The 56701-nt window shown below is 70.2% G+C and carries 51 protein-coding genes and 1 pseudogene (1 of these 52 cut by a window edge); 20 read left to right on the forward strand and 32 right to left on the reverse strand.

Features of this window, described 5'->3' with window-relative positions; genetic code table 11:
• The 5 genes and pseudogenes from Q9R08_RS00005 to Q9R08_RS00025 form a co-directional block, all read right to left on the reverse strand.
• Positions 1-222, reverse strand: a pseudogene (locus Q9R08_RS00005) (cation-transporting ATPase); the annotation flags it as partial.
• Between the two features lie 258 nt (positions 223-480).
• On the reverse strand, positions 481-1221 hold the full coding sequence (locus tag Q9R08_RS00010) for a cupin domain-containing protein (protein WP_308865741.1): 741 nt from the start codon (positions 1219-1221) through the stop codon (positions 481-483).
• Positions 1222-1242: 21 nt separating this feature from the next.
• Positions 1243-2157 carry a DUF6807 domain-containing protein gene (locus Q9R08_RS00015; protein ID WP_308865742.1) on the reverse strand — a complete coding sequence of 305 codons (915 nt, stop codon included), beginning with the start codon at positions 2155-2157 and terminating at the stop codon, positions 1243-1245.
• Positions 2154-3269 carry a Gfo/Idh/MocA family protein gene (locus Q9R08_RS00020; protein ID WP_308865743.1) on the reverse strand — a complete coding sequence of 372 codons (1116 nt, stop codon included), beginning with the start codon at positions 3267-3269 and terminating at the stop codon, positions 2154-2156. The genes Q9R08_RS00015 and Q9R08_RS00020 overlap by 4 nt, the downstream gene beginning before the upstream one ends.
• A gap of 92 nt (positions 3270-3361) precedes the next feature.
• Positions 3362-4675, reverse strand: a complete 1314-nt coding sequence (locus Q9R08_RS00025) for an ABC transporter substrate-binding protein (RefSeq protein ID WP_308865744.1) — start codon at positions 4673-4675, stop codon at positions 3362-3364.
• Between the two features lie 137 nt (positions 4676-4812).
• On the opposite strand from Q9R08_RS00025, the gene Q9R08_RS00030 reads away from it, so the two are divergent.
• On the forward strand, positions 4813-5820 hold the full coding sequence (locus tag Q9R08_RS00030; RefSeq protein WP_308865745.1) for a LacI family DNA-binding transcriptional regulator: 1008 nt from the start codon (positions 4813-4815) through the stop codon (positions 5818-5820).
• Between the two features lie 53 nt (positions 5821-5873).
• Here the strand turns inward: Q9R08_RS00030 and panB are convergent, their stop codons facing one another.
• The 4 genes from panB to Q9R08_RS00050 all read right to left on the reverse strand — a co-directional run bounded on the left by panB (position 5874) and on the right by Q9R08_RS00050 (position 9902).
• Positions 5874-6734, reverse strand: coding sequence for a 3-methyl-2-oxobutanoate hydroxymethyltransferase (gene panB, locus Q9R08_RS00035; protein WP_308865746.1), 861 nt, complete (start codon positions 6732-6734; stop codon positions 5874-5876).
• Entirely contained in the window at positions 6734-7585 is an 852-nt protein-coding gene (panC, locus tag Q9R08_RS00040; protein WP_308866640.1) for a pantoate--beta-alanine ligase, read from the reverse strand. The genes panB and panC overlap by 1 nt, the downstream gene beginning before the upstream one ends.
• Positions 7582-8376 carry a DUF2520 domain-containing protein gene (locus Q9R08_RS00045; RefSeq protein ID WP_308865747.1) on the reverse strand — a complete coding sequence of 265 codons (795 nt, stop codon included), beginning with the start codon at positions 8374-8376 and terminating at the stop codon, positions 7582-7584. Before Q9R08_RS00045 ends, panC begins: the two co-directional genes overlap by 4 nt.
• 68 nt (positions 8377-8444) lie before the next feature.
• Positions 8445-9902: a purine-cytosine permease family protein gene (locus tag Q9R08_RS00050; protein WP_308865748.1), complete on the reverse strand. Its 1458-nt coding sequence runs from the start codon at positions 9900-9902 to the stop codon at positions 8445-8447.
• 124 nt (positions 9903-10026) lie between these two features.
• Here Q9R08_RS00050 and Q9R08_RS00055 point away from each other — a divergent pair, with 124 nt between their 5' ends.
• Positions 10027-10659 (forward strand): TetR family transcriptional regulator, encoded by a 633-nt coding sequence (locus tag Q9R08_RS00055; protein WP_308865749.1) that lies wholly within the window; start codon positions 10027-10029, stop codon positions 10657-10659.
• A gap of 147 nt (positions 10660-10806) precedes the next feature.
• Complete coding sequence (gene helR, locus Q9R08_RS00060) at positions 10807-12945, forward strand: RNA polymerase recycling motor ATPase HelR (RefSeq protein WP_308865750.1); 2139 nt, start codon at positions 10807-10809, stop codon at positions 12943-12945.
• A 22-nt stretch (positions 12946-12967) separates the two neighbouring features.
• On the opposite strand, the gene Q9R08_RS00065 is transcribed toward helR, so the two are convergent.
• From Q9R08_RS00065 to Q9R08_RS00075, 3 genes are read right to left on the reverse strand one after another with little or no spacing between them, the layout of a single operon-like run.
• Positions 12968-14362 (reverse strand): L-serine ammonia-lyase, encoded by a 1395-nt coding sequence (locus Q9R08_RS00065; protein ID WP_308865751.1) that lies wholly within the window; start codon positions 14360-14362, stop codon positions 12968-12970.
• Complete coding sequence (locus Q9R08_RS00070) at positions 14362-15762, reverse strand: DUF3100 domain-containing protein (protein ID WP_308865752.1); 1401 nt, start codon at positions 15760-15762, stop codon at positions 14362-14364. The genes Q9R08_RS00065 and Q9R08_RS00070 overlap by 1 nt, the downstream gene beginning before the upstream one ends.
• A gap of 50 nt (positions 15763-15812) precedes the next feature.
• Positions 15813-17042, reverse strand: coding sequence for an amidohydrolase (locus tag Q9R08_RS00075; protein ID WP_308865753.1), 1230 nt, complete (start codon positions 17040-17042; stop codon positions 15813-15815).
• A gap of 142 nt (positions 17043-17184) precedes the next feature.
• Here Q9R08_RS00075 and Q9R08_RS00080 point away from each other — a divergent pair, with 142 nt between their 5' ends.
• The 3 genes from Q9R08_RS00080 (at position 17185) to Q9R08_RS00090 (ending at position 21222) form a co-directional block, all read left to right on the forward strand.
• Complete coding sequence (locus tag Q9R08_RS00080; protein ID WP_308865754.1) at positions 17185-18180, forward strand: Lrp/AsnC family transcriptional regulator; 996 nt, start codon at positions 17185-17187, stop codon at positions 18178-18180.
• Between the two features lie 167 nt (positions 18181-18347).
• Positions 18348-19562, forward strand: coding sequence for an MFS transporter (locus Q9R08_RS00085; protein WP_308866641.1), 1215 nt, complete (start codon positions 18348-18350; stop codon positions 19560-19562).
• Between the two features lie 139 nt (positions 19563-19701).
• Positions 19702-21222 (forward strand): SPFH domain-containing protein, encoded by a 1521-nt coding sequence (locus Q9R08_RS00090; protein WP_308865755.1) that lies wholly within the window; start codon positions 19702-19704, stop codon positions 21220-21222.
• Between the two features lie 27 nt (positions 21223-21249).
• Here the strand turns inward: Q9R08_RS00090 and Q9R08_RS00095 are convergent, their stop codons facing one another.
• Positions 21250-21849, reverse strand: a complete 600-nt coding sequence (locus tag Q9R08_RS00095) for a hypothetical protein (protein WP_308865756.1) — start codon at positions 21847-21849, stop codon at positions 21250-21252.
• Positions 21850-22065: 216 nt separating this feature from the next.
• On the opposite strand from Q9R08_RS00095, the gene Q9R08_RS00100 reads away from it, so the two are divergent.
• A complete protein-coding gene (locus tag Q9R08_RS00100) occupies positions 22066-22254 on the forward strand; it encodes a hypothetical protein (protein ID WP_308865757.1) in 189 nt (62 codons plus the stop codon).
• Between the two features lie 18 nt (positions 22255-22272).
• Here Q9R08_RS00100 and Q9R08_RS00105 read toward each other — a convergent pair whose 3' ends face one another.
• Genes Q9R08_RS00105 through Q9R08_RS00115 form a run of 3 tightly spaced genes read right to left on the reverse strand, consistent with a single transcriptional unit; the run spans position 22273 to position 24480 of the window.
• Positions 22273-22863, reverse strand: coding sequence for a dihydrofolate reductase family protein (locus Q9R08_RS00105; RefSeq protein WP_308865758.1), 591 nt, complete (start codon positions 22861-22863; stop codon positions 22273-22275).
• A gap of 55 nt (positions 22864-22918) precedes the next feature.
• Positions 22919-23716, reverse strand: coding sequence for an ABC transporter permease (locus tag Q9R08_RS00110; protein ID WP_308865759.1), 798 nt, complete (start codon positions 23714-23716; stop codon positions 22919-22921).
• Positions 23713-24480 carry an ABC transporter ATP-binding protein gene (locus Q9R08_RS00115; protein ID WP_308865760.1) on the reverse strand — a complete coding sequence of 256 codons (768 nt, stop codon included), beginning with the start codon at positions 24478-24480 and terminating at the stop codon, positions 23713-23715. The genes Q9R08_RS00110 and Q9R08_RS00115 overlap by 4 nt, the downstream gene beginning before the upstream one ends.
• Before the next feature lie 227 nt (positions 24481-24707).
• Here Q9R08_RS00115 and Q9R08_RS00120 point away from each other — a divergent pair, with 227 nt between their 5' ends.
• Complete coding sequence (locus Q9R08_RS00120) at positions 24708-25250, forward strand: helix-turn-helix domain-containing protein (protein ID WP_308865762.1); 543 nt, start codon at positions 24708-24710, stop codon at positions 25248-25250.
• Between the two features lie 173 nt (positions 25251-25423).
• Here the strand turns inward: Q9R08_RS00120 and Q9R08_RS00125 are convergent, their stop codons facing one another.
• From Q9R08_RS00125 to Q9R08_RS00135, 3 genes are all read right to left on the reverse strand, one after another.
• Positions 25424-26701, reverse strand: a complete 1278-nt coding sequence (locus tag Q9R08_RS00125) for an ATP-binding protein (RefSeq protein WP_308865763.1) — start codon at positions 26699-26701, stop codon at positions 25424-25426.
• Between the two features lie 266 nt (positions 26702-26967).
• Positions 26968-27438 carry a nucleotidyltransferase domain-containing protein gene (locus tag Q9R08_RS00130; protein WP_308865764.1) on the reverse strand — a complete coding sequence of 157 codons (471 nt, stop codon included), beginning with the start codon at positions 27436-27438 and terminating at the stop codon, positions 26968-26970.
• A 24-nt stretch (positions 27439-27462) separates the two neighbouring features.
• The gene (locus tag Q9R08_RS00135) at positions 27463-27732 is read right to left on the reverse strand and encodes a hypothetical protein (protein WP_301114591.1); all 270 of its coding nucleotides are present in this window, start codon (positions 27730-27732) and stop codon (positions 27463-27465) included.
• A gap of 116 nt (positions 27733-27848) precedes the next feature.
• Here Q9R08_RS00135 and Q9R08_RS00140 point away from each other — a divergent pair, with 116 nt between their 5' ends.
• The 4 genes from Q9R08_RS00140 (at position 27849) to Q9R08_RS00155 (ending at position 30409) form a co-directional block, all read left to right on the forward strand.
• Positions 27849-28421, forward strand: a complete 573-nt coding sequence (locus tag Q9R08_RS00140) for a YdeI/OmpD-associated family protein (protein ID WP_308865765.1) — start codon at positions 27849-27851, stop codon at positions 28419-28421.
• A gap of 121 nt (positions 28422-28542) precedes the next feature.
• Positions 28543-29379 (forward strand): alpha/beta fold hydrolase, encoded by an 837-nt coding sequence (locus Q9R08_RS00145; protein WP_308865766.1) that lies wholly within the window; start codon positions 28543-28545, stop codon positions 29377-29379.
• Between the two features lie 145 nt (positions 29380-29524).
• Positions 29525-29743, forward strand: a complete 219-nt coding sequence (locus tag Q9R08_RS00150) for a hypothetical protein (protein WP_308865767.1) — start codon at positions 29525-29527, stop codon at positions 29741-29743.
• 156 nt (positions 29744-29899) lie between these two features.
• Complete coding sequence (locus Q9R08_RS00155) at positions 29900-30409, forward strand: methyltransferase family protein (RefSeq protein WP_308865768.1); 510 nt, start codon at positions 29900-29902, stop codon at positions 30407-30409.
• Between the two features lie 43 nt (positions 30410-30452).
• On the opposite strand, the gene Q9R08_RS00160 is transcribed toward Q9R08_RS00155, so the two are convergent.
• The 3 genes from Q9R08_RS00160 to Q9R08_RS00170 form a co-directional block, all read right to left on the reverse strand.
• Positions 30453-31322, reverse strand: a complete 870-nt coding sequence (locus Q9R08_RS00160; protein ID WP_308865769.1) for a hypothetical protein — start codon at positions 31320-31322, stop codon at positions 30453-30455.
• 128 nt (positions 31323-31450) lie between these two features.
• Positions 31451-32374 (reverse strand): S1C family serine protease, encoded by a 924-nt coding sequence (locus Q9R08_RS00165; protein WP_308865770.1) that lies wholly within the window; start codon positions 32372-32374, stop codon positions 31451-31453.
• 90 nt (positions 32375-32464) lie between these two features.
• Complete coding sequence (locus Q9R08_RS00170; protein WP_308865771.1) at positions 32465-33463, reverse strand: squalene cyclase; 999 nt, start codon at positions 33461-33463, stop codon at positions 32465-32467.
• A gap of 108 nt (positions 33464-33571) precedes the next feature.
• On the opposite strand from Q9R08_RS00170, the gene corA reads away from it, so the two are divergent.
• The gene (corA, locus tag Q9R08_RS00175) at positions 33572-34570 is read left to right on the forward strand and encodes a magnesium/cobalt transporter CorA (protein ID WP_308865772.1); all 999 of its coding nucleotides are present in this window, start codon (positions 33572-33574) and stop codon (positions 34568-34570) included.
• Between the two features lie 40 nt (positions 34571-34610).
• On the opposite strand, the gene Q9R08_RS00180 is transcribed toward corA, so the two are convergent.
• The 7 genes from Q9R08_RS00180 to Q9R08_RS00210 all read right to left on the reverse strand — a co-directional run bounded on the left by Q9R08_RS00180 (position 34611) and on the right by Q9R08_RS00210 (position 45078).
• The gene (locus Q9R08_RS00180; protein ID WP_308865773.1) at positions 34611-35093 is read right to left on the reverse strand and encodes a YciE/YciF ferroxidase family protein; all 483 of its coding nucleotides are present in this window, start codon (positions 35091-35093) and stop codon (positions 34611-34613) included.
• A gap of 83 nt (positions 35094-35176) precedes the next feature.
• Complete coding sequence (locus tag Q9R08_RS00185; protein WP_308865774.1) at positions 35177-36955, reverse strand: ABC transporter ATP-binding protein; 1779 nt, start codon at positions 36953-36955, stop codon at positions 35177-35179.
• Positions 36948-38810 (reverse strand): ABC transporter ATP-binding protein, encoded by a 1863-nt coding sequence (locus tag Q9R08_RS00190; protein WP_308865775.1) that lies wholly within the window; start codon positions 38808-38810, stop codon positions 36948-36950. Before Q9R08_RS00190 ends, Q9R08_RS00185 begins: the two co-directional genes overlap by 8 nt.
• 57 nt (positions 38811-38867) lie before the next feature.
• Entirely contained in the window at positions 38868-41393 is a 2526-nt protein-coding gene (locus Q9R08_RS00195; RefSeq protein WP_308865776.1) for a glycoside hydrolase family 38 N-terminal domain-containing protein, read from the reverse strand.
• Positions 41394-41559: 166 nt separating this feature from the next.
• Positions 41560-42927, reverse strand: coding sequence for an ABC transporter substrate-binding protein (locus Q9R08_RS00200; RefSeq protein WP_308865777.1), 1368 nt, complete (start codon positions 42925-42927; stop codon positions 41560-41562).
• 181 nt (positions 42928-43108) lie between these two features.
• The gene (locus Q9R08_RS00205) at positions 43109-44059 is read right to left on the reverse strand and encodes a carbohydrate ABC transporter permease (RefSeq protein ID WP_308865778.1); all 951 of its coding nucleotides are present in this window, start codon (positions 44057-44059) and stop codon (positions 43109-43111) included.
• Positions 44059-45078, reverse strand: coding sequence for a carbohydrate ABC transporter permease (locus Q9R08_RS00210; protein WP_308865779.1), 1020 nt, complete (start codon positions 45076-45078; stop codon positions 44059-44061). Before Q9R08_RS00210 ends, Q9R08_RS00205 begins: the two co-directional genes overlap by 1 nt.
• Positions 45079-45654: 576 nt before the next feature.
• On the opposite strand from Q9R08_RS00210, the gene Q9R08_RS00215 reads away from it, so the two are divergent.
• The 3 genes from Q9R08_RS00215 to Q9R08_RS00225 all read left to right on the forward strand — a co-directional run bounded on the left by Q9R08_RS00215 (position 45655) and on the right by Q9R08_RS00225 (position 49118).
• Positions 45655-47013, forward strand: a complete 1359-nt coding sequence (locus Q9R08_RS00215; protein WP_308865780.1) for a D-alanyl-D-alanine carboxypeptidase family protein — start codon at positions 45655-45657, stop codon at positions 47011-47013.
• Positions 47014-47064: 51 nt separating this feature from the next.
• Positions 47065-48153 carry an alpha/beta fold hydrolase gene (locus tag Q9R08_RS00220; RefSeq protein ID WP_308865781.1) on the forward strand — a complete coding sequence of 363 codons (1089 nt, stop codon included), beginning with the start codon at positions 47065-47067 and terminating at the stop codon, positions 48151-48153.
• A gap of 122 nt (positions 48154-48275) precedes the next feature.
• Positions 48276-49118, forward strand: coding sequence for a class I SAM-dependent methyltransferase (locus tag Q9R08_RS00225; RefSeq protein ID WP_308865782.1), 843 nt, complete (start codon positions 48276-48278; stop codon positions 49116-49118).
• A 382-nt stretch (positions 49119-49500) separates the two neighbouring features.
• Here Q9R08_RS00225 and Q9R08_RS00230 read toward each other — a convergent pair whose 3' ends face one another.
• From Q9R08_RS00230 to Q9R08_RS00240, 3 genes are read right to left on the reverse strand one after another with little or no spacing between them, the layout of a single operon-like run.
• On the reverse strand, positions 49501-50100 hold the full coding sequence (locus tag Q9R08_RS00230) for a class II aldolase/adducin family protein (protein WP_308865783.1): 600 nt from the start codon (positions 50098-50100) through the stop codon (positions 49501-49503).
• Entirely contained in the window at positions 50097-51392 is a 1296-nt protein-coding gene (gene otnK / locus Q9R08_RS00235; protein ID WP_308865784.1) for a 3-oxo-tetronate kinase, read from the reverse strand. Before otnK ends, Q9R08_RS00230 begins: the two co-directional genes overlap by 4 nt.
• The gene (locus Q9R08_RS00240; RefSeq protein ID WP_308865785.1) at positions 51389-52141 is read right to left on the reverse strand and encodes a DeoR/GlpR family DNA-binding transcription regulator; all 753 of its coding nucleotides are present in this window, start codon (positions 52139-52141) and stop codon (positions 51389-51391) included. The genes otnK and Q9R08_RS00240 overlap by 4 nt, the downstream gene beginning before the upstream one ends.
• A gap of 83 nt (positions 52142-52224) precedes the next feature.
• Here Q9R08_RS00240 and Q9R08_RS00245 point away from each other — a divergent pair, with 83 nt between their 5' ends.
• The 4 genes in view from Q9R08_RS00245 to Q9R08_RS00260 are tightly spaced (at most 2 nt apart) and all read left to right on the forward strand, a layout consistent with a single transcriptional unit that may run on beyond the window.
• The gene (locus Q9R08_RS00245; protein WP_308865786.1) at positions 52225-53688 is read left to right on the forward strand and encodes an FGGY family carbohydrate kinase; all 1464 of its coding nucleotides are present in this window, start codon (positions 52225-52227) and stop codon (positions 53686-53688) included.
• Entirely contained in the window at positions 53685-54548 is an 864-nt protein-coding gene (locus Q9R08_RS00250) for a hypothetical protein (protein WP_308865788.1), read from the forward strand. Before Q9R08_RS00245 ends, Q9R08_RS00250 begins: the two co-directional genes overlap by 4 nt.
• A 2-nt stretch (positions 54549-54550) precedes the next feature.
• Positions 54551-55279 carry a hypothetical protein gene (locus Q9R08_RS00255; protein WP_308865790.1) on the forward strand — a complete coding sequence of 243 codons (729 nt, stop codon included), beginning with the start codon at positions 54551-54553 and terminating at the stop codon, positions 55277-55279.
• On the forward strand, positions 55276-56701 hold the 5' portion of the coding sequence (locus Q9R08_RS00260) for an alpha-amylase family glycosyl hydrolase (protein WP_308865791.1). The gene runs 14 nt beyond the window's last position; 1426 of the gene's 1440 nt are visible here — the first part of the coding sequence; the start codon lies at positions 55276-55278; its stop codon lies beyond the right edge, outside the window. Before Q9R08_RS00255 ends, Q9R08_RS00260 begins: the two co-directional genes overlap by 4 nt.

Consider the following 56701-nt stretch of genomic DNA (forward strand, 5'->3'; position numbering starts at 1 on the left):
GACGCCCGGCGCGGGCGTCGGCGGGACGGGCGCGGTCCAGCGGCCCGGCGCGGTGGGCGGGGTCGCCGACCGCGGCTCGCCGGTGACGGCCCCGGCCACGTCACGCACCATCGCGCGCCAGTCCCGTCCGTTGCCGGACGTCTGCGAGCCGGAGGCGGCCTGCGAGCCTGAGGAGTCGAGCGCCTTGGCGGCGATGTCGAAGAGGCGGTTGAGAGAGCCCATGGAGGTTCCTTCCCTATCGGAGACATGGCGTGTGAAAGACCGCCAAGGTCTCCTCCGCCCCGAAGGGCCGGCAACCCGGGATCCGGCGCTGGATCCGTAGTGACGAGCGTGCCGCAGGCGGGAGTACTCCCCTTGTGCCCTCCAGCCTACGATCGGCGACGCGTCGCACCGGCCGCTTCGGCGAGCTCATCGGGCTCTCTCAGCGAATTGATCGGTTCCGGATGCGCGGCCGCGGGCCACAGCATCCGTTCCACCGTGTCAAGGCGAGACGAGCGCCTCGCTCACGGCGTAGGCCCGCAGTCGCCCGCACATGCCGAAGCCGCGCTCGGCCGGCGGCTCGGCAGCGCGCAAGACGGTCGCACCGGCGAGATGCGTCGCCTCGCCACCGGCGATCGCGCGCGTGACGTCGAGGCTCTGCGCCGCCTGCGCGACCGGGCCGCGCTCCACGATGTCGGACCACGACCCCGCGCGCTCCCGGACCAGTGCGGCTGCGGCGACGTGGAACGCCCGCAGCGGACCGAAGTCCCCGGCCGCCGCGGCGTCCCGGATCACGAGGAACCCCTCGACTGCGAGGTCCCGGCGGAGCGAAGCAGCGGCCGCTCTCACCGCCACCGACTCCTGCGGCAGCGTCGCGGCTGCGGCGTACCGCTCGGGGTCTGCGACGATGTCGGCCGGGAACGTCATGACGGCGTCGCCTGCTTCGGGGAGCCCGGCGTTGCCCATGATGACGAGCACCTTCAGCTCGCCGTGGTTGACGGCGCGGTGGATCGTGCCGGGGGTGAACCAGACGACAGAGCCTTCGCGCAGCTCGGTCTCGCGGACGCCGGTCGGTTCGACCGTGTGCAGCGCCCCGCGTCCGCCGATCACGACGTAGCACTCGGTCGAGGCCAGGTGCATGTGCGGGCTGCCGCCGCGGAGACCGTCAGGACCGGCGTCCTCGTAGACGTCGAGCAGGGTGACGGAGGTCGCTCCGGGAAAGCTCGGGGCGGTGTCGACCACGTTCGCTCCTCTCCTCACGCCTCAGACTACGACCGGCTGAAGGATGCCGCGCAGTGCGTCGGCGAGCGGCTCCGCGGCATCCGCTCCCCCGTCGGCGATGCCCACCGCGTACCGGAAGCGCACGGTCTCGCCCGGTGCGACGACGACCTCCTCGCTGAAGAAGGGCGCGGGGTTGAGCGCGGCGAACTCCTCGGACCGCGCGAACCACTGCGGCGGGTGGTGCGGGTTCGCGGCGGCGTCGAGCATGAGCACGAGGGATGTGGCGTCGATGTCGTCGTGGCGTCCGACGAAACCCATCCACTCGAAGCGCGACCCGCGGACGTCGTCCCCGGCACCCGAGGCGCCGGGCGCGACCAAGGTGCCGTCGGTGAACGAGCGTGGGCCGCGCCAGAACAGACCGCCGTAGCCGGCGTCCTCGCGGCCGCGCGTGGTCGGTGAGCCGATCGCGATCGGCGCAGCGGTCACGTTCGTCAGGCGGGTGTCGAAGGTGAGCGCCCACGCGTCTTCCGACACGATCTCGACGCTCAGCTCCCGCTGCTCGGCGAAGATGTCGTCGCCCGACTCGGTGAGCCAGCGCAGCGCGTGGCCGACCGCGGCGCGGTCGCCGGACTCTAGCTCGATCTCGCCCTCGTGCTGCTGCACGCCGTTGTTCGGCAGCTGCACATAGAACTGGCCGTGCACATAGGTCGGTCCGCCCCAGAAATTCTCGTCGTCCACTACCGGAAGCGCCCAGGCGATCCCCTTGTGCCACACGTGGTCGTGGGGACGGAACAGGCTCACGACGTGGCCCGCCCGCGTGCGGATGGGGTGAAGGTACGGCTTCGGCGACTCGACCGCCGCTGTCGTGGGCGCATACACGTAGGTGAAGAGCTCGGTCTCGCCGTCGCACACGGTGACCGCGGAGCCTGATTCGTGGGTGATGCGCAGCGCGCTCATGCGAGGACCTGCTTGACGGGTGCCCACGGGACGATCCCGCCGCTCATGGACCGGACGAACGGGTCGTCCCCGGCGAGTTCGCCGGCGTGGATCGTCGCGCCGCGGAACGCAGACGCGTACGTGGCCGCAGCGAACTCGAGGGTGTGGCGTGCGTCGGCGAGGCCGACACCGGGAGACTCGCCCGCCCCGAGCGCGTCGAAGATCGCGCGCAGCTGATCACGGTGGCCGCTCACGACCCCCGAGTCGAGGCCCTCCGCCCAGCGCGCCGCCAGGTGCTCGAGGCCCGGGGCCGGTGTGAACGTCCAGTCCTCGCTCGTGTAGCCGTACAGGTGCCGCACCTCGACCGACGCGTGTGCGAAGTCGAAGCGCAGCCGCGACGTCTCGTGCGGCGAGACGAGCGAGTTCGCCACGGTCGCGAGGGCGTCGTTCTCGAACCGCACCAGCGCCATCGAGACGTCCTCGGTGTCGGTGGGCCGCAGCTGCCGCGCCGCGAACGCGCTCACCTCGGACCATCGGCCGAAGATCGAGAACAGCAGATCGAATTGATGGATGCCGTGGCCCATGGTCGGGCCGCCGCCCTCGACATCCCACCGCCCGCGCCAGGGCACGTCGAAGTACTCGTCGGGGCGGTGCCACAGCGTCTCGCAGGTGGCGACGAGCGGGCGGCCGAGCTCCCCTGCGCCGGCGAGCGCCGCCAGGTGTCGGGCGGCCGCGCCGAAGCGGTGCTGGAAGACCGTGAGGACCGGCACGCCGGTCTGCTCCTGGACGGCGGCGAGCTCGTCCATCTCGCCGAGACTGAGCGCCGTGGGCTTCTCGACGAGCGAGGGGACACCGGCGCGCATCGCCTGGATCGCGAGGGGCGTGTGCGTCTGCGGCGGGGTGCAGATGTGCACGAGGTCGAGCCGTTCGTTCGCGAAGAGCTCGGCGGCGTCCAGGTAGACCCGGTCGACGTCGAAGCGGTCGGCGAACGCGTCGGCGCGCGCGCGGTCGAGATCGACCACACCGGCGATCTCGACGCGAGGGGCCAGGCTCTGGAGGGCCTCGGCGTGGGCGTGCGCGATGCCGCCCGTGCCGATGATGCCGACGCGGAAGGGCGGGCGGGGTGTGGACATGACCTGTGATTCCTTCTCGGTGGTGGGGGGGGTGCAGCGTGTCGGCGGGCGCGGGGCGGGGTACTCCCCGGCCGCGCCCGTCGACCACCGGGCTACTGATTGACGATGACGTCGATCTCGGCGAAGAGCTGGTCGACCGCCTCGTCCACCGTGATCGTGCCGAATCCGAGCTCCTGGCCGAGCGCCTTGAACTTGGCCTCGACCGAGCCGTAGCCGACGATCGGCACCGGCGGGGCGTCGCCGATGCGGTCGGCGATCGACTCCTCGTAGTCGATGATCTGCTGGGCGGTCTCGTCGAGCTCCACGCCGTCGAGCTGGGTCTGGGATGCCGGCATCCCTCGGTTCGTTCCGAAGATGGCGCCGACCTCGGGGCTGTTGACCAGGAAGTCGGTGAACAGGGCGGCGGCCTCGGGGTGCTCCGTGCTCGCCGCGGCGGAGATCAGCATGCCGGCCTTCTTGTACAGGTCCTTTGCTCCCTCTTGCGTGACCGGAGGCGCGACGAGGTTCAGGTCGGGATACGCCTCGCCGAGGTTCGCCTTGTAGGGAGCGCCGAAGTTGTCCCACACGATCTCGGTGAGCGCCTGGGCGGAGTCGAAGGCGCCCTTGGGAGCGACCTCCAGGATGCGCTGCTGCGGGGTGACGACGCCATCGTCGCGGAGCTCTGCGCCACGATTCCAGAAGTCGGCGAGGTCCTCCTTGGTGAAGCCGAGTTCGCCCTCCTCGGTGAAGACCGACTTGCCCTCGGAGCGGAGCACGAGCTCGAACGGCTGGATGAAGCTCGTGGGGTCCGCACCGCCCCACACCTCGAGTCCGGCGGCCTCGGCGGCCTCGCGGGCCTCGTGCAGCCACTCGTCATACTCCTCCCAGTCGCCACCGGCGAAGGGCTCGACGCCGACCTGGTCGGTGAGGACCACGTTCTCGAACATCCCGATCGCGTTCGTCGAGACGGGCATGCCGGCGATCGTGTCGTCGATCGAGGCGATCTCGAGCACGCTCTCGTCGTAGCCATCGGTGGCGATGATGTCGCCGACGTAGGGCGTGAGGTCCAGGAGCAGCCCGTTCCCCGAGTACTGGCGGACGTAGGTCATGTCCATCTGGAACACGTCCGGGAGGTTCTTGCCCGCGGCCTCGGTCTGGCGCTTCTCCCAGTACTCGTCCCAGGCGAGGAACGTGGGGTTCACCGTGATGTTCGGGTACTCCTCGTTGAACACGGCGATCGCCTCGTTGTACATCTCGGCGCGCACGTCGTTCCCCCAGAACGCGAAGTCCAGGGTCACGTCCGCATCCGGATCGTAGGTGGGCGCCGCGTCGCCGGCGGGGGTGGAGCCGGCACAGCCGGCGAGTGCTGCGGTGAAGGCGACGATCGCCACGGCGCCGACGGCGCCCGTCTTTCTGCGTGTGAACATCTTTGTCCTTTCGGAACGCTGGTCGTGTGGGGGAACACGCGGGTGAACCTTCACTTAGTGATCGATCACTAAGTTCGAGAAGCGAGAATAGTGAAGGTTCACAATCTGTGTCAACATGGATGTCGAGGGAGGCGCCCATGACAGACACCGCCGCGCATCGCCGGCCGACGATCATGGAGGTCGCCCGTCTCGCCGACGTCTCGCATCAGACGGTGTCGCGTTACTTCCGCGCCCCCGACGGACTGAAGCCCGCCACCAAGGCGCGCGTGCAGGCCGCGGTGGAGCAGTTGAACTACCGCCCGAACCTCGTCGCCCGGTCTATGCGGACGCGCCGGACCGGCAGGCTCGCGGTGGTGGTTCCGACCCTCGCGTACAGCCCCGCCCGGATGCTCTCCGGCGCCAGTGCCGCCGCGCACGAAGCCGGCTACGCGGTGGAGGTGCTGAGCCTGGAAGGCGGTGCCGACGAGCGCACCCAGCGCGTGGCGGAGCTGGCGGACTCCGGCCAGGTCGACGGCATCGTCGCCTTCGCTCCGGTCAATGCCGCTGCGGAGCTGGAAGCGTCTAGTGGCACGCCGATCGTCGCCTCGGCCGACTTCGACGACGAGATGCGCGGCATCGGCGAGCTGGCGGATGCCTCAGCGGTCGGCGAGCTGGTCCGCGGGCTCGCGGACCTCGGGCACCGCCGCTTCCTCCACATCACCGGCGACCTGCAGTTCGCCTCGGCGCGCGCACGACGCGACACCTACCTGGAGGCGATCGACGCGCTCGGCCTGGAGTCCTTCGGCGTCGTGGAAGGCGATTGGTCTTCGGAGTCGGGAATGGCCGCGATCCGGGGCCTTCCCGACCAGGATCGCCCCACCGCAGTGGTGGCGCCGAACGATCTCGTCGCTGCCGGCGCGATCCGCGGCGCGATCGACCGCGGCTGGGCCGTGCCCGAAGACGTCAGCGTCACCGGGTGGGACGACCAGCCGCTCGGGCGCCTGCTGCGCCCGGCGCTGACCACCGTGGAGGTCGACCTCGAAGGCCTGGGCTCACGCGCGATGGCACGGCTCATCACAGCCCTGCGCGACGAGCCGCTCCCGTCCGAGGTCCGCCCGATCCACCGCGTCATCTGGCGCGAGTCGACGGGCGTCGCACCGCGCTGACGGCAGCGCCGCCAGCTGGCACCGCTGCGCGGGCCACGGTACGCGGCATCCGTTCAGTCGGTGGCGGGGGTGGCGAGGGCGTCGCGGGCCGCGGCCACGGCAGCCTCGTTCGCGGTGTAGCCGTGCTCGGCGCCCGGGAACACGCCGCTGCGCACTTCGGCCGCGTACGCCGCGACGCCGCCGGCCATCTCGTCACCGACGGCCGCGAAGCGCTTGACGAAGGCCGCCGTCTTGCCCTCGGTGATGCCGAGGAGGTCGTGCATCACGAGCACCTGACCGTCGGCGCGACCGGCGCCGATCCCGATCACGGGGATGTCGAGGGCCGGGAGCACGACGTCGACGACCTCGGCCGGCACCGCCTCGATGACGAGCACGCTGGCGCCGGCCTCCTGCACCGCGACCGCCTCGCGTGCGAACCGCGCCGCGGAATCGGCGGTGCGGCCCTGCGCGCGCATGCCGCCGAGGGCCACCGCGGTCTGCGGCGTCAGCCCGACGTGCGCGACGACGGCGATGCCGGCCGCAGCGATCGCGCGGATGCGGCTCAGCCGCGCCTCGCCGCCGCCTTCGAGTTTCACGGCGTCGGCCCCCGCCTCGCGGACGAATCGCACAGCGGTCGCGACCGCCTGCTCGTCCGACACCTCGGTCGAGCCGAACGGCAGGTCGCAGACGACGAACGCCGACCGCACCCCGCGGCGGACCGCACGGGCGAGCACGAGCATCTCGTCGATCGAGACCGCCACCGTCGAGTCGTAGCCCAGCACCACCTGCGCACCCGAGTCGCCGACGAGCACCATGTCGACCTCGGCCCGCTCGGCGACGCGCGCCGTCGGGTAGTCGTAGGCCGTCACCATGACGATGGGCTCGTGGCCGGCCTTCATCTCTTCCAGCCGCCGAAGCGTCACCTGCGGGCGCATCACGCACCTCCTGCGTCGATCACGGTGTTGTCGATGAGCCGCGTCGCTCCCACCCGTGCGGCGATGGCGACCAACGTCGGCCGATCCACCTGCGCGGCCGGCTCGAACGTCTCGGGGTCGACGAACGCGACGTACTCGAGCGCGATCATGCCCTCCGCCAGCACGTCCAGCGCGCGGTCGCGGAGCGCCCGGGAATCACGGATGCCGGAGGCGGCGGCATCCGTCACCGCCTGCAGCGCGCGGGGAATGGCCAGCGCACGCGCACGCTCGTCGGGCGACAGTCGCGCGTTGCGGCTCGAGCGGGCGAGGCCGTCGTCGTCGCGGGAGGTCGGGCACACGACCAGCTCGACGGGAACGTTGAGGTCGGCCGTGAGGCGGCGCAGCACGGCGACCTGCTGCGCGTCCTTCGCCCCGAAGTAGGCGGCGTCGGGGAGCGCCGCGAGCAGCAGCTTCGTCACGACGGTCGCGACGCCGTCGAAGTGCGCGCGGCCGCGCTGGGCGCCCTCGAGGGTCTCGGCGACAGGTCCGGTCACGCTCACCGTCGTGGCGAAGCCGTCGGGATACATCTCGGCGGCGTCCGGGGCGAACACCACATCGACGCCGGCTTCCGCCGCGAGCGCGACGTCGCTCTCCTCGGTGCGCGGATAGGCGGCGAGGTCGGCCTGCTCGTTGAACTGCGTCGGGTTCACGAAGATCGACATCACGACACTGTCGTTGCGGGCGCGGGCGGCGCGCACCAGCGAAAGATGCCCCTCGTGCAGGGCCCCCATCGTCGGCACGAGACCGATGCGGCCGCCGCGTCGATCGCGCAGCGCGGATCGCAGGTCCGCGACCGTGCGGACGACGATCACCATGACGTCTCCCCCGCTCGGGGACCCGTGGCACGAGCGGCCGTCGAGGTACGAGCGGCCGCCAGTTCCCGCGTCGCCGCGACGAGGGCGTCGAAGAGCTCGGCGCGCTGGGGCAGACGCTCCTGCACGGCCACGCGCTGGCGTGCCACCGTCTCGTCGTCGCCGCGCGAGATGGGACCGGTGAGGGCAGCGGCGCCGTCGGACTGCCAGTTCTCGACCGTCGCGCGTACGAGGGGCGCGAACGCCTCCCGTGGGACCCCGGCCGTGGCGGCGAGGTCCTCGGCGAACCATTCGAGCGTCACCAGGAAGTTCGAGGCGATCGATGCCGCCGCGTGGTACGCGGCGCGATCGGCGTCGGCGACTTCGAACGGCGCCATCCCCAGGGCGTCCGCGAGGGCGCGGGCGGCCGTGAGGGCACGAGGGGTCGACCCGGCGACCGCGGCAGGAACCCCGTCGAACGACGCGTCCCCACCGGCCACCGTCGTGAGGGGATGAATGCTGAATGCCTCGTGCGGCGCCAGAGGCCCGAGCGTCGATGCGCCCGAGAAGTGCCCCACGAGGGGTCCGCGTGCGATGAGGACTGCGGCGGCCGCGATCTCGGCATCCGGAACGGCCAGCAGCACGAGGTCGGCATCCGCTGCGGTGTCGCCGCGGCCGAGCGGTCCGCGCACGTCAGCACCCGCGGCCCGCAGCGCGGCAGCCATCGACCGGCCGACACGCCCGTCGCCGACGATCGCGATCACGCCCAAGGCGCCTCCGGCGCGCGCGTGATCGGGGTCGAGGTCCGGCATCGTCGTCGTCTCCCGTCGCGCGCGGTGTGAATGAACCTCGTTCAAAATACCCCGTCGCGCGGAGGACGTCAGACGCCGGTGGGCCGTCCCGCCTTTCCGAGCGGCGTGCGCAGCAGCACGGTGTAGACCAGAACCGACACCAGCATCCCGACCGGCACCGAGAGATCGACGTAGCCGAGGCTCTCTGCGATGGGCCCGGTCCAGACCTCGGTCGACAGGCACAGGGCGGTCGCCGTGCCGCCGATCAGCACGGCCACCATGCCGGGAACGCTCCATCCCCCGCTGTACCAGAAGCGGCCGCCTCGCTCCTCGTCGAAGAGCTCGACGCCGTCGTAGCGGTTGCGTCGCATCGCGACGTCGGCGACGAACACGGCCATCGTGGGCGCCGAGACGATGACGAGGAACTGCAGCATCAGGTTGACGGCATCCAGAAGGTTCGTCGACAGCACGAGGTAGATCGTGAGCGCCGTGCCGATGATGCCCACGACCACCGCGGCAGGGATGCGGCGGATGGGGATGCCGATGGCCTGCAGCGCCATGCTCGAGGTGTACGTGGTCATGCCGTTGAGAGCGATGGTGTTCGTGATCACGCCGATGACCAGGACCGGCCCGAGCCACGCGGGAAGCATGCCGAGGAGGGCGGATTCGATGCCCGCATCCATCACCGCGCCGGCGGCGACGGTCGCCAGCAGCGCCCCGACGATCGTGAACACCATGCCGGGCAGCGCGCCGCCGAGGGCGGTGGCGGCGATGATGTGCGAGGGCTTCGTCGATCGCGGCAGATATCGCGCGATGTCGGGACTGTTGATGAACGAGATCGGCGACGAGGCGATGATCGTGAAGCCGATCGTGATCGCCGACCACAGCGCCACGCCCGACAGCGGCTCGGGCTGCTGGAATCCCCAGTCGACCTGCGGCAGGATGAACGCCGCGACGGTCACGAAGATGACGGCCAGCACGATCGCCAGCCACGAGTACACCCGCAGGATCAGTGCGTGGCCGTAGACGGCCACGAGCACGGTGAGTGCGGAGATCACGAGCGTCACGGCGATGGGCACGATGACGGGGTCGGTCAGCCCCATTCCCGCGAGCAGGCCCGCGCCCAGGAACGACGACGCGAGCCAGTTGAGCGACAGGAACACCGCTCCGATCAGCCAGCCGGTGAAAGCCACGACCGGCTTGTTGCCGATGATGCCGTAGATGGCGCGCGTGATGACCGAGCCGGAGGTGCCGGCCGCGGGGCCGCTGATCGCGATGAGGCCGGGGAAGACCCACAGCAGCGATCCGGCGATCACGACGAGCACCGCCTGCCACAGCTCCAGCCCCAGCAGCACGAGAGTGGCCCCGACGGTGAAGTTCAGGATGCTGACGCTCGGCGCGGCCCAGACGAAGAAGAGGTCGCGAGCCCGGCCGTGACGCTCGCCGGCTCCGATCAGCTCGATGCCGCGCGTCTCGGGCTGGTTCGGGGCATCGACGAACTCGGTCGGCTGCGGGGACGCCTGCGCGGTCTGCGGGTGCTGCGACACGGTGATCCTCTCGGGGCGGACCGGACGACGTCGTCGGGCCGCGGCTTCATTGCTCTCGGGACACGGCGGCTATTGGCCGTGCGGACAATAGGCTATTGGTCACACATCCAGTAGCATGGGCGGCATGGTGTCAAGCGGCGATGCGCGACGTGTCCGCAAGCGGCCGGAAGAGCGCCGCGAAGAGATCCTGGCGGCCGCCGCCGATATCGCGCTGACCGAGGGCCTCGAGCGCATCACCCTGCGTGCGGTCGCCGACCGGCTCGGTGTGCGCCCGGGGCTGATCACGCACTACTTCCCCGCGGCCGAGGACCTCGTCGTCGCCGCGTTCGCACGCGCCGCCGCGGCCGAGCGCGCCGAGCTGTTCCCCCCGGAGGGCACCGCCACGCAGCGGCTGGCCCGCCTGGTCACAGGGTTCGAGAGCCGTGACTCGTGGGACCTCGCGCGACTGTGGCTGAACGCCCGCCACCTCTCGCGTTTCAGCCGGCCGCTGAACGAGGCGTTGGTCGAACAGGAGACGCTCAATCGGGCCGGCATCGTCGACATCATCCAGCACGGCATCAGCGCCGGCGAATTCGCTTCCGTGGATGCTCACGCGGCGGGCGTCCGCATCCTGATGGCGGTGGACGGGCAGAGCGCCTCGGTGAACAACGCCCGCGACATCGGTGGCGACGAGCACGAGCAGTTCGTGTCGGACGTCGCCGAGTGGACACTGGGTCTGAAGCCGGGAACACTGCGGGCGAGCGCCCGTTCGAACTGAGTTCCTCCCCGCCGGCACTTCCAGGATACCGGGCGGAGGGGGCCTTGCGGCAAGGGCCCCCTGGAGGCGCATACTTGTCGGTCGCGACGCCTCCCCGCCCTTCCTCCACCAAACGCTGCGTCGTGATGTCCGCCAGGAGCAGATGCCGTGAATCCCATTCAGACCAGCCCTTTCGAGCTGCCCGAACGCCTCGCCGCCAAGTCCGACCCCGCACTGATCAGCGCCGACGAACAGCAGTTCGCCGCGATCGCCGACAGCCTGGCCCGGTCCATCGACGGCCTCGAGGGGCGCCTGTCCGAGCTGCGCCGACGCCCCGGCGGGCACGGGCAGGCTGGCCTCGAGCGCGACCTCGAGATCCATCGCCTCTCCGGACGCCTCCGCGTGCTGCGACGCTTCACGATGGACGCGTGCCTCGGGCGCATGGTGCCCGCCGACGGCTCAGAGCCCGTGTACATCGGCCGCTTCGGACTGACGGATGCCGCGGGGCGGCGCCTCCTCGTCGACTGGCGCACGCCGGCCGCCGAGCCGTTCTTCGCGGCGACCCACGCGAACCCCTCGGGCCTCGCGAGTCGTCGCCGCTACCGGTGGACCGGTGGCCGCGTGACGGACTACTGGGACGAGGTGTTCACGGCCGACGGGCTCGAGCACAACGCCGCTCTCGACGACCAGTCCGCGTTCATCGCGAGCCTGGGCGCAAGCCGGTCGCCGCGCATGCGCGACGTGCTGGGCACGATCCAGGCCGATCAGGACGCGATCATCCGCGCCGGCTCACGCGGCTCCCTGGTGGTCGACGGCGGCCCGGGCACCGGCAAGACGGTGGTCGCGCTCCACCGCGCCGCGTATCTCGTCTACTCCGACCCGCACCTGGGCGAGGGACGCGGCGGCGTGCTGTTCGTCGGCCCGAGCCCCGCCTACCTGTCGTACGTCGAGGACGTGCTGCCGAGCCTCGGCGAAGAGAGCGTGCAGACCTGCACGCTGCGCGAGCTCGTCGCCGAGGGCATGACCGCCGACGTCGAGCGCGACCCGCGCGTCGAGCGGCTCAAGGCCGACGCGCGCATGGTCGACGCGATCGAACCGGCGGTGCGGCTGTACGAGGAGCCGCCTGCCGAGGGACTCGTGGTCGAGACGCCCTGGGCCGAACTGTGGCTCAGCCCGCAGGACTGGGCCGAGGCGTTCGCGTCGGCCGAGCCCGGCACGCCGCACAACGAGGCGCGCGACCAGGTCTGGGAGACGGTCCTCGACATCCTCACCGACCAGGTGGACGGCGAGGAGGTGCCGCCGCACCAGCTGCGGCGGGCGCTCGCGCGTCACGAGGAGCTGACGCACGCCTTCGCGCGCGCGTGGCCACTGGTGGAGGCATCCGTCCTCCTGTCGGATCTCTGGTCGGTGCCCGCCTACCTGCGCCGCTGCGCGCCGTGGCTCACTCCCGACGAGGTGGCGGCGCTGCAGCGGCCCGACGCCACCGGGTGGACGACGGCGGATCTGCCGCTGCTCGACGCGGCACGGCGCCGGCTCGGCGACCCCGGTGCCTCGCGCCGTCGCCGGGAGCGGGAGGCCAAGCTCGCGCAGGAGCGCGAGTACATGGCGCAGGTGGTCGACCGCCTCAAGGAGGCCGGCGACGAGATGATGCAGTGGCTCGACGGCGACGATCTGCGCAACAGCCTCGTCGACGACTCGGTGCTGGAGGCGTCCGACCCCGACCTGCTGGCCGGGCCGTTCGCGCACATCATCGTCGACGAGGCTCAGGAGCTCACCGACGCCCAGTGGAGGATGCTGCTGGCGCGCTGCCCGTCTCGCAGCTTCACGGTGGTCGGAGATCGGGCCCAGGCGCGGCATGGATTCCGGGAGTCATGGCAGGAGCGACTCGACCACGCAGGACTCACCGACGTGAGCATCGCCTCGCTCACCATCAACTACCGCACGCCGAGCGAGGTCATGGCCGAGGCGGAGCCGGTGATCCGGGCGGCGATCCCCGACGCGAACGTGCCCACGTCGATCCGTTCCAGCGGAGTCCCCGTGCTCCGTGCCGCGGTGACCGAACGCGACGGCGTCCTGGGCGACTGGCTCGCGGCACACCCCGAAGGCACCGCCTGCGTCATCGGCGACCCGTCGTTCGCCGCGCAGGAGCGCGTGCGCTCGCTGACGCCGGAGCTCGCGAAAGGTCTGGAGTTCGACTTCGTCGTGCTGGTCGAGCCGTCGAGGTTCGGCGAGGGGATCGAGGGCGCGGTGGACCGCTACGTCGCGATGACGCGCGCGACCCAGCAGCTGGCGGTGCTCGAGGCGTAGCGGGAGCGGGGCTCGTCGTCGATCAGCACTCGACGACGTTGACGGCGAGCCCTGCCGCGCTCGTCTCCTTGTAGCGGGAGGACATGTCGGCGCCGGTCTGGCGCATCGTCTCGATCGCGGTGTCGAGGTCCACGATGTGGCTGCCGTCGCCGAGCAGCGCGAGGCGGCTCGCCGTCATCGCCGTCGAGGCCGCGACCGCGTTGCGTTCGATGCACGGGATCTGCACGAGCCCCGACACCGGGTCGCAGGTGAGGCCGAGATGGTGCTCGATCGCGATCTCCGCCGCGTTCTCGATCTGTGCGGGCGTGCCGCCGCGCACCGCCGTGAGCCCGGCGGCCGCCATCGCGCAGGCGCTGCCGACCTCCGCCTGGCAGCCGGCCTCGGCGCCAGAGATCGAGGCGTTGGCCTTGATGATCGACCCGATCGCGGTCGCCGTCAGCAGGAACTGGCGGATGAGCTGCGGGTCGAACCCGGCCGTCGCGACCGATTGGTACAGCACCGCGGGGAGGACGCCGGCGGCGCCGTTCGTCGGCGCGGTCACCACCCGTCCGCCCGCCGCGTTCTCCTCGTTGACCGCGAGCGCGTAGATCGAGACCGCCTCCGCGGCATCCGTCGACTCCCCGCGTTCGGCGAGCCGGCGCCATGCCGCAGCCGCCCGGCGCGGCACGCGCAGGCCACCCGGCAGCACGCCGTCGGAGTGGAGACCGCGCTCGATGCACGCCCGCATCGCCGTCCAGATCGCGTCGAGCCCGCGATGGGCAGCGACGTCTCCGTGGGCAGCGACCTCGGCCTCCCAGGCGACGTCGGCGATGCTGCGTCCGCGCGAGAGGTCGAGCAGCTCCCGCATGCTGCGGAAGGCGGGAGCGCTCGGCGTCACGGGGCCCGGCTCCTGAGGGTGCGGGTCCGCCGCATCGGCCACCGCCGGCTCCCCGAGACGCCGGATGAAGCCGCCGCCGACCGACAGATACGTCTCCTCGACGACGTCACCCGAGGCGAGCTCGGCGCGCAGCGTCAAGGAGTTCGGGTGCCCGTGGGGACGCTCGCGCGGCGCGAACGTCAGGTCGTCGCGTGTGAACCGCACGTCCCCGATGTCGAGCACACGACCGGCCTCAAGCACCGCCCACGCGCCGTGGACGACCGCCGGGTCGACGGTCTCGGGACGGTGTCCGCGCAGGCCGGCGATGACGGCATCCGGGGTTCCGTGCCCGACTCCCGTCGCGGCGAGCGAGCCGTCGAGGCGGCAGCCGAACCGGACCACCGCCGCCAGCAGTCCGCCGTCGGCGAGACGATCGCGGAAGTCGGCGGCCGCGCGCATCGGGCCGACGGTGTGCGAGCTCGAGGGGCCGATGCCGATCGAGAAGAGGTCGAGCGCGGAGGTGTACACCCCGCGCTCGACCTCGACGGCGGTGCCCGTCATCAGCCCCACAGTCCCAGCGCGAACTCGGCGACCACGGCCGAGAGGATGAACGACGCCGCGATGGCGACCGTCCCGACGGGGATGATCTTCCAGCCGATGCTCTTGAGCATCGGAAGGTCCTTGCCGAGGCTCAACCCGGCGATCGTGAGCATGACGGTGATGAGCGAGAGGAAGTCGATGGTGTCCGACACCGTCGTGAACCATCCGGCGACCGGCGAGACCGGCGACGTGAGCAACGCGCCCACCGTCATCACCACGATGATCGCCGGAACCTTGCCGCGAGTCACCCTGGCGAGGGCGATTCCCCCGGCGACCAGTGCCCCCATCACGAGGTAGGCGATCACCATGTCCCACGAGAATCCCTTCGCCGCGATCGTGGCGACCACGATGCCGGCGAACCCGATGATGAGCAGCGACACCCACAGCGGCACCCGCACGTTCGGCTTCTCGAGCACCGTCTCGGCCACGGTCTTGACCGCCGAGGTCGGCATGGCGCCCTGGGCCTTCGCCCGGCGACCCGGCAGCGCCGCATCCTTGTTGCGGGTGAGGAGCTTGTAGAAGCGGTCCGCGAGGGGCAGCGACACCCACACCCCGATGTACACCCCGAGCACACCCGTGATGAGGTTCGAGGTGGCGGCTAGCGCCAGCACCTGATCCTGCATGTCGGGGTGGGCCGACACGATGACGGATGCCGCAGCCGCCATCATCGACCCCGAGCCGACACCCGCTCCCATCGCGAGTGCGAGAGGGTCGAAGACGCCGAGCGAAGCGGCGAGCGAGGCGATGAGACTCACGATGATGGCGCCGAAGATGGTGCCGAACACGTACATCGAGAGCACTCCGCGGTACTGCGGCGAGTCGGAGCCGTAGCGCTCGCTGACCATCGCGAACGAGCCCTCGCGGTCGATGGAGAAGGTGGCGCCGACCGTCGCCGGCCCCATGCGCAGCAGCACGGCGAGCGGGAGTGCCAGTGCGATGGTGCCGAACAGGTGGCCGACCTCCTGCAGCAGCAGTGCGGGGCCTGCCTGCAGAAGCAGCGGGATGTTGGGGCCGATCGTGAACGACAGCCGCGCGCAGAGGAAGAGCACGGCGACGCCCATGATCACGGTGGCCGCCTGCTGCAGATCGATCGGCAGTGGCTTGAGACGCTGTCCCGATATGACGGCCCCCGCGGTGATGCCCCAGATCATGGGCAGCAGCGTCACCGACGCGATGCCGAGGGGGATCACGATGGGCCCGATCGCCTGCGCACCGGCCGAGATGGCCACGACCAGTGCGATGAGGATCCACAGCCCTGGGCTGCGGAATCCGAGGGCGATGACGGATGCCGTCTTCTGAAGAGGGCTGGGAGACTGCGGTCCTGTCGAGGCGACGTTGCCTTCATGGGTGGGAGCGGTCATGTCGGGTTCTCCAGGTGGGGAGGCGGCGCCGTCCGCGCAAGCGGGGTCGGTCATGCCTCGAGCGTGATCCGGGTCGCCCCGACGGGGCGCTCGGCGGTGCGGTGGAGCAGGTCGGCGCGCAGGGCGTCGTCCAGGGCGACGTCGAGCACCGTCCACGCGAGGATCGTGGCGGCGTCGATGACGGCCTGGTCGGCTGCGGGGGTGGCCGCAGCAGCGGTGAACTCGGGGTTGTGGGCGGGACCCGTCTGTCCGAGGAAGGCGATGGTGGGGTGGATCGAGGGCACGACCTGCGACACGTTCCCCATGTCGGTGGAGCCGCCGCCCATCTTCGCCGCGCCGATCGTGCGGCCGCGCGCCACGAGGTTGCGGTCCCAGAGGGCGCCGAGCGATGCCTCGTGCTTGACCGGCGCGTACGGGTGCTCGGTCGGAGACCACTCCCAGCCGCATCCCGTCGCGATGGCGGCACCCTCGAAGCAGGAGAGCACCCGCTTCTTCATGTCGCGCCACACATCGATGTCGTAGGCGCGCAGTTCGACCTGCACGACGGCACGGTCGGGGATGATGTTCGTCGCCTCGCCGCCGTGCGAGACGTACGCGTTGAGATTCGTGTCCTTGGGCAGCTGCTGGCGGAGGAAGGCGATGGCGGTCTGGGCGATCGCGGCCGCGGACGCCGCGTTGAGACCCTGTTCCGGCATGCCCGCGGCGTGCGCGGTCCTGCCGTGGTAGACGACCTCGAACCGGTCGACGGCGGTCGCACTGAAGGCTGTCGCCGAGATGTCCTCGCCGGTCATGCCGTGCACCATGAGCGAGAAGTCGACGTCTTCCCATGCACCGGCGAGAAGCATCGCCACTTTGCCGCCGCCGTGCTCTTCGGCAGGCGTGCCGAGCAGCTTGATCCGCAGGCCGGCCGCCTCGGCCAGCGGCGCCAGCGCGAGGGCGGCGCCCACTCCCGAGGCGGCGATGACGTTGTGCCCGCAGCCGTGGCCGATGCCGGGAAGGGCGTCGTACTCGGCGCAGATCGCTACAGTGAGGTCGCCGGTGCCGTACACCCCTTCGACGGCGGTGGCGACGCCGTACGCCCCGACCTCGACGTCGAAGCCGGCATCCTCGAGAGTGCGGGCGACCAGGGCTGCGGCCTCGTGCTCCTGCCACGACAGCTCGGGGTTCTCGTGGATCGCGTGGCTGAGGCCGAGGAGCTCGTCACGGCGTGATTCGACGTCGTCGGCGGCGTGGCGCTTCAACTCGGTGAGGGTGACGGCGTCGGTCGTGATGAGGCTCACGATGGTCCTTTCGTCGGTGCGATCGATGGGGCAATGGTGCGCCGGAGGATGTTTCGAACACATGAATTCGCGGGTTAACTGCGCGATATCCGCTCTGTATGCGTGAAAATTGCGTCACTGATGCCATCTGGGGAGGCCGCCCGTGCAAGAGATCACCCTCGATCAGACCGATCGACGGCTCGTCCACGCGCTGCAGATCGAGCCGCGCGCGAGCTGGAACGAGCTGTCCCCCGTCATCGGCGTCGACGCCAGCACGCTCGCGCGCCGGTGGGCCCGGCTGCGCGAGGAGGGCATCGCGTGGGTGACGGGGCATCCCACCCTCGGGCAGGTGTCGATCATGGAGATCGACTGCGAGCGGGCGAAGATGGATGCCGTCATCCAGGAGCTGCAGCGGGACCCCGCGGTCTACGTCCTCGACGTCACCTCCGGGTCACGCGATCTCATGGCGATCGTCTTCGCTCCTGACATCGCGGGACTGTCGGACTATTCGCTGCACCGCCTGGGCAGGCTCGAGGGCGTCCGATCGGTGCGCACACACCTCGTGAACGAGACGCTCATCGACGGCGCGAGCTGGCGACTCCGCGCGCTGGAACCGGCCGAGGCCCAGGGCGTGCGCCCTCCGAGGCCGCCGCGACCCCGTGCGGCCCACCGCGTGCCGGACGACCTGCGGGAGGCGATCGAGCGCGAGGTGTGGGCGGACGGCCGCGTCCCGATCGCGACGATCGCCGAGCGCAGCGGGTTCGCGCCGCAGCGAGTGGCCGATGCGCTCGCAACGCTTCGTGCGAGGGGGAGCCTGCGGTTCCGCACCGACATGGCGCGCGCGGCATCCGGCTGGCCCATTTATGCCTGGTATTTCGTCGAAGCGCCGGCAGAGGTGCTCGAGGTCGCCCGAACCGCCATCACGTCCGTGCCCGAGGTGCGGCTCGCCATCACCGCCGCCAGCCGCTACAACCTCATCCTGGCGGTGTGGCTGCGGCGGCTGGCCGACGTCAATCGGTTCGAGCTCGCCCTCGAGAACGCGTTGCACGGCGCCCGCATCGGCGATCGCGCCGTCGTGCTGCGGATCGCGAAGCACATGAACCAGACAGTCGGCGCCGATACACGCGCGACGGGGTTCGCCGGCCCCGCCACCGCCTAGCGACCGCCCGCCACCGCGACCCCCGTGGACGGCTCACGCCAGGAGGGATACTGTCGCGGTGTCGGCCGAAGACCCCGTGGAAAAGAGGCGGTGCCGCCATCTCCAAGACCAGTTCCACGCCAACGCTGCCCACTCCCCGCCGAGTGCAGGGCACGTACTACACGCTGATGCTCGGCAACACGCTTGCCGCGTCGTTCATCTGGGGCATCAACACCCTCTTCCTGCTCGACGCCGGGCTCACGAATCTCGAGGCCTTCTCGGCGAACGCCTTCTTCACCGCCGGGATGCTGATCTTCGAGATTCCGACCGGCGTCGTGGCAGACACCGTCGGGCGCCGAGCGTCGTATCTGCTCGGCACCATCACGCTAGCGGTGACGACCGTCATGTACTGGCTGCTCTGGGTCTGGCACTCGCCGTTCTGGGCCTGGGCGATCGTGTCGGTGCTGCTCGGGCTGGGCTTCACGTTCTTCTCGGGGGCCGTGGATGCCTGGCTCGTGGACGCCTTGAAGGCCACCGGCTATCCGGGCAGCCTCGAGACGGTCTTCGGTCGGGCGCAGATCGTCGGTGGCATCGCGATGCTCTCGGGCTCGGTGCTCGGCGGCGTCCTCGCACAGGCGACCAACCTCGGCGTGCCCTTCCTGGTGAGGGGCGCGATCCTGCTGGTGATGTTCGTCGTCGCCGCACTGCTGATGCGCGACCTCGGCTTCACACCGGATCGCAGCGAGAACCCGCTGCGCGCGACGCGCACCGTGCTGCGGGCATCCGTCCGTTACGGCCTCGGCGATCCGCCGGTCCGCTGGCTCATGCTCGCGAGCCCCTTCACCGCGGGCGTGGGCATCTACGTCTTCTATGCGCTCCAGCCGTATCTGCTGGAGCTGTGGGGCGACGAAGAGGCGTACTCGATCGCCGGACTCGCGGCGGCACTGCTGTCGGGAGCCTCGATCGTCGGCGGCGCGCTGGCGCCGTGGGCCCGCCGGCTGTTCCGCCGCCGCACCTCGGCGATCCTGCTCGCCACGATCTCGAGCGCCGTGGTGCTGATCGGCCTCGGACTGATCCGCAACTTCTGGGTCGCACTCGTGCTGGTGGCGCTCTGGGGCATCGCGTCGGCGATCGACGACCCCGTGCACCGCGCCTACCTCAACGACATGATCCCGTCCAAGCAGCGCGCCACGGTGCTCTCGTTCGACTCGCTGATGGGTTCGGCGGGCGGGGTCGTGTTCCAGCCGGTGCTGGGTCGAGCGGCGGATGTCGGGGGCTACGGCGCGTCGATGCTGTGGAGCGGGGTGATCTCGGCGGTCGCGGTGCCGTTCGTACTGCTGAGCAGGGCGCAGCGCCCGCCGGCCGACACGGCTCGCGAGGTCACCGCCCAGGCGGATGCGTAGCGGTACGGGGCATCGCCCACGCTGAAAACGGCGCGCTCCGCGACCGTGCGGCCGACCGGCGCGGTCGAGTGACATGCCGCCATGCGCATAGATTCGGTGCATGGCCCGCAATCGGCGGGCTCAACCTGGAGAATCCCACATGGATCTGTTCGGCCTCATCGGCATCGCAGTGGCTGCCGGAGTCGTCCTCGTCGTCGTCCTCATCGGCTTCATCCTCTTCCGCGCCTGGTACCAGGTGCCCAAGGCCGACGAGGCCATCGTCATCGTCGGCAAGAAGGCCCGCGACAGCACCGAGGGCGAAGCGAACAAGATGACCGTCATCAGCGGTCGGGGCGCGTTCGTCAACAAGCTGACGCAGCGCTCCGACAAGGTCTCGCTGCGTTCGCGGCAGATCAAGTTCGAGCCGACCGCCCAGACCATCAACGGCGTCACGATCGACCTGACCGGCGTCGCCCTCGTGAAGATCGGCTCCACGCCCGACCAGGTCCGACGCGCGGCCGAGCGCTTCGCGTCGCAGGACGATGCGATCGTCGTCTTCACGACCGAGCAGCTCGAAGGCGCGCTGCGCGGCGTCGTGGCGAAGCTCACCGTCGAGCAGGTCATGCAGGACCGGCAGAAGCTCAGCGACGAGATCGCCCAGGGCATCTCCGGCGACCTGCTCGCACAGGGTCTGGTGCTCGACTCGTTCGCGATCCAGGGGATCACCGACAAGAACAACTACATCTCCGCGCTCGGCGCCAAGGAGGTGCAGCGCGTCAAGCGGGAAGCGGACGTCGCAGAGATCGACGCCACACGCGAGGTGAAGAAGCGCCAGCTCGCCGCCGATGAGGCGAACCTGATCGAGCAGACCGCGCTTGACAAGAACACCGCCGCCGCGAAGTCGGAGGTCGGCCGGGCGAACGCCCAGGCCGAGCAGGCCGAGAACCTCGCCCGCGCCGAGGCCGAGCAGGGTGTGCTGCTGCAGGAGGCCAACAACACCCAGGCACGACTGGATGCCGAGGTCAAGAAGGTCGCCGACGCCGACAAGTACAGGCAGCAGACGCTGGCCGACGCCGAGGCCTACCAGCAGCAGATCGCCGCCGACGCAGAGGCGTACAAGCGCGAGAAGAACGCCGAAGCGGACCGCCGCGTCGCCCAGGAGCGCTCGGATGCCGAGGCGTATGCGGTGAAGGCGCAGGCCGAGGCGCGTGAGGCGTCCGCCTCCGCCGAGGCAGCGGCCGTCCGGATGAAGGCCGAGGCCGAAGCCGCCGCAGTTCGCGTGCAGGCGGAAGCCGAAGCAGAGGCGATCCGCCTTCGCGGTAACGCGGTTGCGGAGGCCGTCGCCGCCGAGGCGGCTGCGCTGCGCGAGAACCAGGACGCGATCCTCGCGAAGGAGATCATCGGTCAGCTGCCGCAGCTCATGGCGGAGTTCGCCAAGGGCTACGAGAAGATCGGCACCATCACCCTGATCGGCGGCGACAGCGCGGCGACACACATGGCGCGCGAGCAGTCGACGAGCCTCACGGCGACGTTCGAGAGCGTCAAGGCGGCCACCGGATTGGACCTCGGGGCGGTCGTGCAGGGCCGTTCCTTCGGCCGCGGCGTCGCAGAGGGCACCGGCATCGCAGAGGGAACCCAAGTGACCACCACGGCCGTCGACCCGGAGCCCGCCACCTCCTGATCTTGCCGACGGTGTGGCTGGACGGGGCTATCCGAACGTCTCGAGAGCGTGACGAAACGCCTCTCTCGAGGCCATCGTGTTCTCGGTGATCATCAGCGCATTGTCGCCGACTCGCCTCGTGTGCTCGCCGCGGCAGGGGATCGTGACGATCTTGGTCATCCCTGCTCGCCAGGCTCGCACGACGGCGTCGACGTCACGTCGCAACGGGCTGTCTTCGAACGAAATGCGGCGGGCTGCGATCTTCGCCTCGAAGTCTACTTGGTCCCAGTCGCGATGCGATGGGCGGTCGAGCGCGTCGGGTCCGAACTGATCCCGCCACGTAGGGCCGACGATTTCCTGAAGCGCGTCGAGGCGTTCGCGCGAGCCATTCACCGTCTGCCTGAGGCGCTCGTGCAGCGCCGGATCGGATTCTCTCCCCGCGTGCCGCGCGGCCGCGACCCACAGCAGTGGCCAGGCGTTCTCCCACTCCTGCAACGTGGGCGCCGGCGGCTGGTCGACCGGATCGACACGAGGCGTGTCACTGAGCAGTGGAGGCAGGTCGTCACCGTGCGGGCGGAGTGCGTAGGCCTCTCTGATCCACAGCAGCTCGAGCAACGGGGCGGCCCTGTCCTCGACCGAGATCACCATGTCGTGCGGCCACGGGTTTGCGGGGATCGGGTTGGTGGATCGCATGTTCCTCCGCTCGAAGACTCGACCATCGTGGCGGAAAGTCGGCCGCCTCGGAAGCGCCCTACCAGATCTGGGGACGAGCGGTCGATCGGGCTCGCCGACAGTGGCGCTCCGCGACCGCTGTCACTTGGCGGCGACGTTGAATACCGGGAAGTCACGCTCGTTCGCCTGTTCGTGGCCGTCTCCGTTCAGGGAATCCGCGAAGGGGACAGCGCCGAAGGGTGCGCCCCCGAGGGCTTCGACACCACCACGGAACTGCCGCAGCAGGGAACCGCGAGCTTCATGCGATTCGTGTCGAGGGAAGACCACGTCAGCGTGTACGTCTACGACAGGGCCGCCAACGTGAGCGGCACGCAGGGTTGAGGTTTCTTCGCGCCCCGCTCAGCTCGGCGAACGGCGCACCCGGTACCGCAGATGAAGTACCCGGTCGCCCTGAATCACCACCTCGGGATCCTCCAACAGCTGCTGCGCGTCAACCGGCCCGAAGTAGCGCTTGCCGGATCCGAGCACCACGGGTGCGACATCCATGCGCACCTCGTCGACCAGACCCGCGGCGAGCACTTGACCACCGACGTCGCCGGCAGCGACCTCGATGATGCGGCCGCCCGCAAGCTCCTGCGCCTTGGCCATGGCGGCCTCGACGCCGTCGACGAAGTGAAACGGCGCCTCCGGGTTCCAGCCCTCGGGCGGCGGCCGGTGTGTCACCACGACCACATGCTCGACCCCGCTGGGCGGCGTCCCGTCCCAGCCATCCGTCAAGTCGAACACGTGGCGGCCGACGACCGTCACCCCGATCTGGTCCCAGTAGGGCCGGACATAGTCGTAGGACGCCTGCGACACCTTCAATACACCGCTGTCGTCCAACGCCACGTCCCCGCTGAGCAACCAGTCGAACAGTGGTCCGGGCTCATCATTCTCGTCTGCAATGAAGCCGTCCACCGACACCGAGCTGTACATGACGACTTTGCCCATGGCGCACCCAACTCCTCTGCTTGGTGCCCCAAATTAGCGGGTCCGCGGCTTCCCGTCAGCGCAAGTCGCGCCGCAGCGGAACGGCGACCGCGACGCATGCCGCCGCCGCGGCATAGGCGAGCAGAACGAGCGCACCGATCGTCGGCGACGTCGGCAGGGTCGACGTCGTCGGGAGCTGCGCGGCGATGGCATCACTCAGGAAGGTGAAGTCGGTGAGGGCAGCCGTCGCACCTCCTGGGAGGTAGGGATGGATCGCGTTCACGCCGGGGATGATCATGAGCACGTGCTCGAGGAAGTAGAAGTACCCGAGCACGACGCCGACGGCGAGCAGCTGATGGCGTGCGAGTGCGCCGATGGCGACGCCGAGGATCATGTAGACGACGGCCGCCAGCGAGAGACGTCCGAGCAGCGTGACGAGTCCGACCATGGGGACCCCGAGCTCGATGCCCTGTAGTGCCGCGCCGCCCACCACGGCTGCACCCGCGAAGAGCGAGGCGACGAGCCCGTAGGCGATGCCGAGCGCGCCGAAGACGACGAGCTTCGCGGCGAGCACTCGCCCGCGGCGAGGAGCGGCGAGGAAGGTCGTGCCGATGGTGTGGTGCCGGTACTCGCTCGTGACGGCGATCGTGCCGATGAGCGCCGGCACGAAGAGCAGCAGGCCGCTCATACCCACGACGATGCCGACGCCTTCGACGGTGTCGAGTCCGGGCAACGGCGGCGTGGCGTTCTCGGGGCCGACGAGGGCCAGCAGGCCGGTCAGAGCGCCGCCGCTGCCCGCGGCGATGATGAGCGACCACATCGGGAGCCGGGTCGCGAAGAGTTTCGTGAACTCGCCTCGGATCAGCCGATTCATGCGTGGACTCCTTCGGTGCGTGTTGCTCCGGATGCTGCGGGTGCGGTGGGGGAAGCGGCCCCGGATGTGAGCCGCAGAAATGCCTCCTCGAGGCTGGTGCCGTGCGCGGTGAACTCCGCGAGCGGACCTTCCCACGCCACGTGTCCCCGATCGATCAGCACGAGGTCGTCGACGGCGTGCTGGAGTTCCGTGAGGACGTGGCTCGAGAGCAGGACCGTGCGACCGTCGGCGGCGAACTCGCGCAGGAAGGTGCGCAGCCAGACGATTCCCGCCGGGTCGAGCCCGTTCGACGGCTCGTCGAGTACCAGTACGTCCGGATCTCCGAGGAGTGCCGTGGCGAGGGACAGCCGCTGCCGCATGCCGGTCGAGAAAGAGCCCACACGACGGTCGAGATATGCGGAGATGCCGGTGAGCTCAGCCACTCGCTCCGCATTCGACGTCTCATGCCCGCCGAGCGCGGCGTACGTGCGGAGGTGTCCGCGCGCCGTCATCCCGGGATGGGCGGCGGCGATGTCTAGCACGGCCCCCACTGTGCCGGAGGGGTCATCGAGTTCGCGGTACCAGGCGCCGCCGATGAGGGCCGTTCCCGCATCGGGGAGGGTGAGGCCCAGCAGCATCCGGAGGGTCGTGGACTTGCCCGCCCCGTTGGGACCGAGGAACCCTGTGACCCGCCCGGGACGCGCGCCGAAGGTCACGTCGCTCACGGCGTCCACGCCCGCGAAGCGCTTGGCGAGTCCGGAGACCTGGATGCCTGTGCCGCTCATCGCCGAACCCGCTTCGCGAGCTCGCCGAAGACGGCACCAGCGTGCCGGTCGCTCACGAGGAGCTCTACCGAGTAGCCGCGGCGTCCGGTCAAAGGCCTCCCAGCCCGGGAAGTCGACATGAAGGTCGAGGTGTCGAGTCGAATGGCAGTCATCAGGGTGTTCCTCTCACTGACGTACGCTGGGTCAGTCAGTGAGAATGTTATCACCGTGAGAATGGTTGGCGTGCCGTGTCGAAGAACTCGCCCATCGCCGATGTCGTCATGCATCCCGTGCGGCTCCGGATCATCCAGCAACTCGGCACCCGCCAGGTCACGACCGCGGATCTTCGCGCCGCCATGCCGGATGTCCCGCAAGCGACGCTCTACCGTCATGTCGCCGCGCTCGTCGAAGCCGACATCCTCGCGGTCGTGGAGGAGCGGCGGGTGCGCGGCGCGATCGAGCGAACGTTCACCCTGGGTGGAAGGATGGCGCACGTCGACCAAGCAGAGCTCCGGGAGATGAGCGAACAGGAGTTGCGCCAGTCGTTCCTGACGTTCATCGCCCACCTCGGGGAGACGTTCGATCGCGCGAGCACTTCGGATGCCGATGGCGATTACCGCGACTTCCTCGGCTTCGGCGAAGTGCAGTTGCACGTCACCACCGCCGACCTCAGCGAAATCCAGGCCCGCCTGAGCGAGCTGCTCGCGCCCTACCTGTCCGCCACAGGTCCAGAACACCGTACCGTGACATTCGCCACAGCCCTGATACCCGAACCGCCTCGCCGAGCCTGAGACTGGCCAGCGGTTCAGGACCGAGGGAGGCGTCATCCGCCGTCGATGCCCGGCGTGGACTCGCCTCGGCAGCTAGCCCATTGTTCCCCTCGAACTCCTTCACATGGTCGGCGTGGGCCCGGCGGCCCGCTCGAGCGCAGGTGTCCTCAGCGGATCGCTCCGGGCGGGATGCGTCAGCCGCCGATCCACCCGATGTTGGCTGAATGGAGCCCGTTGGGCGGATGCGGGGACTCACTCTCACCGCCGGATCCGAGCATGGACCGCGTGAGTTGCTGGCGTGAATCCATCAGGCGGTTCAGTTCGCCGACGAGGTCCTCGTCGCGGGGGTCGCGCTCGTCTTGTAGCGCGCGGAGCACACTTCGCCGCATCAACTCCTTCGCGAAAGAGCCTGTCGTCCCTTCGGCTCGTTCCGCAGCGGCCTCGAGTGCCGCATCCGAGTACGGGAGGCCGTGCGCATAGCGACGGAACAAACGACGCCGTTCCGCCGGTGCGGGAAGGGGAACCTCGACGGCGAGATCGACCCTGCCCGGTCGCTCCGCGAGGGCACGCTCGAGCACTTCGACTCTGTTGGTCGTCATGATGAAGGCCACGTCGGCGTCGCCATCCAGGCCGTCGAGGGCGTCGAGCACTTCGAACAGCAACGGTTGAGGAGAACCGTGACGCTCCATGGCGACGAGGTCGATGTCTTCGAGCACGACGAGAGCGGGCTGAAACGTGCGCGCGATCTCGGCGGCCGCGCTGATGAAGCGGATGCTCGACCCGGTGAGGACCACGGCGGTGATGTCGGGTGTCTCGGTGAGGAGGTGACGGACGGTGAGGGTCTTGCCCGTCCCGGGTGGGCCGTACAGCAGCACGCCGCGCTTCAGGTGCTGACCCGCTCGCTTCAGGGCGTCACTCCGTTCACCGATCGTGATCACGTGCTGGACGATCTCTTCGAGCACGCCCTCCCCGAGCACGATGTCGTCGGCGGCGACTGACGGTCGCTGCACGAAGGTGGCGCCGGCGTCGCGGCCGTACTCCGTGGCTTGAAATGACAGCACCTGGCCGCGGAGAACGCTGCGCTCGATCATCGTTCGCCGGAGTGTCTCGAGGAAGCCGGTGACAACCTCATCGTCGGCACCCATCACCTCCACAACCGCGGCCGGCCTGCCGAACTGGGGAGCGGCAGCCCGCTGCGCGAGCACGATGGGCGCGCCCTCGAAGTGCAGCAGCCGCACGCCGAGCGACACCACTCTCGTGCTCGCACTCGGGCCTGTCGCCCGCTCCGTGTAGTCCACCGGGCCCGGTGCATAACGTGCGTGAGCGTTGGTGATCCACTCTGCCAGCGCTTGGTGATGCCTCTGATCTCCGCCGGTGACGCCGATGAGGCGCCCCTCGCCCTGCTCTCCCAACGCGTTCAACGCGACATCCGCATCGACCAGCCGGTGGTCGGCGATGTGCTCCACAACCACCGAAACTTGCGACGCGTCGGTCCCCAGATGGTCGCTGATCACATCGCCCAAGGGCGTGCGGGAAGGTGACAATTCGCTCGCAGCCAATTGGTTCACTCGATGGAGGTAGCTGGATACTGCGCGCATCAGATCGCGATCATCGTCCTGCAACATGGCACGACTCTTTCACACGCTCGCGACACGACATCACACGTTGAAGTGACGCGGATCGCCCACCGGCTGACGGCGGGCAGAATCCTCTCGGCTCTTTGCACGACGCGAACCCGCTAGCGGTACTTCTCCAGCAGCTCGAGGTCGTGGATGTCCGCAGCACGAAGCTCGTACCCGTTGCGGAAGCGCAGTTGTTGGGAGACTGAAAGGCAAGGGATCACCGAGCCGTCGATCGTCCCCACGGCGAATCCGTCCGACGCATAGACGAAGGTGTCCCCACCCAGGCCGGCCTGCTGCCCGCTGCCGTCTTCGGCGAACGCCACCGGGTGGACGTCGACGACTCGCCCGTCCGGAGCGGTCAGTTCGAGCCGAGAAGGCGCCCAGTCGGTTGTGATCACGAAACCCCGCTCGCCGAGCAGTTCGAGGAAAGAGGGGAGATCGCGGATGTCGACGGCCACGTCCATGTCGTCGTGTGCTCGCGTCTGACGTCCCACGATGGCGTCGACGGCCCAGCCGCCGGCCAGCCATACTCTCAGTCCCGCGGCCGCGAAGGCCCGAAACAGATCGACAACCTGGCTGCCCTCCACGGCTCTACCGACCGTTCGGCCGACCTACCAGATGGTGCCGCCGCCGAGCGAAATGCCGCCCCACGTGAGCGCAATGAAGATCGCGGCGAACACGACGGGAGCGATGCCCTTGCCGTTGCGCGCGAGTCCCTTGAGGAGGGCGATCACGGCGAGGACTGCCGCGACGATGGAAAGGCCGCCGCCCAGAATCAATCCGATGAACAGGGGGATGGGCATGAGCACGAGGCCGGCCAGCGCGAACCAGAACGCGGCCCAGGCCGTGGGGTTGGAGCGGCGTTCGACGGAGGAAGACATGCGTCCATTATCTCGTGCTCGTTCCCACAGCCCCGGAGCAGGGCGGCCGCGCCGCATGATCTTCTCCGGCGCAACTCGCAAGGGGGTGCGTCCGAGGCAGGAGCTATCCTCCCGTCATGGCCAGCCGTGTGAACAAGCCGGAGCTGCACGTGGACACGGTCGCGGACTGGGAAGCCTGGTTGAACTCGGACCCCGACCCGAGCGGGGTCCGGCTACGACTGCGGAAGAAGGCGTCGACCCGACCTGGGATCACGTACGCCGAGGCGCTCGATGTCGCGCTGTGCTTCGGGTGGATCGATGGGCAGTCGCAGTCCCTCGACGCCGACTTCTACCTGCAGACCTTCACGCCACGACGGCAGCGAAGCATCTGGTCGAAGGTCAACATCGGTCACGTGACCCGGCTGATCGAGGAAGGCCGGATGCGGCCCCAAGGCCAGCTCGAGATCGACCGCGCCAAGGCGGACGGACGGTGGGACAACGCGTATCGGCAACGCGACGGCGACCTCCCCGTGGAGCTGCAGGAAGCCCTGAACGCAGACCCGGAGGTCGCCAAGGCCTTCGCGAGCCAGTCGGCGCAGAACCGATTCGCGATGGCCTTCCGCGTGGGCAACCTCAAACGGCCGGCTTCGCGAGCCGCACGCGTCGCCGAGTACGTCGAGATGCTCAAACGAGGCGACACCCTGCATTGACGACCGCCGAGCAGAGCCGACCACCCCATGGATACCCCCTAGACGGCCGCCTTCGGTCCTTGGCGGGGGCGAGGGACGAGGGACGGTTGATGTGCCGGCGGGTCTCTGGGACCGTACTTGCATGAAGGATCTCCCATCCTCGCTTCCCGCAGCCGAGACCGGCTATGTCGAACTCGGTCAACTGCGCATGTACTACGAAGTCCATGGCGATGTCACCGACGGCACACCGCTGGTGCTGCTGCACGGCGGTCTCTTCGACATCGAGCAGCAGTTCGGTGCGCTCATCCCCCACCTCGCGGTGGGGCGGAGAGTCGTCGCGGTGGACTTCCAGGGGCACGGCCGCACGAACGACATCGACCGGCCGTTCTCTGCGGCGGCGTTCGCCGACGACGTGCTGGGCGTGCTCGACCACCTCGGCATCGGACGCGCCGACATCTTCGGCTTCAGCGTCGGCGGGGCTGTCGCGCTCGACCTCGCGATCGACCACCCGGAACGGGTCAGGCGGCTCATCGTCTCATCCACGTCGTTCGCCGCGTCGGGCATGCGCGGTTCTGAGAACGCGGAGGCGGTCGGCGCGATGACCGTCGACATGATCGCCGGCACGCCGATGGAAGCCGCTTATCTCGCGAAGTCGCCCCATCCCGACCTGCAACATCTCCAGGTGCTTCTCGACAAGCTCGGCGCGACGTACGAGCGCGGGTTCCCTGATCGCACCGAAGCGGAGATTCGCGCGATCGCGGCACCGACGCTCATCACCGTAGGCGACGCCGACATGGTCTCTCTCGAGCATGCCGTTGAGTTTCTGCGCCTCCGCGGCGGTGACGTGAATGGCGACTTCGTCGGCGTTCCGGCATCCCAGCTCGCAGTGTTTCCGGGCACGACCCACTTCTTCGGGCTGGCGCGAACCGACCTGGTCCGCGACGTGGTCGTCGGATTCCTCGACGACGCCCCCGCCTAGGCGTCACCGCGACAGCCGCCGTCCGCGACCGCAGGCGCCCGGCCGGCGCATTCTGCGGCGCCGAGGTGCATCCGAATCGACGCGAGCGAGAGAACAACCTCATAGCGGGTGAACACCTACCCGCCACACAGGAGGGGACAGTCCAATGAAGCGCATTCTCGCTACCGGAGCCATCGTCGTTCTCGCCGTCTTCGGCGTCGCCGGTACCGCCAACGCCGCGCCCGCAGACGCTGCCTGCTTCGGCCAGGTGCACAAGACGATCAACACCGAGGGGGCCCTCGGGTTCACCAACGTCGGAGACGTCGTACAGGCGGTCGGCGGACAGGTCAAGAACGACATCGCGCGGGGGCTCTGCGGCGGCTGAAGGCCGTAGCTCTCCCGCAGCGCTGTGGACGGCTCGGACGCATCGCGTCCGAGCCGTCCACTCGTCCTGGCCTGCCCGCTTCACGGTGACGACTGAACCCGCCTCTCCGCCGGCGCGGGCGGGTGAACAGGCAGTGCATCCCGTACGCTGTCGCGCGTGGCTCACTCGCCGTCGCTCGCCCGCGCATGGATCGGAACGATCGTGTTCCTCTTCCTCGCGCCGGGCATCGTCGCGGGGCTCGTCCCCTGGCTCATCACGGGCTGGCAATGGCACGACTGGGGCGACGCGGCGTGGATCTTCTTGCCCGTCGGGTGGATCTTCATCGCCCTCGGTGTGGCATTCCTCCTGTATGCCTTCGCCTTGTTCGCCGTGCATCGGGGAACGCCTGCACCCGTCGCTCCCACCCAGACGCTCGTCGTCACCGGTGTGTATCGCTTCGTGCGCAATCCGATGTACCTCGCGGTGCTCGCGATCATCCTGGGGCAGGCGCTGCTGTTCGGCAGCTGGTGGCTCGTCCTGTATGCAGGCATCGCCCTCACCGCGGTCGTCGCGTTCGTGAAGGGCTACGAGGAGCCGACCCTCACGAGCACCTACGGCGAGCAGTATCTCGAGTATCGGCGCAACGTACCGGGGTGGTGGCCGCGGCTCACTCGATGGCGAGCATGACCCGGCCTTGAGCCGCCGGCCGAGGGATACCGAGGTGGCGCTGCTACGTGAGAAGCATCGGCAGGAGCTGTAGACCGATGGCGCTCGCAACGTATCGATGGCGCCGGTTGCTCGTCAGCTGAGCGGCCCAATCGAAGACACCGATGTCGACGATCTCTTGGAAGCTGCCCACTCGGTCATGCACCCCGTACCCGACGCGGAGCCCGTGGTAATAGCGCGACTCGAGGGACTCCTCGCGAATCGCTACGTCGGGTAACGTCCCTTCGAGCGCGGTGCGAACGCGTGGGCCGATCGCAGGCAGGACATCGTTCGATCGAACGACGACGACAGGTCGCTGCCACGCCAGGCCGTGAGTCTCCGCCGCGGATTCGAGCAGCCGCCGGTACACGCGAAGGTGCGCGACCACCGCCGCCACTTCGAATCCATCCTCCGGCAGGCCGACACCGGCGTCGGCGAGCATCAGCAGTCGAAAGTGCTTGGTGCGCCCGTTGTCCTGCCCCATCGGCTGCATCCTGAGCAGTTGATGCACCGTGCACAGACGGACATGCTCAGCGGCGTCGCGGCGGAGGCGCGCGGCGCACTCGAGCGCCAACACGTTCGTCGCGTCCGACACGACCTCGGTTCCACGAATCGTCGAAAGGATGCGGTCCTGGGAGCCCGTTGCAAGCACCGACACCGCACCGAGCGGGGCCACCGGCGACAGCAGCAGCGCTTCGTATTCCGTCGCAGCCTCGAGTGCCAGCGAGTCGTACGCAACGCTCGTGCGAAGGTCCACGGGACTGGGACGCACTGTCGGATCCACCGCCCACTGCGCAAGCAGATCCGACGGACGCCGCTTGCCCGCTTCAGATCGAGCCGCCGCGAGCAATTCCCCGCGACGGCTGCTGGGCGAAGTGCGCCCGCGATGCTCCATCGACTCATCATTCATTCGATCGAGGTGCGACACAACCGACCTCAAGCCGGTCTAGGGAATCCGCTGCAACCCCGGTCGGTCGCCGCTCGCGTTTCGGCCCTCGAAGCGGCGCGCGCCGTCGCCGCGGCTCAGGCGACGCGGAGCTCCTCGGGCTCGACCACCACGTCGACCAGGGCGCCGTTGCGCCAGACGGTCATCTCCATCCGCCGCCCGATGGCTCCCGCGACCATGCGGCGCTGCAGCGCGGTGGGGTCGGCGATCGCCACGCCGTCCAGTGACAGCACGATGTCGCCCGCGCGGGCGCCAGCGGCGGCGGCGGGGCTCTTCGCGACGACCGAGACCACCTGCATCCCGACCCGCGCCCCGGCCTTCGCCGCCACGTCGGGTCCGAGCGGGACCGTCGCGCCGGCGATGCCCAGCCAGGCTCGCCGCACGCGGCCGGTGGTGCGCAGGGCATCGATGATCTCACGCGTCGTGGCGTTGATGGGCACGGCGAGCCCGAGCCCGATGCCGGCCACGGCGGTGTTCACGCCGACCATCCGGCCGGCACTGTCGGCCAGCACGCCGCCGCTGTTGCCGGGATTGAGTGCGGCGTCGGTCTGGATGACCTCGTCGATCACGCGCCCCGAACGTGTCGGAAGCGATCGTCCGAGCGCTGACACGATGCCGGCCGTCACGCTCCCTGAGAAGCCGCGCGGGTTGCCCAGCGCGACCACCAGCTGCCCGACTCCGAGGGCCGCGGCATCCCCCATACGGACCGGCGGCGGTGTCGGTCCGTCGGCGTGCAGGACGGCGAGGTCCGAGAGCGGGTCGGCACCGATGACGGACGCCGCCGCCACGCTGCCGTCGGGGAAGGCCAGCTCGACCCCGACCGCTGCCTCGACCACGTGGGCGCTCGTGAGGAGGTGTCCTCCATCGGTGATGACCGAGGCGCTGCCCGCGCCCATCCCCTGACGAGTCCGCACACTGACCGCAGCCACCGAAGGCAGCACGGTCTGCGCGACGCGCATCACCGTCGATGAGTACGCGTCGAGCGCCTCACTGTCGTCCATGCGACCAGTGTCGACCTCTCGGGGGCCGCACGGCGCGAGTTCGCGCACGGCGGAAGCGCGAGCCGACGCAGCCCGTGAGACCGCCGAGCGTCAGTCCTCGGGACCTGCCGCCTGCGACGAGCCGGCCGACGCGTCCCACCAGTCGAGCACGCGCGTGCCCATCAAGGTGAGCCAGCGCGACGGCTCCCCGTCGCCGGCGTCGACACCGAACCAGGTCCGCCCTGGGAGCGGCGTCGTCTGCAGCCATGTGCCGTCGGGCTGCCGGGCCGCCCGCACCACCTCGACCGCCTCGGCGAGCCGCGGATCGGGCGCCGTGCCTTCGAACAGCGCGACGTCGCGGAAGTGGTCGAGGGCGGCGAGCGCGCTGTACCGGTGCCGGTTCGGGTAGACGAAGCGGGTCACGAATTCGCCGACGACCTCGCCCGTGCTCGCGCGGAACATGAGGCGCCGCGACAGCAGGTACTCCTCGCCGCCGTGGCGCGCCTCGCGCATGCTCGTATCGCCGGTGATCCGCTCGTACGCGAGCATGCCGCGCGCGGCGTTCAGCGTCGAGTGGAACGACGAGCGGACGGAGTCGCCCTCCTCGGCCTCGCAGTTCCAGCCGCCGTCGGCCAGGCGATGCTCGGGGAACCATGCGACGAGCCTCGACACGTCGGCGCCGAGCCACGCGCCGGAGGCGAGCGTGTAGGAGTTGATGCAGACGTCGACCTCGCCGCCCCAGTACGGCAGGTCCTCGTACTCCCACCGGCTGTTGGCTGCGAGCTTCTCCGCGGTCCCGTCGAGCACTTCGGCGTCCACGCCCCACTCCCGCAGGTCTTTGAGCACCCACGTCGTCGCGACCCAGGGCTGACCCGGCGCCTCCGCCTCGGCGCTGCCGAAGAAGCCCGACGGGAAGAAGGCGCCCCCGGCCCATTGGCCGTCGGCATCCTGCTCCGCCAGGAGCCGGGCGCCGAAACCCTCCGTCGCGACGCGCGCGCGTGTGGCCTCCCAGACACCGGGCGGAGCGTCAGCGAGGTCTCTCTCCACCTGCCAGCGCAGCGCCGGGTCGGAATCGAGCAGCCAGTCGAGCACGGGTCGCGGCGTGGACATGAGGGCAGAGTACCGAGGGCCGCCGACGTGGCACAGGCCACGGCGTCCGCCCGTCTGGATACTGTGAGGATCGTTGCCGGCGGCGCACCGGCGAGGGAGGATTGCCCGATGCCCATCGTCGACAACGGCGTGTACGTCGCCGGACAGCGGATCAAGAATCCGACGAGCCTGGCCGAGACGTTCGAGTACACGCGCGCTCAGCATGGAATGGCCTGGATCGGGCTGTTCCGCCCCACGCCCGAGGAGATCACGCAGGTCGCCGACGAGTTCTCGCTGCACTCGCTCGCCGTCGAGGATGCACTGACGGGCCACCAGCGGTCGAAGCTCGAGCGGTACGGCGACATCCTCTTCATCGTGCTGCGCCCCGCGCGGTACATCGACGAGACCGAGACGGTCGAGTTCGGCGAGCTGCACGTGTTCGTCGGCCCGGACTTCATCGTGACGATCCGCCACGCCGAGTCGCCCGACCTGAGCCGGGTGCGCCAGCGCATGGAGCGCGATCCCCAGCTGCTCGCCCTGGGGCCCGAGGCCGTGCTCTACGCGATCCTCGACGAGGTGGTCGACGAGTACACGCCGGTGATCGAGGGCGTCGAGAACGACATCGACGAGATCGAGGACGCCCTGTTCGAGAACGGCGGGGTCACGCTCTCCAAGCGCATCTACGACCTGTCGCGCGAGGTGATCACGCTGCAGCGCGCGGTCGCGCCGCTCGCCGACATGCTCGAGGCCCTTCAGCGCGGGGCACCGAAGTACGAGGTCGACCTCGAGCTGCAGCGGTCGCTGCGCGACGTGCACGACCACGCGCTGCGGATCATCGACAAGGCCGCGGCGTTCCGCTCGATCCTCGACAACGCGCTCACCGTCAACGCCACGATCGTCACGCAGCGCCAGACCGACACCGCGCTGCTGCAGAACGAGCAGGTGAAGAAGATCTCGGGCTGGGCGGCGATCCTGTTCGGTCCCACGCTCGTCGGCACGATCTACGGCATGAACTTCGTGTACATGCCCGAGCTGGAATGGCCGCTGGGCTACCCGATGGCGCTCGCCCTCATGGCGGCGACGAGCGTGACGCTGTACTGGGTCTTCCGCAGACGGCACTGGCTCTGACGACCGCGCGCGGCCGTCGAACGACGGCCGCGCGCGTCCGTCAGCCGACGAGCTCTTCGAGCTTCTTTGCGAGCTCTTCGCTGGTGTGCGTCTCCTGCTGGAGGTTGTCGGTCAGCAGCGTGACGGCGTCGGCCGCACCCTGGGCGCGGGTGGCGAGGATCAGCGACCGGTACGCCGAGATCTCGTAGTGCTCGTTGCCGAGCGCCGCCGACAGCGTCACCTGGTCGCGCAGCGCCGGCGCGGAGCGCGCGATGAGCGACTCGGCCTGCTTGGCGATGCCCTTCGTGCTGGGCGATGCGGCCGTGGACTCCGGCAGTTCGAGCACCCGGAACACTTTGCGGAGGTTCTCGATCTGCTCGCGCGTCTCGTCGGCGTGGTGATGGAACGTCTTCTTCACGTCCTGCGAACGGGCGGCCTGCTCGAGTTCGCCCAGTGCGGCGAGGGAGTCCTCCTCCATCGTCATGGCGGTGCGCAACTGGAAGCGCAGCAGGTCGGCGGGCGATTCGAGTGTGGTCTGCGACATGGCATCTCCTTTTCCGGATGCCGAGACTCTATGCAACCGGCACCGCCGGGGGCACGGGGGTTGCGGCCGGCCGCGCGCTTTCGCTATGAGTCGCCCTCGCCGGGCGCGCCGTCGGCGGACTCGGCCTGCCACGACCGCCACAGGGCCGCGTATTCGCCGTCCATAGCGACGAGCTCGTCGTGCGCTCCGGACTCCACGATCCGCCCGTCGCGCATGACGATGATGCGGTCGGCGTCGCGGGCGGTGTGGAGGCGGTGGGCGATGGCGATCACCGTCCGGCCCTCGAGGACGCGGTCGAGCGACTGCTCGAGGCCGCGCGCCGCACGCGGGTCGAGGAGCGAGGTCGCCTCGTCGAGCACCAGCGTGTGCGGATCGAGGAGCACCAGCCGCGCGAGAGCGACCTGCTGTGCCTGGGCGGGCGTCAGCACGACCCCGCCCGAGCCCACCTCGGTGTCGATCCCGTGCGGCATCGCGCGCACCCATCGCAGCGCCCCGACGACCTGCAGCGCCTCTTCGAGCTCGCTGTCGCGCGCGGAGGGAGCCGCCAGTCGCAGGTTGTCGGCCAGCGTGCCGACGAACACGTGCTGCTCCTGGGTCACGAGGGCCACATGCTCGCGCAGCACGTCGAGCGGCATGCGCATGACGTCGGCGCCGCCGACCGTCACGGCGCCGGCGGACGGCGCCGTGATGCCCGTGAGCAGGCGGGCGAGCGTGGACTTGCCCGACCCCGACGGCCCGACGATCGCGACGCGTTCGCCGATCCGCGGCTCGAGCTCCACACCCTGCAGCACGTCGACTCCGGGCCGGTACGAGAAGCGGATGCCGCGCGCCGCGAGCTGCTCGCCTTCGGGGGTCTCGTCGGCACCGGGCCGGTCGGTCGGCACCTCGGCGACCCCGACGATGCGCGCGAGCGCGGTGGTGCCGACCTGCAGCCGGTCCATCCAGTTCACGAGTTCCTCGACCGGCCCGGTGAGCTGCATGGCGTAGAGGGCGATGGAGGTGACGTCGCCGACGCTCGCGACGCCCTGTCCCATGAGGAAGGCGCCCCACAGCAGCACCGCGATCACCGGGAACAGGAAGCCGAGGGTGGTGAGCGGATACCAGATGCTCCGGAGTCCCAGCGTGTAGCGCTCGGCCTGCGCGCGGCCGGCGAGCGCGCGGTCGATCTTGAGGCGCTGCGCGGGCGCGAGGTCGAGTGCATCGATGGTGCGCGCACCCTCGACGGTCTCGTTGATGACGCCGACGAGCCGTCCGTACGACGCGAGCTGGCGGCGGTATCCAGGTCCCGAGCGCTTCATGTACCAGCGGGTGCTCAGCGCGATCAGGGGCACGCCCACGAGGAGTGCGGGCGCGACGAGTGGGCTGATGATGAAGGCCGCACCCAGTGTCAGGATCACGGTCATCGTCGTGACGAGGATCCTCGGCACACCGAAGCGCACGGTCTGCGCCACCGCGTCGACGTCGCTCGTCGTACGGGAGAGGAGGTCGCCGGTGCCGGCGCGCTCCACGACAGCGAGCGGAAGCGATGTGACGGTGGCCAGGAAGTCCTCTCGCAGCTGGGCGAAGACGCCCTCCCCCAGCCGCAGCGACCAGAGCTGGGCGAAGCGGGTCACGAAGGCCTGTACGATCACCGCGCCGGCGAGAGCGGCGAACATGACGTCGATGGTGGCCATGTCGGCGGTGCCCGAGGTGAGCGCGTCGATCATGCGACCGATCAGCCAGGGGCCGACGAGTCCGGCGAGCGCGGCAGCAGCGTGCAGCGCGATCACGAGCAGGAGCTCGCCGCGATGACGGCGCACGAGGGTGCGCGCGACCTCGCGGATCTTCTCGCCGCCGGCGACCGGGAGCGTGCCGTCACTCATCGCCGGGCTCCTCTCGCGCGGTGCGGATGGCGCCGGTCTCGGTGGCACGCGCCCACAGCGTGTCGATCGACCCGGTCCAGGGGGCGTCGAGCTCCTCGCCAGCGGTCGGCTCGGCGTCGCTGGTCGTGCGTGCCACGATGCGGCGGTAGCGGGCACCGACGGCGTCGTCGCGCCGCAGCAGCTCGGCGTGGGTGCCCGAGCCGACGACGCGGCCGCCGCGCAGGACGTGGATGACGTCGACGCGATCCAGCATCAACGGGCTCGCCGTGACCAGTACCGTCGTGCGCCCTCGCCGCGCGCGGTGCAGGCGCGAGGCGATCGTCGCCTCGGTATTGGCGTCGAGCGCACTCGTCGGCTCGATCAGCACCAGAACCTCGGCGTCCGTCAGCAGTGCACGCGCCAGACTGAGCCGCTGGCGCTGGCCGCCCGACAGCACGCTCGCGCGCTCGGGGACGTGCTCCTCGAGGCCGCCGGGCAGTGCCTGCACGGCGTCGTCCGCCGCCGCGACGCCGAGTGCCTGGTCGATCCGGGCGCGCCGTGCCGTCGGCGACGGTGCGCGCTCGGGCGCGCGGATGCTCTGGGTGTCGAGGCCGTCACGCAGGCGTCCGGTGAACAGGTGAGGTGTGGCGTCGCTCACCACGATGCGCCGCCGTACGTCCTGCACCGGCACCCGGGTGTGATCCACGCCGCCCCAGAGCACGGGCGCGATGGTGTGCTGGCGGTCGTCGAAGCGCCCGAGCCGGGTGGCGACTTCGGCCGCGGCATCCGGATCCTCATCGACGAGTGCCGTGAACAGCCCCGGCGCGATGACGGCACCCGAGGCGACGTCGACGATCTCGGCGCTGCCGGGCGGCGCCGACTGCGGATCCTCGGGGTCCTGCACCGCGCGCTGGACGCGCAGCACGTCGAGCACGCGCCCGGTCGCGACGAACCCGCGCGCGAACGCCTGGCTCGCCTCGACGGTCGTGCGCAGCGGCACGATGAGGAAGACCGAGTAGCCGTAGAAGGTGACGAGCTCGCCGGGGCTGATCTCACCGGCGAGCACGAGCCGCGCCCCGAACCACACCACCGCCGCGACGAAGAGCCCGGGCAGCAGGATCTGCAGCCCGTCGAGCCACGAGCCCAGCCGGGCCACGTCCACCGCTCGACGGCGCAGGTCGCCGGAGCGCCGGGCGTACCGCTCGACGAACTGGTCCTCGCCGCCGATGCCGCGCAGCACGCGGAGACCGACCACGGTGTCGGCGGCCAGATCGGTGAGCGCGCCCTGCTCGCGGCGCCACGCCGCCTGCCGCCTCGCGAGCGGACGCACGAAGAGCGACAGCACGGCCACGAGCACCGGCATCCCGAGCAGCACGAAAAGGCCCAGCGCGGGCGACGTGAGCATCGAGATGAGTCCGACCGCGACGTAGGCGACCACGCCGCCCGAGAACCGTGCCGTCACGTCGAACATCTCGCCGACGCGCAGCGCGTCGTTCGCGACGGTCGAGGCGACCTCCCCCGCCGAGCTGTCGGCGGCGATGGCGGCACCCGTCTCGGCGCTGTGATAGCCGATGATGCGCGAGACGCCCAGCGACGACCGCAGCCAGTTCAGCACCGCCATCCTGTGGCGCAGCACGGCGAACAGGGCCTGAGCGACGGCGACGACGGCGAGAGCCGCGCACCAGGGCAGCACCCCCTGCAGCCCGGCGGCGAGGCCGCCGTCGATGGCACGGCCGAGCAGGAACGGCCAGATCACCTGGCACAGCATCCACAGCACGCCGAAGACGACACCGCCGACGAGCGTGGCGGGCTGACGCGCCGCCTGCCACAGCAGCAGCCGCAGCGGCGACCCGGTGGGCGCCTGAAGGGAGCTCACGGGCGGAGGCTCCTTCCCTTCTCGGCGAACGCTCCGGTCATGGTCGGCACCGCCCCGTCATCGCCCGGCCAGCACGACGTCGGTCGTTCCCGCGGCGGGCACCTCGACCTGCGTCGGCTCGTCGTCGGCGCGCGTGACGACCGCAGCGACGTCCTGGTCCGAGATGTTGCGCAGCCGCGCCCGCACCTCGCCGTCGGGCGTCGGGCGCAGCTCGACGAGCAGGGCGTCGGCAGGAGTGATGTCGAGCGGCGGTCGGAACGTGGAAGCCGGCGGCGCGGTCGTGTGCCGGGCGTGCAGCGGCTCGAGCAGGTCGCGGCCGTAGCGGCGCACGCCCGCCGCGGTCGGCGACACCGCCGGGCGGAAGCGGTACCGGAACCGGTGCGTGATCTCCTGCCGCGCCTGGAAGTTCGTGAAGTGCAGGTTGTTCATGAGCCAGCTGTGGACGTGTCCTGCCTCGGCGTCGAGCTCGCGCGCCCAGGCGCCGGTATGGGGGCCGCCCACCTGCACCAGCGGGGCGTCGGTCGAGCCCCACAGGATGCCGCCGCCGGCCGGGCCGCGCACCCCGACCGCATGCTGGATCGAGTACCAGTCCTTGCTCGTGTCAGGAAGCTGCTCACGGTCGGCAGCGAATACCGCCCCGGCCGTCTCGAGCAGGAACTCCGGCTCCTCCACCGCGAAGGGGAAGGTGACGAACACGCTCTCGGGCTCGAACCGCTCGGGCTTGCTGAGCAGCACCTCCAGGTCGATGTCTGCCGAGCCGTCGGCGATCACGAGGGTGGTCACGACGCTCGGGATGCCGGGCGCCGACGTCTCCCACCGGATCTCGGTGACCCCCGCGGCTCGACGCACGCGCACCGGTGCGTCGCCGGTCGCGACGAGCCGATCGAACCCGGGACCGGGATGGTCGGGGTGGAAGAGCTTGGGCGAGGTCGTGATCATCGGATGCCGCGACCCGGCCTCCACGACCTCGTCCACGACCGCGCCGAGCGCCGCCGGCGCCGACGGGTCGACGAGCTCGCGTCCGTCGGTCGTGTCGACGAGCGACACGACTCCGCCGCGCGAGGGGTCGACGGTGACCCGATACCGGCCGGCGGCGACGGGCCCCACCGGGATCTCCTCCTCGACCGGTTCGGGCACCGGGAGCACGGCGACGCCGAACGGGCCGACGTCGGCGAGGAGTCGGGCGCGGCGCTGCCCGCCGATCTCGACATCGACCAGCTCACGGCGGCGGGCCTCGGTCGGGTTGACTACGACGACGGCGTCGGCGGGCGGCACACCGGTGCCCGGGGACGAGGCCGGTGCCGCGGCATCCGTCCGTCCCGACACGGTCGGCGACAGATCGGGCCGCCCGTCCGCGTAGGCGTAGCGGAACCAGCCCTCGATCGCGAGGTCGCGGGCGTGGTCGAACGCGTCGTAGGCGAACGCAGACTTCGCGTTGTGGTGCGAGTGGCTGAAGGTCGAGTGCGGCTTGGAGTACGTCTCCCAGCTGCCCCAGGTGTGCTCGCCGTACAGCAGCAGCTGCTCGTCGATGTGGTCAAGGGTCTCGGCGATCTCTGCGTCGGAGCGCAGCCGCACCGGTCCGCGGCGGTAGCCGAGCACGTCGAAGTGCGGCACGGTGCCGTCGCCGGCGAGCCGGGCGAGCGAGAGCGTGCTCTGCGCGGCGCGCGCGAACGTGCGGGCCTCGCGGTAGACGGCGACCTCGCGCGCGGTCGAGCCGTGCCCGTGCGACCACCAGTCCGCCCACTCGCCCCGCACCGTGGGGATCTCGAACCCGGCTGCCTCAGCCTCGAGGGCGTCCATGGCCTCGTCGATCGTCGCTGTCCGCATGGGCCGCTCGGGATGCCGGGCGTTCCAGTGGCGCACGACCTGCAGGAACAGCGCGGTCGGCCAGCGGTTGTCGTTGCCCGCATGGACGACCGCGGTACGCCACGGGTAGTCGTCCCGGCGCTCGAGCTCGTCGACGAAGGCGGCGATGCACTGCTCGGCCAGGTCGACATCGCCGTCGACGATCCCCCACTCCTCGCCGAACCCGTAGTGCGTCGACAGCCACACGAAGACGCGGCGGCCGGAGGGTCCCTCCCACCAGAATCCGCTGGGCTGGACGAACGGCGGCCGGCCGTGATCGGGGTTCAGCGCCATGACCAGCCGGGTGATCCCGGCATCCGTCATCTGATCCACCAGGCCCCACGCCAGGCCGTTGACGTCGCCGTGCTGCTCGGTGCGGATGCCGACCCCGGCGGCCCGGATGCGCTCCAACTGCTCGTAACCCGCGTCGAACTCGAAGGTGCTCGGCAGCTGCGTCATGTTGAGGTACCCGCCGGTGACCGAGATCGTGCCCGACGCGGACAGGTCGGCGAGCCGGCGGACCTGTTCAGGGGCGGCGCGGCGCAGGAACGTCAGCACCGGGCGGGCGACCTCGAACGTCCAGCGGAAGGCGTCGGGCCCGTCGCCGGGGTGCTCGTCGGCGAGCTCCAGCACCCGGTCGACGATGCGTCCGTGCATCCGGTCGATCAGGCGAGGGCTGTTGGTGTAGCCGACGTCGTGGTGGGTGTGGCCGAGGAGGAGGATCTCTCGGATCGCCATGGTGCGGAAAGTCCGTTCCGGGTCGTGGTCTGGTGAAGTCGTCGTCTGAAGCGAGAGAGGGGAGAGCGCCGTCAGCCGTCCGGCGCTGCGGAGGGGCAAGGGATGGGGGCGGGCCGACCGAAGTCGACCCGCCCCCGTTTCCCCCCAGGAAGGCGAGCTCCGCAGGTCAGCCGGCGGTCGCGTTCTCGTACGCCCGCATGGCCGCCGCCTGCGCGTCGGCGAGCGCCTCTTCCGGCGTCTTGTCGCCGAGCATGGCCGCGGTGATGGCGTTGTTCAGCTCGTTCTGGATGTCCTGGCCTGCGGGCGAGGAGCCGAACGACTGACCGTAGTCCAGCACGTCGTAGTACGTCGCTATGGTCTGGTCGAACCCGGCGTTGCCGCTCTCGACGACGTACTGCTCGCGGATCGACTGGTCCGGACCCGGCGAACCGGTGAACAGGCCGGTGTTGATGCCGCCGTCCTCCTCGCGCGTCGCCGCGCGGGCCTCACCGGCGGCGTTCCACGCGTCCTCGCCGGTCAGGTTGATCATCCACGCGCAGGCTGCGGTGGGGTTCTCGGCACCGACCGGGATCACGAATGCCGTTCCACCTGCGACGGAGAAGGGGTTGCCCTCGCTGTCCTTGAACGGCACCGCCTCGATCTGGATCTGGTCGACGTACGGCGACAGCACGTTCGGGTACCACTGGGCGTTGACCTGCGCGCCCACCTGGTCGGCGACGAACTGGTTGTTCTCGCCGAACGTGTCGAACGAGTCGGTGAAGCTCTTCACCGAGGCGTAGCCGCCCTGCGCGTCGTTGATCTGCTTGAGCAGGTCGATGCCGGCGATGTTGCTCGGGTCGTCGAGCGTGGGCGCGCCCTTGTCGTCGATGAGCTGGCCGCCCATGCCGAGGATCCACAGCGCACCCTGACCGGTCGAGACCGGGTCGAAGCCGAGGCGGCTCGGAACGCCGCCCGACTCCTGGTACATCTTGCCGATCGCGCCCAGGAGCGCCTCCGGGTTGGAGGTGTCGATCTCTTCGGTGGTGACGCCCGCCTCGTCCATCACCCGCTTGTTGAGGATGATCGCCGGGGGCTGGTAGAACTGCGGCACCGCCCAGACCTCGTCGTCATAGCGGATGTCGTCCACGACGAACGGGTACCAGTAGTCGTCGGGCGTGACGTCGTGCGCTTCGAAGCAGGCGTCCAGCGGGATGATCAGGTCCTGTGCCGCGTACTGCGTCACATAGCGCCGGTCCATCTGCACGACGTCGGGCACGTCGCCGCTCGCGATGCGAGTGGTGAACTTCTGGGCGTCGAAGGCCGTCGCATCGAGCTCGACGTCCACGTCGCTCAGCTGCTCGTTCGCGTAGTCCACGCGCGACTGGCCGACGTCGTCGGCGTTCTCGAAGCCCCATGCCGTGAGCGACCCGGTCGGTTCGGCATCGAAGTCGACGTCACCGCCCGTACCGCCGCCGCCGTTGCCGCCGCCTCCGCAGCCGGCGAGGAGGACAGCGGATGCCGCGAGTGCGGCCATTCCGATCATGCGCTTGCGCATCTGTTTCCCTTTCGATCGGGGCAGCCTCGTCGCCACCACCGCGTGAGCAGGCTCCGTGTGGGAACCTTCCCACACACCGTAGTCATGCTCCGCGCGGCGAGGCAATGATGCTGCCCGCGTATTTATTGGTTTGTGATGTGTACGTTGTGGAATCGATGTCAGCCGCGGTGCGGCATCCGTCTCATCCCTTCCGACCCTGCGTCGCGACGCCCTCGATGAAGTAGCGCTGTCCGAAGGCGAAGATGATCAGCATCGGCACGGTGACGAGGAAGGACGCCACCATGACGTACTGGTAGTCGCCCTGGCCGCCGGCGGTGGGGCTGTACTTGGTCATGGCGTAGGCGATGCCCAACGGTGCCGTGAACTCGTCGACCGTGCCGGCGTTGAGGTAGATCAGGGCGGCCTGCAGGTTGTTCCAGCTGGCCTGGAACTCGAAGAGGAACACGATGATGAACGACGGGATCGACAGCGGCATCGCGATGCGCCAGAACAGCCCCCAGTAGCTGGCGCCGTCCAGGCGTGCCGCCTCGAACAGCTCCTTGGGAAGCCCCAGGTAGAACTGCCGCTGGAGGAAGATGTAGAAGGCCGAGCCGAACAGGTTCATGCCCCACAGCGGCACCCACGTGCCGAGGAAGCCCGTCTCCTTCCAGATCAGGTAGATCGGGATCATGGTCACCGCGCCCGGGAGCATCATCGTCGCGAGCACCAGGCCGAAGAGAAGCCCGCGACCCGGGAACTTGAAGTACGCGAACCCGAACGCGACGATCGAGCTCGAGATCGCCACGGTTCCGGCAGCCAGCACCGCGATGGCGACGCTGTTCCACATCCAGCTCAGGAGGGGCAGCTGGTTCCACACCTCGACGTAGTTCTCGGGCATCCACGTCTTGGGGATGAGCGCGTTGTCGAACACCTCGCCGCGCGGCTTCAGGCTCGCCGAGATCAGCCACACGAACGGGTAGAGGAACAGCAGGCCGAAGCCGATGAGGACGGCCGTCAGGACGATGCGGCCGACGAGGGTCTTGGGCCGTGCGAAATGCCGGCGCCAGCGCGAGCGCTTCGGCACGGTGACCGCGACGGTCGCCGCCTCGGGCACGGGCCGGGCGACGCCCGGAGTCTGCAGCGACGCCGACATCAGCGGTCTCCCTCGTAGTAGACGAAACGGTTTCCGAACTTAACCTGGATGACGGTGATGATCATGATGATCACGAACAGCAGCCAGGCCATCGCGGCGGCGAAGCCGAAGTTGAACTGGCGGAACGCCTGCTGGAACAGATAGATCGCATAGAAGAGGGATGCCTCGGGCGACGCGTTGCTCTGATCTCGCCAGAACAGCAGGAAGGCCTGGTCGAACACCTGGAACGCAGCGATCGAGAGCACGATGACGTTGAAGAACATCGCGCCGGAGATCATCGGCAGCGTGATCGCGAAGAACTTCCGGACCGCTCCCGCACCGTCGAGTGAGGCGACCTCGTACAGCTCGACGGGCACGTTCTTGAGGGCGGCGAGGAAGATCACCATCGTGCCGGCGACCGTCCACAGCGTCATGATCACGATGCTCGGCTTCACCCACGCGGGGTCGACCAGCCACTGAGGACCCTCGATGCCGAAGATCCGCAGGAACTGGTTGATCGCGCCGGAGTTGCCGTTGAGCATCAGGAAGAAGACGGCGGCCGTGGCGACGGCGGGCGTCATCTTCGGAAGGTAGTAGAGCGTGCGCCAGAAGCCGGCCGCGCGTGCGGCTCGGTTGAGCAGCATGGCGAGGGCGAGGGCGAAGATGATCTCCAGCGGCACCGCCATCACGACGTAGAAGAGCGTGTTCGCGAGGGCGACGCCGACGCGGGGATCCTCGAAGAGGTTCGCGTAGTTCTGGAAGCCGACCGGCTTCGCCGTGTTGGTGGCGAGGTTGTAGTTGCTGAACGAGATGTACAGGCTGTAGACCATCGCTCCCGCGGTGAACACGAGGAAGCCGATGATCCAGGGCGAGATGAACAGGTAGCCGGCCAGGGCCTCGCGCTTGTTGTAGTGCGTCTTGACCTTGCGGGCGCGCTCCCTGCGGCGGGCACGGCCGGCGCGACCGCGGCCGTCCCGCTCGTCGGACGCCTCCTTCAGCGCCTCGACGACGGCATCGTTCTGCGGGGTCGTGATGCTCATCGCGAGCCCCCGCTCGATGCGTCGGCCGGAGGAATCCTGTTCGTCATCTCATTCTCCACGTCGAGATGTGGCATCGTTACCACATGCCAGTGACTATACGTCTCCGCGTCCTCTTCCCGCAACCGCACGGGGTCGGGGAGCGACTGCTGCGGACTCTGTGCGGCGGGTGTCCGACGGGCACGACGCCCAGTGTCGGGGGCGGTCATGCCGCGATGGTAGGCACGCTGCACCGCGCGATCACGGGGCTTGCGCGAGTGCGGTGTCGTGTGCTTCTCCAAGGGGTGTCATGGTGATATCGGCGGATGTCGCGGTATGCGCGGCGGGCTCGGCTACACCGATGTCGGCGACATCCGCGCGCTCGGCGGCATGGCGGCCGAGTTCCGCGCCCGGTCGCCGAGCACTACGGCGTACCCGCGAGGAGCGCCGGCCCGCGGTGTCCGCGTTGTCCACAGCCTCGGATTCGCCGCCGCATCAGCACATCTGCGCGTGAGAGTGTTGCTGCATGGTTGGTCTCGCCGGCTCCCGCTCGACGATCGTGCCGGGCGTGCTGCCGCGCTTCACCACGGTGATCCCGCGATGACGACGGGCCAGCATCCGCCAGACGAGCTGTCGGACTTCGCCGACCTCATACGCGACGAGCAGGAGTACGCCGATCGCCGCAGCGCCATCGACCCTCGCGTGCGGCGCGCCCGCCGCCGCCGAGGGTGGATCATCACCGCCGTCGTCTTCGCGCTGCTGTTCGGCACCGCGGGCGGGTATGTCGGCTGGGCGCTCACCGCCCCGGTCGCCGCGCCGGCCGCGGTCTCCCGGACGCCGGCGGTCCCCCCGTCCGCGGCTGCGACCCTCACCCTTCCGACGACGGGCGCTTCGGCGATCAGCGTGGCTGGCGGCGAGGTTTACCTCGGCCCGGGCGCGAGCGGCATCTGGGCGACGAGCGGAACCGACGAACCCCGCTCGATCGCGAGCATCACCAAGCTGATCACCGCGCTCGTCATCCTCGACGCCCGACCGCTCGCCGATGCCGGCGACCCCGGCCCCACGATCACCTTCGACAAGGCCGATCACGACCTCTACGACAAGTACTACGTGATGGGCGCCACGATCGCGGCCATGCCCACGGGCAGCACGATGTCACTCCGCGACGCTCTGGCGACGATGCTCATCCCCTCGGCCAGCAACTACGCGGAAGCCGTGTCGACCTGGGCGTTCGGCTCGCAGGGAGCCTTCCTGTCAGCGACCCGGAGATGGCTCGCCGCGAACGGCCTCGCCGGCACCACGATCGTCGAACCGACGGGCATCAGCGCTTCGAACACCAGCACACCGAGCGACCTCATCACCCTCGGCAAGCTCGCGGCCGCCAACCCGACGATCGCGCAGATCGTCGCGACCCCGTCGCTGTCGCTGCCGGGGCCCGGGGGCATGTCCAGCACCAACGGCCTCCTCGGCACCAACGGGATCACGGGGCTGAAGACGGGCAACCTGGGCGAGAACAGCTACAACCTGCTGTACTCCGCCACGCTCGACGTCGGCGCGGCCGAACCGCTCACCGTCATCGGCGTCGTGCTGGGCGGCGCCACCCGCGAGTCGGTCAACCTCGACGTCGTCCGCACGCTGAACAGCATCCGGGCCGGCTTCCATCAGGTACCCGTGGTGGCGAGCGGACTCGAGGTCGGCTCGTATTCGACTCCCTGGGGGTCCACGGCCCGCCTGATCGTCGCCGACGACGCGTCGATCTTCACGTGGTCCGACACCCCGATCACCATCACGATGGACACGACGATGCCGAAGACCTACCGGGACGGCGAAGTGGTCGGGAGCCTGACGTGGACGGCGGGCCCGAACACGGTGAGCGTGCCGCTCAAGGTCGACGGAAGCATCGTGCCGCCCACCGACTGGTGGCGCCTGACCCACCCCGCGGAACTCGGCGAGGAGTGATCCTGCACCGACCCCGGTGTGCTGATGCCGTCCCGCTCCTATGATGTCGCCGTGGAGACGCTGAAGGCGGATGTCGTGCAGGACATCCGGTTCGCGCGCTCTCGGGACGGGGTCGGGATCGCGTATGCCGTGCACGGGTCCGGGCCGCCGCTGCTCATCGACGCGTGCTGGCTGAGCCACCTTCAATTCGACTGGGAGAGCCCGGTCTGGCGCCACTACCTCGTCGAATTGGGGAAGATCGCTACTGTCATCCGCTACGACGAGCGCGGTCATGGGCTGTCGGACCGCGGTGTCACCGACCACAGTCTGGAAGCGCGCGTCGGCGACCTGGAGGCGGTCGTCGAAGATGCGGGGCTCGACCGGTTCGCACTCATGGCGATGGCGCAAGGCGGTCCCGTGGCCATCGAGTATGCCGCGCTGCACCCTGAGCGGCTCACGCGCCTGGTGTTCTATGGGAGCTACTCGGGCGCTCAGGCGGCGGCGAGTCCCGAGGAACTCGAGCTCCTTGCGGCGTTCGAGGCGCTGATCAAGGTCGGATGGGCCCGTCCGACATCCGAGTTCCGCCGCGTCTTCAGCAGCATGATGATCCCGGGCGGCACCGAAGAGCAGATGCGGTGGCTCGACGACCTGCAAGCGCGCGCCTGCGACACGGAGACGGCGGTCATCTCACGCTCACAGCGCCAGGTCACGGATTCGACGTGGCGCCTGCCCGAGCTCGACCTTCCGACGCTCGTCATCCACAGTCGCGGAGATCAGATGAACGATTTCCACCACGCACGAGACCTCGCGGCAGGGATCAAGGGCGCGCGGCTCGTGGGGCTGGACAGCAACAACCACATCGTTCTGGCTGACGAACCGGCATGGCCGGCGTTCCTGCGCGAGATCGCAGCCTTCATCGAGCCGGACCAGCAGGGCAGGCCAGAGGCCATCGCTGACGACGTCGCGGCCCTGGTCACGCGGCGGGAACTCGACATCCTCCGGCTGGCGGCTGCCGGTTACGACAACGACGCCATCGCAGCAGAGCTGTTCCTGTCGGTGCGCACAGTCGAACGACACCTGCAGAACGCCTACGCGAAGCTCGGGTTGAGCGGGCGTACTGCGCGCACTGCGGCCGTCGCCCGGCTCCTCTCCGGCGCGTAGCGCGTACGCGTCAGCCGCCAGCGACACTCCGGTGGCGGGGACTTCTTGCGCGCCGGCGCCGATGTGATGAGAGGTAGGCCGTTCCTACCGTTGTGACATCAACCACCCATAGGAGGAACCAGATGTCATCCTTTTCCCGCACCAACACGTTGACGGCGACTGATGAGGACCGCGCACTCAAGGCGAAGCACGCTGCGATGTGGGCAAGCGGAAGCTATCCCACCGTCGTCGAGGAAGTCGTGCACGCACTCGGCGGCATCCTCGTCGAGGCGATCGATGTCCGCCCGGGGCAGCGCGTTCTCGACGTGGCCGCCGGCACTGGCACATCGGCGATCCCCTCCGCGCTGCGCGGTGCCCAGGTCGTCGCCACCGATCTCACGCCGGAGCTCCTCGCCGTCGGCCGGGCCGCGGCAGAGGAGCAGGGAGTCGACCTGACGTGGCAGACCGCCGATGCCGAGGCGCTGCCGTTCGCGGACAGCGACTTCGACGTCGTCATGTCGAGCATCGGCGTGATGTTCGCACCACATCATGAGCTGGCGGCCGATGAGCTCGTCCGCGTCTGCCGTCCCGGCGGAACGATCGGGGTGCTCAGCTGGACGCCGAACGGCTTCATCGGACAGCTCTTCGCCACCATGAAGCCGTACGCGCCGCCGCCGCCGGCCGGTGCCTCACCTGCGCCGCTGTGGGGCAGCGTCGAGCACGTCCGGAAACTCTTCGGCGACCGCGTCGACGACCTCGTCGCGCACCAGCAGAACCTGCGGGTCGACCGGTTCGTCGACGGGGCGCAGCTGCGCGACTTCTTCAAGGCGAACTACGGCCCGACGATCGCGGTCTACCGGTTCATCGCCGACGATCCCGAGAAGGTCTCCGCCCTCGACGCGGAGATGGCTGCGCTCGCGGACCGGTTCTTCCACGACGGCGTCATGTCGTGGGAGTACCTCATCGTCACCGCGACCCGTCGTTAGGGGCAGACCATGCTGCATCCGCTGATGTACGAGGGGCTTCTGCCCGACAGCCGTCAGGTCAGTCGCGACGCCGCGCGCCGCCACATGATCCTCGCTCGCCGCGAGGAGCGGGGCGACGCACGGCGACCTCGCCTCCGGGCCTGGCGGGGTCGCGTGCAGACGTGGCGGGCGCGGCTGCGGCCTTCACGACCTATCCCGCAGGGCTGATCCTCCCCGTCGTCCGCTCCGGATTCTGGACCGTGGGGTTCGTCGGCATCCGACCCACCGGGAAAGCCCGCGTCACCTTCCGAGGGACGCGGGCTTTCCCGCGTCGGCAGCCGCATCGGCGTCGCGACGCGCGACCGCGTGTTCTCGCTGAGCGTGCAGGCGCACCGTCGGTCGATCAGCCCCAGGCCGTCGCGGGATCAAGCTGCCGCGCCTCCCGGCGGTCGAGGGCGAGGGCGAGTTCGGCGGCCGCCTCGAGCTCCTCGCACAGGTCGACCGCGCGGAGCAGATCGGCGGCGCAGACCACGCTTCCGTGGTTGGCGAGCAGCATGACGTGTGCATCCGTGGCCGCGCGCGCGACGCCGTCTGCGAGCGCTGCCGAACCGGGTGGCGCGTAGTCCACGAGTCGCACGCGGCCCAATGTGCGCAGCCGGTAAGGCGTGTACGCGGGCAGCGGATCGGCGCCGGGCGCACAGACCAGGCACGACACGGCGGTCGCCGCCCGTGAGTGCAGATGGATCACGGCCTGGGCGTCCGGGCGCACCTGGTACGCCGCCACGTGGAGGCCCCACTCCTTCGTCGGCGCGGGACCCGCCACCGGGGTGCCGTCGAGACGCAGCTCGGCGATGTCGTCGGTCGTCAGCCGACGTAGCGACGAGCCCGTGGGGGTGATGAGGATGCGGTCGCCGACCCGCACACTGGCATTCCCCGAGCTGCCGGGCGACAGCCCCGCCGCCGCCACAGCACGGCAGGCGTCGACAAGGTCCTGGGCGTTCATCGGTCCTCCTCGAAGGCTGCGGCGAAGAAGTCGGTTCCGCCGAAGTTGCCGGATTTGAAACAGAGGTCGAGCACGCGGCCCCGAGCGTCCGCGGCCGTCGTCCACGGCACCCCCGGCGCAGCGACCCGGCGCACGCGAAGGGTCGACACCCCGAGCGCGGCGGCGACGGCTCCTGAGGTCTCGCCTCCGGCGACCAGGATCCGCCGCACATCGCAATCGGCGATCGCCGCAACGGCGATGCGTGACAAGGCGTCCTCGACAAGGCCTGCGGCGCGCTCACGCCCCCAGCGCTCCTGCACGTGGGCTACGGCAGCGGGCTCGGCGGTCGCCGAGACGAGGGGGACGGCACGGGAAGCCAGCGGCGTGCTGCCGACGTGCCTGGCGTCGGCGAAGGTGGCGTCGATGAAGGCGAGCGCGTCCGCGACGGCCGCGTCCGGGTCGACGGCAAGGGCGTCGACATCCAGATCCCAGCGCGGTCCGGTGTGCGCGGCGACCTGTGCGCGCGTGCGCTCGGACCCGCTTCCCGAGAGGATCAGCGCCCGGCCGGGCGGCGGAGGCGCCACGGCGGGTGCCGGCCCCGAGGCGAGCCGCCGGGCGAGGGCGACGGCGAGTCCCGCCGCCCCTCCCAGCACCAGATCGTCGGATGCCGCCACGGCGGCGGCTGCGGCATCCAGGTCCTCATCGGTCACTGCGTCGAGGAGGACGTGACGCACCCCGTCGGCACGGAGCATGCGGAGGGCGTCGGCGACCGCGTCCGGACCGGAGCGCACCTCTTCTATCGACACGAGGCCGACCCGATGCGGCGTCTGCCGGCCGAGCACGCGCACCAGGTCGGGATCGCGCATGGGGGTGAGGGGATGCTGGGCGAGCGAGGACTCCGACAGCAGCCGGTCCCCGACGAACAGATGACCCCGATGCATGGTGCGCCCCACGGCGGGAGTCACCGGCGTGCCGACGGAGGCACCGGCACCCGTCTCCTCCAGGAGCGCATCGGCGACGGGGCCGATGTTGCCACGCTCGGTGGAGTCGAACGTCGAGCAGTACTTCTGGTACAGCCGCCGTGCGCCCCACGAGCGGAGGAGCCGCGCGGCCGCCGCGCTCTCGCCGACCGCCTGCGCGGGCGGAGCGGTGCGCGACTTCAGCGCCACGATCACGCATTCCTCCGAGGCGGGAACATCAGGATCGGGAACCCCCAGCCGCACCTCGGTCCCGAGGCCGACGGCGGTCACGCCGGCGGCGACGTCGCACGCACCGGTGATGTCGTCGGCGATGACGCCGAGCTCGACGGTCATTCGGCGATCCTCACGGCGATACCCGCCGCCTCGAGCCCTGCCAGGACGTCGCGATCGGCGCGGGCGTCGGTGATGAGGAGGTCCACGGCGTCGAGGGCGGCGATGCGCACGACGGACGTCTTGCCGAGCTTGCCGGCGTCGGCAAGCAGCACGACGCGTGCCGACTGGCGGGCGAGCAGCCGCTTGATCGCCGCATCCAGCACATTCGTGCCCCAGAGACCGCCGAGCCCGACCGCCGTCGCCGACAGCAGCGCGACGTCGCACCTCACCCCCTGAAGCGCCTCTTCGGCGATGGGTCCGGCGAAGCACCGGGTGTCGGGCTGATAGTGGCCGCCCGCGGCGATGAGTCGAGGCTCGGGCTCGCGCGCGAGGGTCTCGATCACCGGGAGGGAGTGGGTGACGATCGTGCAGCCCTGCAGCAGCGGTGCGACGGCGGCGACAGTGGTCCCCGCATCGAGAGCGACCACCTCGGCACCCTGCGCCTCCACCGCGGCGAGCCGGGCGATGGCGCGCTTCTCGGCAGCCCCGACCGCGTCGCGGCGCTCGAACGGCACTCCGGCCGACGCGATCGTGGCCCCTCCCGCCACGCGGCGCAGGACCCCTTCCTCCTCCAGGAGGCGCAGGTCGCGCCGCACCGTCATCTCCGAGACGCCGAGGCGCTGGGCGACGTCGGCCGACGAGATGTAGCCGCCGTCGGCGACGAGGCGTTCGAGTTCTGCGCGCCGTTCCGGCGCTCCCGCGTACCGCATGGTCGCTCCTTCCGCGTGCTCTCGATCCTGATGATTATCGAACACATTTGGCAAATCTGTTCAAAATGTCACAAACTAGGTCCGTGACACTCGTCCTGGGATTGGACATCGGGAGCACGTCGACGAAGGCCGTCCTCGTCGACGTGGCCGACGACGTCATCGTCCTGCATGTCGCCCGGGCGTCCACGCCCACCGATGCGGTCGAACTGGTCGCGACCACGGCAGCGCTCCTCCGCGCCTGCGTCTCGGCGGCGAACCGGCCGATCGCGGCCCTCGGCATCGCCTCCATGGCCGAGAGCGGCGCGGCTCTGGGCGCGGACGGCACTCCCCTGACGCCGCTGCTGCGCTGGGATCGGCCGGTCGACCCGCGCCATCTCGACGACCTGCTCGCGCGGCATCCGGATCTGCCCTCCCGCACCGGGCTTCCCGCGACGACCAAGCCGGCGGCGGTCGCGCTCGCGGCGCTGCGCCGCGAGAACACCGAGGTCTTCACTGCCGTGCGGCACTGGGCCGGCGTCGCCGACCTCGTCGCCCACGCACTCACCGACGTGCGCGCGACCGACCACACCCTCGCCGCCCGCACGATGCTGGCGGGCGGGCGCGGCGACGCATGGGATGCCGCGGTGCTCGACACCGTCGGCATCGACGTCCGCATCCTGCCGGAGCTTCGCGCGCCGGGCGAGCCGGTCGCCGTCACCTCCGACGCCGCCGAGGCGTTCGGGCTGGGGCGCGGCATCCCGGTGTACATCGCGGGACACGATCATGCCGTCGGGGCGTGGGCCGCAGGCGTCCGCACGCCCGGCGCCGTGGCGGACTCCCTCGGCACCGCAGAAGCGGTCGTACGGGTGACCGACGACCTCAACGCGACTGCAGGCGCCGGGCGCGATGCGAGCGCGTCCCGCCGCCGCGAGACATCGGGCATCACCGCGAGAGCCGTGGCAGACGGGTTCGCCATCGGGCGCACCGTCGACGGCTCCGCGCTCACCATCCTCGGCGGCAGCCGCGCCTGCGGCGCGATGCTCGAGTGGTGGGATGGCGCGCACGACGGCGACGGCGTGCGCGCCCGGCTCGCCTCGCTTCCCGCCGACCCGTGGCCCGCGACGTCGATGACCGTGCTGCCGTACCCGTCCGGCCGGCAGTGCCCCGTCCCCCACCCGGGCGCCCGCGTCGCCGTGCGCGGCGCCGCCGCTGACCCGACGACTCGCGCGCGCGCCGTGCTCGAGGGGCTCGTCTTCCAGGCCCGCTGGATGCGCGAGACGATCGACGCCCTCGCCGGCTCCCCCGCCCGCGACGTCACGGTGCTCGGCTCGCTCGCCGACCGGATCCCCGCGTGGGCGCCGCTCACCGCCGCTGCCGGCACCCCCGCCTTCCGAGCTGCCACGACCGAACCGGTCGCCGCCGGCGCCGCTCTGCTCGCCGCCGTCCGCGCCGGCGCGGCATCCGACACGGTGTCGCTCGCGCGCGAAGCCGTCGCGCCGGCGCAGGCACCGCACCTCGACCACGCCTACCGGCGGTTCCTCCACGCCGCCACCGAAGGAGACTCATGACCACCCTCGACGCCATCGCCCGTCCGACGGGCGCATTCGCCATGGTCGCGATGGACCAGCGCGAGAGCCTGCGCCACATGTTCGACCTCGCCGGCCACGGCCGGCCCGCCGACGACGTGCTGATCGACTTCAAGGTCGCCGTCGCCGAGGAGCTCGGCCCGCACGCCTCGGGCTTCCTCGCCGACCGGCAGTTCGGCTTCGATCGTGTCAGCGCGGCTGTCCCGGCGTCGACGGGGCTGATCCTCGCGGTCGATGCGCTCGACCAGGCCGACGGCGGTCCCGTCGAAGACACCGCACTCGACGAGGAGGCGATCGCCGCCCTCCCCGAGGGCGTCGACGCGCTCAAGCTGCTGCTCATCTGGCGCCGCGACGAGCGCCGCGAAGCCCGCGTCGCCCTCGCCTCGCGCTTCATCGACGTCGCGCGCGAGCACGGGGTGCTCTCGGTGCTCGAGCCGGTCGTGCGCGCTGCGCCGGGCGAGACCGACTTCGACACGGATGCCGCCATCCGTGAGGCCGCCCGCGAGCTGGCCGACCTTCACCCCGACCTCTACAAGGCGCAGGTCCCGCTGGCGGGCACCGGCGACGAGGCGCAGCAGCGGGCGGCGAGCGCGGAGCTCAACGCCTGCATGTCGGGCCCATGGGTCGTGCTGTCGCAGGGCGTCGAGCGGGACCGCTTCGCCGACGCGGTGCGGGCGGCCTGCCTCGAGGGCGCCAGCGGCTTCCTCGCCGGCCGCGCGCTGTGGAGCGATGTCGTCGGCAGTTCCGACGTGCGGAGCGACCTCCGGGCGCGTTCGGTGGACCGCCTGAAGGTGCTCGGCGACATCGTCGACGAGACGGCACGGCCCTGGCAGGAGGCGTGATCGTGCGCGTCGGCGTGCTGCACACGGTTCCCGCGCTCGTGCCGGTGTTCCACGGGCTGCTCACCCGGCGACGCGACGACCTCGACATCGTGCACACCGCCGATCCGTCGCTGCTGTCGCGAGCCGTCGCGAACGGCATCACCGATGACGTCTCCGCCGACCTGCGCACCCACCTCGGCGCACTCCGCGAGGCGGGGGCGACCGCCGTGCTCGTCACCTGCTCGTCGATCGGCGAAGCGGCGACGGATGCCGCGGCCGCCGTGGGCGTGCCACTGGTACGCGTCGACGCGGCGATGGCGGCCGAGGCCGTGCGCCGGGCGCGCGCGGGGCGGGGACGCATCCTCGTGCTAGCGACGCTGGCGGCGACGCTCGGACCCACGAGCCGGCTGGTGCAGACGGCCGCGGGCGCGGCGGGCGAGGGGTTGACGACGGCCGCCGGGGCGGCGGATGTGGGCTCGGCGGCCGCGGGGTCACCGGATGTGGGCTCGGCGGTCGGCGGGTCGGTGGTCGAGGTGACGGCGCAGGTCGTGACCGATGCAGCCGATGCGCGAGCCGCAGGGGACCTTGCCCGGCACGACCGGCTCATCGCGGAGGCGATCGCCGATGCCGGCGACGTCGACGTCATCGTGCTGGCGCAGGCGTCGATGGCGAGCGGAGCCGGCGACGACGCCCGCGTGCTCACCTCTCCCGAGTCGGGCGCCACGCGGTTCGTCGAGAGCCTGCCGCAATGAGCGGCGTCTCACTTCTCACGTACGCGGATCGCCTGGCGGGTGATCTGCCGGGACTCGACCGCCTGCTGTCGAACGAGCTCTCGGTGTTCACCGGGGCGCACGTGCTGCCCTTCTTCACGCCGTTCGACGGCGACGACACCGGCTTCGACCCGATCGATCACACCGCGGTGGACCCTCGGCTCGGCTCGTGGGACGACATCCGCGGCATCGCCGCCGCCCGCGAGGTGACGGCCGATCTCATCGTCAACCACGTCTCGAACCGCTCGGCCGAGTTCGAGGACTGGCTCGCACGCGGAACGGCCTCACCGCACGACGGGATGTTCCTCACCTTCGACCGGGTGTTCCCGGACCGCGCGAGCGAGGCCGACATCACCGCCTTCTACCGGCCGCGTCCTGGGCTGCCCTTCACGCCCTATCGCGGCGCCGACGGCACGCGGCGGCTGGTGTGGACCACCTTCATGCCGTCGCAGATCGACATCGACGTCACGCATCCCGCGGGCCTTGCCTACCTCGAGCGGCTGGCCGACACCCTCGCGGCAGGCGGGGTCGGCACGGTGCGACTGGATGCCGTGGGCTACGCGGTGAAGACGCCGGGAACCGACTCGTTCATGACGCCCGAGACGCTCGACTTCGTGGCCCAAGCGGCCGCGCTCATCCGCGAGCGCGGCATGCGCGTGCTCGTGGAGGTCCACGCCCACTACTCGCAGCAACAGGCGATCGCTCCGCTCGTGGACCTCGTCTACGACTTCGCCCTTCCGCCACTGCTCCTGCACGCGCTGGGAACCGGCCGGAGTGATCGGCTGGCGTCGTGGCTCGGCATCCGTCCGGCCAATGCGGTCACCGTACTCGACACGCACGACGGCATCGGCGTCATCGACGCGGGCCCGTCGGGCGACCGCCCCGGGCTGCTGTCGCACGCTGAGATGGCCGAAGTCTTCCGTCACGCCCACGACGCGACGGGCGGACATTCGTCGGCGGCATCCGTCATCCCCGCGTGGTTGACCCTCCCCCACCAGATCAACGCGACGTTCTTCAGCGTGCTCGGGCGCGACACGAGACGGATGCTGCTGGCCCGCGCCGTGCAGATCTTCCTGCCCGGCGAGCCGCAGTTCTACTACGTCGGCGTGCTGGGCGGCGAGGACGACACCGCGCTGTTCGCGCGGACAGGTCAGGGCCGCGACGTCAACCGGCACGTCTACACGCCCGATGAGATCCGCCGTGCGCTCGCCACTGACGTCACGCGCGGCCAGCTCGCGCTCGCTGCGCTGCGGCGGCATCCGGTGTTCGATGGGGAGTTCTCGTGGGAGGCGCCGGACGACGCATCCCTGCTGTTGCGCTGGCGCGGGAGCGGGCACGAGGCCGTGCTGCGCGTGCGGTTCGACGACCCCGACTTCGAGATCACTCTCGACGGCGCGGCGGTCT

This window comes from Microbacterium psychrotolerans, from assembly GCF_031085295.1.
GTDB lineage: Bacteria > Actinomycetota > Actinomycetes > Actinomycetales > Microbacteriaceae > Microbacterium > Microbacterium psychrotolerans.

Excerpts from the sequence above, each read along its gene's own strand:
- Q9R08_RS00015 (WP_308865742.1), bottom strand. The coding sequence starts at position 2,157 with ATGAGCGCGCTGCGCATCACCCACGAATCAGGCTCCGCGGTCACCGTG.
- Q9R08_RS00020 (WP_308865743.1), bottom strand. The coding sequence starts at position 3,269 with ATGTCCACACCCCGCCCGCCCTTCCGCGTCGGCATCATCGGCACGGGC.
- Q9R08_RS00025 (WP_308865744.1), bottom strand. The coding sequence starts at position 4,675 with ATGTTCACACGCAGAAAGACGGGCGCCGTCGGCGCCGTGGCGATCGTC.
- Q9R08_RS00030 (WP_308865745.1), top strand. The coding sequence starts at position 4,813 with ATGACAGACACCGCCGCGCATCGCCGGCCGACGATCATGGAGGTCGCC.
- panB (WP_308865746.1), bottom strand. The coding sequence starts at position 6,734 with ATGCGCCCGCAGGTGACGCTTCGGCGGCTGGAAGAGATGAAGGCCGGC.
- Q9R08_RS00045 (WP_308865747.1), bottom strand. The coding sequence starts at position 8,376 with ATGCCGGACCTCGACCCCGATCACGCGCGCGCCGGAGGCGCCTTGGGC.
- Q9R08_RS00055 (WP_308865749.1), top strand. The coding sequence starts at position 10,027 with ATGGTGTCAAGCGGCGATGCGCGACGTGTCCGCAAGCGGCCGGAAGAG.
- Q9R08_RS00065 (WP_308865751.1), bottom strand. The coding sequence starts at position 14,362 with ATGACGGGCACCGCCGTCGAGGTCGAGCGCGGGGTGTACACCTCCGCG.
- Q9R08_RS00070 (WP_308865752.1), bottom strand. The coding sequence starts at position 15,762 with ATGACCGCTCCCACCCATGAAGGCAACGTCGCCTCGACAGGACCGCAG.
- Q9R08_RS00085 (WP_308866641.1), top strand. The coding sequence starts at position 18,348 with ATGCTCGGCAACACGCTTGCCGCGTCGTTCATCTGGGGCATCAACACC.
- Q9R08_RS00090 (WP_308865755.1), top strand. The coding sequence starts at position 19,702 with ATGGATCTGTTCGGCCTCATCGGCATCGCAGTGGCTGCCGGAGTCGTC.
- Q9R08_RS00095 (WP_308865756.1), bottom strand. The coding sequence starts at position 21,849 with ATGGTGATCTCGGTCGAGGACAGGGCCGCCCCGTTGCTCGAGCTGCTG.
- Q9R08_RS00105 (WP_308865758.1), bottom strand. The coding sequence starts at position 22,863 with ATGGGCAAAGTCGTCATGTACAGCTCGGTGTCGGTGGACGGCTTCATT.
- Q9R08_RS00110 (WP_308865759.1), bottom strand. The coding sequence starts at position 23,716 with ATGAATCGGCTGATCCGAGGCGAGTTCACGAAACTCTTCGCGACCCGG.
- Q9R08_RS00115 (WP_308865760.1), bottom strand. The coding sequence starts at position 24,480 with ATGAGCGGCACAGGCATCCAGGTCTCCGGACTCGCCAAGCGCTTCGCG.
- Q9R08_RS00135 (WP_301114591.1), bottom strand. The coding sequence starts at position 27,732 with ATGTCTTCCTCCGTCGAACGCCGCTCCAACCCCACGGCCTGGGCCGCG.
- Q9R08_RS00140 (WP_308865765.1), top strand. The coding sequence starts at position 27,849 with ATGGCCAGCCGTGTGAACAAGCCGGAGCTGCACGTGGACACGGTCGCG.
- Q9R08_RS00145 (WP_308865766.1), top strand. The coding sequence starts at position 28,543 with ATGAAGGATCTCCCATCCTCGCTTCCCGCAGCCGAGACCGGCTATGTC.
- Q9R08_RS00150 (WP_308865767.1), top strand. The coding sequence starts at position 29,525 with ATGAAGCGCATTCTCGCTACCGGAGCCATCGTCGTTCTCGCCGTCTTC.
- Q9R08_RS00160 (WP_308865769.1), bottom strand. The coding sequence starts at position 31,322 with ATGGAGCATCGCGGGCGCACTTCGCCCAGCAGCCGTCGCGGGGAATTG.
- Q9R08_RS00165 (WP_308865770.1), bottom strand. The coding sequence starts at position 32,374 with ATGGACGACAGTGAGGCGCTCGACGCGTACTCATCGACGGTGATGCGC.
- Q9R08_RS00170 (WP_308865771.1), bottom strand. The coding sequence starts at position 33,463 with ATGTCCACGCCGCGACCCGTGCTCGACTGGCTGCTCGATTCCGACCCG.
- corA (WP_308865772.1), top strand. The coding sequence starts at position 33,572 with ATGCCCATCGTCGACAACGGCGTGTACGTCGCCGGACAGCGGATCAAG.
- Q9R08_RS00180 (WP_308865773.1), bottom strand. The coding sequence starts at position 35,093 with ATGTCGCAGACCACACTCGAATCGCCCGCCGACCTGCTGCGCTTCCAG.
- Q9R08_RS00185 (WP_308865774.1), bottom strand. The coding sequence starts at position 36,955 with ATGAGTGACGGCACGCTCCCGGTCGCCGGCGGCGAGAAGATCCGCGAG.
- Q9R08_RS00195 (WP_308865776.1), bottom strand. The coding sequence starts at position 41,393 with ATGGCGATCCGAGAGATCCTCCTCCTCGGCCACACCCACCACGACGTC.
- Q9R08_RS00200 (WP_308865777.1), bottom strand. The coding sequence starts at position 42,927 with ATGCGCAAGCGCATGATCGGAATGGCCGCACTCGCGGCATCCGCTGTC.
- Q9R08_RS00205 (WP_308865778.1), bottom strand. The coding sequence starts at position 44,059 with ATGTCGGCGTCGCTGCAGACTCCGGGCGTCGCCCGGCCCGTGCCCGAG.
- Q9R08_RS00210 (WP_308865779.1), bottom strand. The coding sequence starts at position 45,078 with ATGAGCATCACGACCCCGCAGAACGATGCCGTCGTCGAGGCGCTGAAG.
- Q9R08_RS00215 (WP_308865780.1), top strand. The coding sequence starts at position 45,655 with ATGACGACGGGCCAGCATCCGCCAGACGAGCTGTCGGACTTCGCCGAC.
- Q9R08_RS00225 (WP_308865782.1), top strand. The coding sequence starts at position 48,276 with ATGTCATCCTTTTCCCGCACCAACACGTTGACGGCGACTGATGAGGAC.
- Q9R08_RS00230 (WP_308865783.1), bottom strand. The coding sequence starts at position 50,100 with ATGAACGCCCAGGACCTTGTCGACGCCTGCCGTGCTGTGGCGGCGGCG.
- otnK (WP_308865784.1), bottom strand. The coding sequence starts at position 51,392 with ATGACCGTCGAGCTCGGCGTCATCGCCGACGACATCACCGGTGCGTGC.
- Q9R08_RS00240 (WP_308865785.1), bottom strand. The coding sequence starts at position 52,141 with ATGCGGTACGCGGGAGCGCCGGAACGGCGCGCAGAACTCGAACGCCTC.
- Q9R08_RS00250 (WP_308865788.1), top strand. The coding sequence starts at position 53,685 with ATGACCACCCTCGACGCCATCGCCCGTCCGACGGGCGCATTCGCCATG.